The sequence below is a fragment of the Hyphomonas sp. genome (genome assembly GCF_022844445.1).
Taxonomy (GTDB): domain Bacteria; phylum Pseudomonadota; class Alphaproteobacteria; order Caulobacterales; family Hyphomonadaceae; genus Hyphomonas.
This window is the reverse complement of the sequence record NZ_JALHLS010000007.1, coordinates 110,498-165,771: the sequence shown is the minus strand read 5'-3', so window position 1 is coordinate 165,771 and position 55,274 is coordinate 110,498. Positions and strand designations below refer to the sequence as shown.

The 55,274-nt window shown below is 63.5% G+C and carries 57 protein-coding genes (2 of these 57 running past the window's edge); 15 read left to right on the top strand and 42 right to left on the bottom strand.

Annotated features, from left to right (window positions below; translation table 11 throughout):
* The 3 genes from Q0C17_RS10195 to Q0C17_RS10185 all read right to left on the bottom strand — a co-directional run.
* Positions 1–319, bottom strand: partial view of a bleomycin resistance protein gene (locus Q0C17_RS10195; RefSeq protein ID WP_291205454.1) — the 5' portion only. Its footprint begins 44 nt before the window's first position; the window shows 319 of its 363 coding nt (coding positions 1–319); the start codon lies at positions 317–319; its stop codon lies beyond the left edge, outside the window.
* Between the two features lie 19 nt (positions 320–338).
* A complete protein-coding gene (locus Q0C17_RS10190) occupies positions 339–2,246 on the bottom strand; it encodes a hypothetical protein (RefSeq protein ID WP_291205358.1) in 1,908 nt (635 codons plus the stop codon).
* Positions 2,247–2,323: 77 nt separating this feature from the next.
* Positions 2,324–2,464 carry a hypothetical protein gene (locus tag Q0C17_RS10185; protein WP_291205355.1) on the bottom strand — a complete coding sequence of 47 codons (141 nt, stop codon included), beginning with the start codon at positions 2,462–2,464 and terminating at the stop codon, positions 2,324–2,326.
* Between the two features lie 176 nt (positions 2,465–2,640).
* On the opposite strand from Q0C17_RS10185, the gene Q0C17_RS10180 reads away from it, so the two are divergent.
* The gene (locus tag Q0C17_RS10180) at positions 2,641–3,030 is read left to right on the top strand and encodes an Hpt domain-containing protein (RefSeq protein ID WP_291205352.1); all 390 of its coding nucleotides are present in this window, start codon (positions 2,641–2,643) and stop codon (positions 3,028–3,030) included.
* Here the strand turns inward: Q0C17_RS10180 and Q0C17_RS10175 are convergent.
* Together Q0C17_RS10175 and yghU are read right to left on the bottom strand one after the other, a co-directional pair.
* Complete coding sequence (locus Q0C17_RS10175) at positions 2,991–3,335, bottom strand: chorismate mutase (protein WP_291205349.1); 345 nt, start codon at positions 3,333–3,335, stop codon at positions 2,991–2,993. The two genes, Q0C17_RS10180 and Q0C17_RS10175, sit on opposite strands and share 40 nt — an antisense overlap.
* Before the next feature lie 92 nt (positions 3,336–3,427).
* Positions 3,428–4,306, bottom strand: a complete 879-nt coding sequence (gene yghU, locus Q0C17_RS10170) for a glutathione-dependent disulfide-bond oxidoreductase (RefSeq protein ID WP_291205346.1) — start codon at positions 4,304–4,306, stop codon at positions 3,428–3,430.
* A 24-nt stretch (positions 4,307–4,330) separates the two neighbouring features.
* Here yghU and Q0C17_RS10165 point away from each other — a divergent pair, with 24 nt between their 5' ends.
* Together Q0C17_RS10165 and Q0C17_RS10160 are read left to right on the top strand one after the other, a co-directional pair.
* Entirely contained in the window at positions 4,331–5,479 is a 1,149-nt protein-coding gene (locus Q0C17_RS10165; RefSeq protein WP_366914802.1) for an acyltransferase, read from the top strand.
* Positions 5,480–5,615: 136 nt separating this feature from the next.
* Complete coding sequence (locus Q0C17_RS10160) at positions 5,616–6,323, top strand: class I SAM-dependent methyltransferase (protein WP_291205339.1); 708 nt, start codon at positions 5,616–5,618, stop codon at positions 6,321–6,323.
* Here Q0C17_RS10160 and odhB read toward each other — a convergent pair.
* From odhB to Q0C17_RS10125, 7 genes are all read right to left on the bottom strand, one after another.
* Positions 6,320–7,861 carry a 2-oxoglutarate dehydrogenase complex dihydrolipoyllysine-residue succinyltransferase gene (gene odhB / locus Q0C17_RS10155; protein ID WP_291205336.1) on the bottom strand — a complete coding sequence of 514 codons (1,542 nt, stop codon included), beginning with the start codon at positions 7,859–7,861 and terminating at the stop codon, positions 6,320–6,322. The two genes, Q0C17_RS10160 and odhB, sit on opposite strands and share 4 nt — an antisense overlap.
* Positions 7,862–7,893: 32 nt before the next feature.
* Positions 7,894–10,902, bottom strand: coding sequence for a 2-oxoglutarate dehydrogenase E1 component (locus tag Q0C17_RS10150; RefSeq protein ID WP_291205333.1), 3,009 nt, complete (start codon positions 10,900–10,902; stop codon positions 7,894–7,896).
* Between the two features lie 141 nt (positions 10,903–11,043).
* The gene (gene sucD, locus Q0C17_RS10145; RefSeq protein WP_291205330.1) at positions 11,044–11,946 is read right to left on the bottom strand and encodes a succinate--CoA ligase subunit alpha; all 903 of its coding nucleotides are present in this window, start codon (positions 11,944–11,946) and stop codon (positions 11,044–11,046) included.
* Between the two features lie 5 nt (positions 11,947–11,951).
* On the bottom strand, positions 11,952–13,145 hold the full coding sequence (gene sucC / locus Q0C17_RS10140; RefSeq protein ID WP_291205327.1) for an ADP-forming succinate--CoA ligase subunit beta: 1,194 nt from the start codon (positions 13,143–13,145) through the stop codon (positions 11,952–11,954).
* 240 nt (positions 13,146–13,385) lie between these two features.
* A complete protein-coding gene (locus Q0C17_RS10135) occupies positions 13,386–14,627 on the bottom strand; it encodes an MFS transporter (RefSeq protein WP_291205324.1) in 1,242 nt (413 codons plus the stop codon).
* 12 nt (positions 14,628–14,639) lie between these two features.
* A complete protein-coding gene (locus Q0C17_RS10130) occupies positions 14,640–15,803 on the bottom strand; it encodes an alkaline phosphatase D family protein (RefSeq protein WP_291205321.1) in 1,164 nt (387 codons plus the stop codon).
* An 88-nt stretch (positions 15,804–15,891) separates the two neighbouring features.
* Positions 15,892–16,449, bottom strand: coding sequence for a DUF2306 domain-containing protein (locus Q0C17_RS10125; protein WP_291205319.1), 558 nt, complete (start codon positions 16,447–16,449; stop codon positions 15,892–15,894).
* A 204-nt stretch (positions 16,450–16,653) separates the two neighbouring features.
* On the opposite strand from Q0C17_RS10125, the gene Q0C17_RS10120 reads away from it, so the two are divergent.
* On the top strand, positions 16,654–17,379 hold the full coding sequence (locus Q0C17_RS10120) for a LytTR family DNA-binding domain-containing protein (RefSeq protein ID WP_291205317.1): 726 nt from the start codon (positions 16,654–16,656) through the stop codon (positions 17,377–17,379).
* Here Q0C17_RS10120 and Q0C17_RS10115 read toward each other — a convergent pair.
* From Q0C17_RS10115 to rsfS, 3 genes are all read right to left on the bottom strand, one after another.
* Positions 17,376–18,680 (bottom strand): TAXI family TRAP transporter solute-binding subunit, encoded by a 1,305-nt coding sequence (locus Q0C17_RS10115; protein ID WP_291205315.1) that lies wholly within the window; start codon positions 18,678–18,680, stop codon positions 17,376–17,378. The genes Q0C17_RS10120 and Q0C17_RS10115 overlap by 4 nt on opposite strands.
* Positions 18,681–18,905: 225 nt before the next feature.
* A complete protein-coding gene (locus Q0C17_RS10110; RefSeq protein WP_291205312.1) occupies positions 18,906–19,370 on the bottom strand; it encodes a 23S rRNA (pseudouridine(1915)-N(3))-methyltransferase RlmH in 465 nt (154 codons plus the stop codon).
* A 3-nt stretch (positions 19,371–19,373) separates the two neighbouring features.
* Positions 19,374–19,715, bottom strand: a complete 342-nt coding sequence (gene rsfS / locus Q0C17_RS10105; RefSeq protein WP_291205450.1) for a ribosome silencing factor — start codon at positions 19,713–19,715, stop codon at positions 19,374–19,376.
* 259 nt (positions 19,716–19,974) lie between these two features.
* Between rsfS and Q0C17_RS10100 the strand changes: the two genes are divergently transcribed.
* Genes Q0C17_RS10100 through Q0C17_RS10090 form a run of 3 tightly spaced genes read left to right on the top strand, consistent with a single transcriptional unit; the run spans position 19,975 to position 22,040 of the window.
* Positions 19,975–20,679, top strand: coding sequence for a BON domain-containing protein (locus tag Q0C17_RS10100; protein ID WP_291205308.1), 705 nt, complete (start codon positions 19,975–19,977; stop codon positions 20,677–20,679).
* A gap of 38 nt (positions 20,680–20,717) precedes the next feature.
* Positions 20,718–21,686 (top strand): glutathione synthase, encoded by a 969-nt coding sequence (gene gshB, locus Q0C17_RS10095; RefSeq protein ID WP_291205304.1) that lies wholly within the window; start codon positions 20,718–20,720, stop codon positions 21,684–21,686.
* Between the two features lie 9 nt (positions 21,687–21,695).
* Positions 21,696–22,040 (top strand): hypothetical protein, encoded by a 345-nt coding sequence (locus tag Q0C17_RS10090; protein ID WP_291205302.1) that lies wholly within the window; start codon positions 21,696–21,698, stop codon positions 22,038–22,040.
* Positions 22,041–22,045: 5 nt separating this feature from the next.
* Here the strand turns inward: Q0C17_RS10090 and Q0C17_RS10085 are convergent, their stop codons facing one another.
* Entirely contained in the window at positions 22,046–23,215 is a 1,170-nt protein-coding gene (locus Q0C17_RS10085; RefSeq protein ID WP_291205300.1) for an alpha/beta hydrolase, read from the bottom strand.
* A gap of 94 nt (positions 23,216–23,309) precedes the next feature.
* Between Q0C17_RS10085 and Q0C17_RS10080 the strand changes: the two genes are divergently transcribed.
* Positions 23,310–23,996, top strand: coding sequence for a VOC family protein (locus tag Q0C17_RS10080; RefSeq protein WP_291205297.1), 687 nt, complete (start codon positions 23,310–23,312; stop codon positions 23,994–23,996).
* Positions 23,997–24,097: 101 nt separating this feature from the next.
* Positions 24,098–24,508 (top strand): helix-turn-helix transcriptional regulator, encoded by a 411-nt coding sequence (locus tag Q0C17_RS10075; protein ID WP_291205294.1) that lies wholly within the window; start codon positions 24,098–24,100, stop codon positions 24,506–24,508.
* A 6-nt stretch (positions 24,509–24,514) separates the two neighbouring features.
* Here the strand turns inward: Q0C17_RS10075 and mutS are convergent, their stop codons facing one another.
* The gene (gene mutS, locus Q0C17_RS10070) at positions 24,515–27,139 is read right to left on the bottom strand and encodes a DNA mismatch repair protein MutS (protein WP_291205290.1); all 2,625 of its coding nucleotides are present in this window, start codon (positions 27,137–27,139) and stop codon (positions 24,515–24,517) included.
* Between the two features lie 194 nt (positions 27,140–27,333).
* Here mutS and Q0C17_RS10065 point away from each other — a divergent pair, with 194 nt between their 5' ends.
* A complete protein-coding gene (locus Q0C17_RS10065; protein WP_291205287.1) occupies positions 27,334–29,610 on the top strand; it encodes an NADP-dependent malic enzyme in 2,277 nt (758 codons plus the stop codon).
* A gap of 4 nt (positions 29,611–29,614) precedes the next feature.
* Here Q0C17_RS10065 and Q0C17_RS10060 read toward each other — a convergent pair whose 3' ends face one another.
* From Q0C17_RS10060 to Q0C17_RS10010, 11 genes are all read right to left on the bottom strand, one after another.
* The gene (locus Q0C17_RS10060; RefSeq protein WP_291205284.1) at positions 29,615–31,351 is read right to left on the bottom strand and encodes an MFS transporter; all 1,737 of its coding nucleotides are present in this window, start codon (positions 31,349–31,351) and stop codon (positions 29,615–29,617) included.
* On the bottom strand, positions 31,348–32,838 hold the full coding sequence (locus tag Q0C17_RS10055) for an ATP-binding protein (RefSeq protein WP_291205281.1): 1,491 nt from the start codon (positions 32,836–32,838) through the stop codon (positions 31,348–31,350). Before Q0C17_RS10055 ends, Q0C17_RS10060 begins: the two co-directional genes overlap by 4 nt.
* 100 nt (positions 32,839–32,938) lie before the next feature.
* Entirely contained in the window at positions 32,939–33,922 is a 984-nt protein-coding gene (gene dusA, locus Q0C17_RS10050; RefSeq protein WP_291205278.1) for a tRNA dihydrouridine(20/20a) synthase DusA, read from the bottom strand.
* A 290-nt stretch (positions 33,923–34,212) separates the two neighbouring features.
* The gene (locus Q0C17_RS10045) at positions 34,213–34,545 is read right to left on the bottom strand and encodes a hypothetical protein (RefSeq protein ID WP_291205275.1); all 333 of its coding nucleotides are present in this window, start codon (positions 34,543–34,545) and stop codon (positions 34,213–34,215) included.
* Between the two features lie 3 nt (positions 34,546–34,548).
* Positions 34,549–35,625 carry a flagellar biosynthesis protein FlhB gene (locus Q0C17_RS10040; protein WP_291205272.1) on the bottom strand — a complete coding sequence of 359 codons (1,077 nt, stop codon included), beginning with the start codon at positions 35,623–35,625 and terminating at the stop codon, positions 34,549–34,551.
* Positions 35,626–35,633: 8 nt separating this feature from the next.
* Positions 35,634–36,389: a flagellar biosynthetic protein FliR gene (locus Q0C17_RS10035; RefSeq protein ID WP_291205269.1), complete on the bottom strand. Its 756-nt coding sequence runs from the start codon at positions 36,387–36,389 to the stop codon at positions 35,634–35,636.
* Positions 36,389–38,467, bottom strand: a complete 2,079-nt coding sequence (locus Q0C17_RS10030) for a flagellar biosynthesis protein FlhA (RefSeq protein ID WP_291205266.1) — start codon at positions 38,465–38,467, stop codon at positions 36,389–36,391. Before Q0C17_RS10030 ends, Q0C17_RS10035 begins: the two co-directional genes overlap by 1 nt.
* 6 nt (positions 38,468–38,473) lie before the next feature.
* Positions 38,474–38,737 (bottom strand): flagellar biosynthetic protein FliQ, encoded by a 264-nt coding sequence (locus tag Q0C17_RS10025; RefSeq protein ID WP_291205263.1) that lies wholly within the window; start codon positions 38,735–38,737, stop codon positions 38,474–38,476.
* A 14-nt stretch (positions 38,738–38,751) separates the two neighbouring features.
* The gene (locus Q0C17_RS10020; protein WP_291205260.1) at positions 38,752–39,051 is read right to left on the bottom strand and encodes a flagellar hook-basal body complex protein FliE; all 300 of its coding nucleotides are present in this window, start codon (positions 39,049–39,051) and stop codon (positions 38,752–38,754) included.
* Between the two features lie 11 nt (positions 39,052–39,062).
* Positions 39,063–39,446, bottom strand: coding sequence for a flagellar basal body rod C-terminal domain-containing protein (locus Q0C17_RS10015; RefSeq protein WP_291205257.1), 384 nt, complete (start codon positions 39,444–39,446; stop codon positions 39,063–39,065).
* 11 nt (positions 39,447–39,457) lie between these two features.
* Entirely contained in the window at positions 39,458–39,817 is a 360-nt protein-coding gene (locus Q0C17_RS10010; RefSeq protein ID WP_291205254.1) for a flagellar biosynthesis protein FlgB, read from the bottom strand.
* An 83-nt stretch (positions 39,818–39,900) separates the two neighbouring features.
* On the opposite strand from Q0C17_RS10010, the gene fliI reads away from it, so the two are divergent.
* The gene (fliI, locus tag Q0C17_RS10005) at positions 39,901–41,250 is read left to right on the top strand and encodes a flagellum-specific ATP synthase FliI (RefSeq protein WP_291205251.1); all 1,350 of its coding nucleotides are present in this window, start codon (positions 39,901–39,903) and stop codon (positions 41,248–41,250) included.
* Here fliI and Q0C17_RS10000 read toward each other — a convergent pair whose 3' ends face one another.
* From Q0C17_RS10000 to Q0C17_RS09975, 6 genes are all read right to left on the bottom strand, one after another.
* Complete coding sequence (locus tag Q0C17_RS10000) at positions 41,251–42,087, bottom strand: DUF1217 domain-containing protein (RefSeq protein WP_291205248.1); 837 nt, start codon at positions 42,085–42,087, stop codon at positions 41,251–41,253.
* Positions 42,088–42,525 carry a flagellar biosynthesis repressor FlbT gene (locus Q0C17_RS09995; protein ID WP_291205245.1) on the bottom strand — a complete coding sequence of 146 codons (438 nt, stop codon included), beginning with the start codon at positions 42,523–42,525 and terminating at the stop codon, positions 42,088–42,090.
* Complete coding sequence (gene flaF / locus Q0C17_RS09990) at positions 42,525–42,914, bottom strand: flagellar biosynthesis regulator FlaF (RefSeq protein ID WP_291205243.1); 390 nt, start codon at positions 42,912–42,914, stop codon at positions 42,525–42,527. Before flaF ends, Q0C17_RS09995 begins: the two co-directional genes overlap by 1 nt.
* A gap of 63 nt (positions 42,915–42,977) precedes the next feature.
* Positions 42,978–43,823, bottom strand: a complete 846-nt coding sequence (locus Q0C17_RS09985) for a flagellin (RefSeq protein ID WP_291205240.1) — start codon at positions 43,821–43,823, stop codon at positions 42,978–42,980.
* A 149-nt stretch (positions 43,824–43,972) separates the two neighbouring features.
* On the bottom strand, positions 43,973–44,353 hold the full coding sequence (locus Q0C17_RS09980) for a hypothetical protein (protein WP_291205237.1): 381 nt from the start codon (positions 44,351–44,353) through the stop codon (positions 43,973–43,975).
* Complete coding sequence (locus Q0C17_RS09975; protein WP_291205234.1) at positions 44,350–44,664, bottom strand: hypothetical protein; 315 nt, start codon at positions 44,662–44,664, stop codon at positions 44,350–44,352. Before Q0C17_RS09975 ends, Q0C17_RS09980 begins: the two co-directional genes overlap by 4 nt.
* 115 nt (positions 44,665–44,779) lie before the next feature.
* Here Q0C17_RS09975 and Q0C17_RS09970 point away from each other — a divergent pair, with 115 nt between their 5' ends.
* Positions 44,780–46,159 (top strand): flagellar hook-length control protein FliK, encoded by a 1,380-nt coding sequence (locus Q0C17_RS09970; protein WP_291205231.1) that lies wholly within the window; start codon positions 44,780–44,782, stop codon positions 46,157–46,159.
* Positions 46,160–46,169: 10 nt separating this feature from the next.
* Positions 46,170–46,829: a flagellar hook capping FlgD N-terminal domain-containing protein gene (locus tag Q0C17_RS09965; protein WP_291205228.1), complete on the top strand. Its 660-nt coding sequence runs from the start codon at positions 46,170–46,172 to the stop codon at positions 46,827–46,829.
* A gap of 30 nt (positions 46,830–46,859) precedes the next feature.
* Here the strand turns inward: Q0C17_RS09965 and Q0C17_RS09960 are convergent, their stop codons facing one another.
* From Q0C17_RS09960 to Q0C17_RS09925, 8 genes are read right to left on the bottom strand one after another with little or no spacing between them, the layout of a single operon-like run.
* Entirely contained in the window at positions 46,860–47,441 is a 582-nt protein-coding gene (locus Q0C17_RS09960) for a hypothetical protein (protein WP_291205225.1), read from the bottom strand.
* A 9-nt stretch (positions 47,442–47,450) separates the two neighbouring features.
* On the bottom strand, positions 47,451–48,158 hold the full coding sequence (locus Q0C17_RS09955) for a flagellar basal body L-ring protein FlgH (protein ID WP_291205222.1): 708 nt from the start codon (positions 48,156–48,158) through the stop codon (positions 47,451–47,453).
* Positions 48,155–48,562, bottom strand: a complete 408-nt coding sequence (flgA, locus tag Q0C17_RS09950) for a flagellar basal body P-ring formation chaperone FlgA (protein WP_291205219.1) — start codon at positions 48,560–48,562, stop codon at positions 48,155–48,157. The genes Q0C17_RS09955 and flgA overlap by 4 nt, the downstream gene beginning before the upstream one ends.
* A 4-nt stretch (positions 48,563–48,566) precedes the next feature.
* Positions 48,567–49,352, bottom strand: coding sequence for a flagellar basal-body rod protein FlgG (gene flgG, locus Q0C17_RS09945; RefSeq protein ID WP_291205217.1), 786 nt, complete (start codon positions 49,350–49,352; stop codon positions 48,567–48,569).
* Positions 49,353–49,376: 24 nt separating this feature from the next.
* The gene (locus Q0C17_RS09940; protein WP_291205215.1) at positions 49,377–50,090 is read right to left on the bottom strand and encodes a flagellar hook-basal body complex protein; all 714 of its coding nucleotides are present in this window, start codon (positions 50,088–50,090) and stop codon (positions 49,377–49,379) included.
* The gene (locus Q0C17_RS09935) at positions 50,091–51,845 is read right to left on the bottom strand and encodes a hypothetical protein (protein WP_291205212.1); all 1,755 of its coding nucleotides are present in this window, start codon (positions 51,843–51,845) and stop codon (positions 50,091–50,093) included.
* Positions 51,842–52,708, bottom strand: coding sequence for a flagellar motor stator protein MotA (gene motA / locus Q0C17_RS09930; RefSeq protein WP_291205209.1), 867 nt, complete (start codon positions 52,706–52,708; stop codon positions 51,842–51,844). The genes Q0C17_RS09935 and motA overlap by 4 nt, the downstream gene beginning before the upstream one ends.
* Positions 52,709–52,748: 40 nt before the next feature.
* Positions 52,749–53,648, bottom strand: coding sequence for a FliM/FliN family flagellar motor C-terminal domain-containing protein (locus tag Q0C17_RS09925; protein WP_291205206.1), 900 nt, complete (start codon positions 53,646–53,648; stop codon positions 52,749–52,751).
* A gap of 155 nt (positions 53,649–53,803) precedes the next feature.
* Between Q0C17_RS09925 and Q0C17_RS09920 the strand changes: the two genes are divergently transcribed.
* Together Q0C17_RS09920 and Q0C17_RS09915 are read left to right on the top strand one after the other, a co-directional pair.
* Complete coding sequence (locus tag Q0C17_RS09920; RefSeq protein WP_291205203.1) at positions 53,804–54,643, top strand: flagellar motor protein MotB; 840 nt, start codon at positions 53,804–53,806, stop codon at positions 54,641–54,643.
* 124 nt (positions 54,644–54,767) lie between these two features.
* On the top strand, positions 54,768–55,274 hold the beginning of the coding sequence (locus Q0C17_RS09915) for a flagellar hook protein FlgE (RefSeq protein WP_291205200.1). Its footprint extends 798 nt past the window's final position; only the first 507 of its 1,305 coding nucleotides appear in the window; it begins with the start codon at positions 54,768–54,770; its stop codon lies off the right edge, out of view.

Sequence of the window (55,274 nt, the reverse complement as noted above, 5' to 3'; positions counted from 1 at the left end):
GGTCCACGAGAGCAAACATCCGCAGCCCGAAAGGTTCGAGTTTTGGCGGTGTCATTCTCGGAATGCCGGCGCCCGGCAATCCCGCGGCCAGCCAATCCGTATAGAGGCCGTCCAGATCGGCCACCCGCACGCAAGCACTGAATGATGACTGGGAGGGGTCCAGATCCGGATAGGGAAACAACTCTATCTCGAGCGGTCCGCGCGCGAGGATCATCCAACCGGAATCCGCGAACACGGTCTCGAAGCCGAGCTTGGTGTAGAACGCTTCTGTCGCCTCGAAATCGATCGCCGGCAAATTCGCGGTTATCCGATCAGGCAACTGCACGACTTGTTCTGATCTAAAGCGCTGCGTCCACCAACAGGAACGCCGCCAGGCGGGCACTGGCGTTCCGGCTGGTGCTCTGCGTCTGCTCCAGCGCGGCCAGCGCATCGGCCTGTTCCATCGCCGCAAACTGGCGCGCCATGTCCATCAGCTTCGTGTCGCCGCGCAGGCGATGCGAGACGCGTTCGACTTCCTTGCCCGACTGTTCGCGCACGGCGTCGCGGCGGGCGGCGTCGCCTTTGAGGCTCGCTGCCGCGATCCGCTTTTTCGAGCGCGGGCGGAACACATCGCCCAGCGGGATGCCGGAGGTTTGCAGCCGCGAGACGAGGGACTCGGCGATCTGCTCCCGGTCGTCCGGCGCCCGGCCGGACTCCTCGCGCGAGATGTCGGAGATGATGTCGCGCAGCGCCGAACCATTGCCATGCTGGCCAGGGAGCTGGTCGCTGGCGCGGCGGCGCGGCAATTCGGGCGGCGCCTGGGAATCGTCATGGCGCCGGCGCAGCATCAACGGCTCGCCGTCGCGCGATGTCACGTCGCGTCCCAGCACCAGCGGCGGCGGTTCGGGTGCCAGGCTGGCGGCGATCACGGCATCAGCGCTGGCGTCGAACAGATCGTCGTCCATCGAGGCCCGCGCCTGCAGGCCGCCATTGCCGTTGGAATAGGTTTGCGGCGCATGGCCATTCGTGTGGCCGCTGGCATGGCCGTTCGGCGCGCGGCCATTGGCGGCGTGACCGTTGGTATACGGAGCTTGTGGCGCAGCAAGGCTCTGGCGCACAGGCGGGGCAGACAGGGTCGGCGGCGGTTCTGAAATCTTGATGCCGGTCTGACGCTCGAGGTTTTCGCCTTCGATGCGCGCGGCATAGCTGGCGGTGCGCAGTGCATAGGCAGCCTGTTCGCCCGCTTCGCGCAGGCGGGCCAGCGCGCGCGCAGCTTCCTCGGCGGCGCCGCGGGTCGCCGAATTGATCTCCGCATTCGCCTGGCGCGCGCCGTCGAGGGCGGAAGCAACGGCGCCCTTCAGAGCATCGCCGGTCGTCGCCGCAGCTGCGGCGGCCACTTCGCTGGCGCGCACAGCGGCGTCCACCGTGCGGCGCGATTGTTCCAGCTTGTCCTCGATGCGCGTGATCGAAAAGGTCAGCGCTTCGGTCCGCGTCGCGGCCTCGCGGGCGAGCCCGTCGAGGGCCTCAAGGCGGCGCGAGAGATCATCGCCGGCCCGCGCCATCGAGTTGAGACGATTTTCGAGGGCCGTATCAGCGCGGCCAACCTCGTCGCTCGCCTGACGCGCGGCGGAAACCATCATCTGAGCCTGGCGCGGTATCGCTTCGCTCATCGTGCTGATCTGGCTGCGCAGTTCGCGGGCCAGCGCTTCCAGCGCCTGGCGTTCTGCGGCGAGGCGCGTCGCGAGGTCGCGCGCATTGTCGGAGGTTGCGTAGGAGACAGACTCCAGGCGCAGGCGCTCGTCGCCGATCTCGCCGCCCATCGCCTTCATCGCCGTCAGCGCATGCGCCATCGACCGGTCGACTTCGGCGGCGGCCTGCTTCATCTGCTCGGCAAAGGCGATGCCCTCGGTGCCCGCCTCGCGCGCCGGCGCCATCAGGCGTGAAGTCGCTTCGAGAACCAGCGCGTTGGCGGCAGCCGCGCGCCGGCTGGAGCGGCCCATGAAACCCGCCATGATGATCAGGAAAGCCGGGATCAGCGCCGCGATGCCGCCTGCTGCCACGATCAGCGGCGAAACCTGCTCGGCCAGCGCCATCCCGCCGAGGCCCAGAAAGCCGAGAACAACCCCGAGTATCCACAGTAGTGCGACCACGACAGCGGTCGTTACCATCCATCCGCCACCGGTCTGCGCCATCTCAAAGTTTTGAGAAGCCTGGTGACGCACAAGGTCGTCCCGGCCCGATGGGCGCACGGAAGAAGCTTCTGTCATGTCCAATGTATAACGCGCCTTGCGTGCCGCTGCGAGGGCAGAATGCACGACTCCAGGTTAAGGCTTTGCAGGAATTCTCAGCCGAGGAGCGCGAGAACGGGCGCTTTGTCGGAGGGACCCTCGTCCTTTTCCGGAGCGGAAGGCGAGAATTCGAGCCCGAGCCAGGCGAGAATCGTCGCCAGCACAAGATTACGGATCAGGATGAGCAGGTCAGTCATCGCGCAGGTCCCCGGGCGTTCGAAGCGTCAAGGCAAAATGCGCCTTGACCCCGCGTCTACCAGAATGGCGCCTTCTCGACAATCGATAATCCGTGAATTTTTTGCGCCAGCCGCATCATTAACAGGATGCTAACGGGCTCAGGCGACGGTTTCGGGGCAAAGGAGACCCCGGCTCGATGACTGACCCCCGCCCTTCCCTGCCGGTGATGGACCTTGACCATCTCGCGGCCATGACCAGCGGCGATGCGGCGCTCGGCATCGAAGTGATCGAGATTTTCCAGCATCAGGCCCAGCTCTGGTCGCGCCTTCTGGACCCGCGGCTCGACGCGCGGGACTGGTCGGACGCCGCCCACACGCTCAAGGGCGCGAGCCTCGGCATCGGCGCTCTGAAGCTGGCGGCGGCCTGCGAGCGGGCGGAGAAAGCCGGGCGCGGGGCAGAAGCGCCCAGCGTGGCGCATGCCGCAGTGCTGCTGGGCGAGGTCAAGGACGCGCTCGGTGAATCGCTCGAAGCCGCCGCGCGGGCGGCTTACGACCTCGCGTCGGCGGGACGGCGCAGCGCGTCGTAGCTTTCGAACTCATAGGCGATGCAGCGGTCGATCAGCGTGCGCCAGACCGGCTCGGCAATGGCGGGCGAGAGGCCGTGCTTGGGGCATTCGGCCTTCACCTTGGCAACAACATCCTCGATCCGTGCCCGGTCATGCACGACGGCCCGGTCGCCCTTGATGCGGGCGGCGGCGTCCATGAAGGACTGGCGCTCGGCCAGGATCTCGACCAGCAGGCGGTCGATCCGGTCGATCTCGTAGCGCACCTCGGGCATGCTGGTCGCACTCTGCGACGTGTTGCGGCGCGGGTCGGAAACATAGGTCGTCATGGCGGCCTCACAGAACTTTCGCCCGCCCCCTATATGGGCGGCGCGCCGGGCGCAAGGAACGAGGTGCGTCGCCGCAGCGCGGCCAGCCCGGCTCAGCCCCCCGACTGGGCTTCGAGCTTGTCCTGGGTCTTTGTTTCGAAGTCGCTCGCATCATGGCGTTCGCGCAGCTGGTTCTCGGGCTTGCCGGACGTCGAGTTGACCATCCGGCCCCGCTTGACCGCCGGGCGTTCGCCGACCTGTTTCGTCCAGCGCAGGACGTTCTTGTATTCGTGCACGGCCAGGAACTCGCCCGCGCCATAGACGACGCCGAGAACGACCGCGCCATACCAGGGCCAGATGGCCATGTCGGCGATCGAGTATTCGTCGCCGGCCATGTATTCGTTCTCCGCGAGGTGGCGGTCGAGCACATCGAGCTGGCGTTTCACTTCCATCGCATAGCGGTTGATCGGGTATTCGTACTTCTCCGGCGCGTAGGCATAGAAGTGGCCGAAGCCGCCACCGAGGAAGGGCGCCGAGCCCATCTGCCAGAACAGCCACGAGAGCGCCTCGGTACGCTTGGCGTGATCCTTCGGCAGGAACTCGCCGAACTTCTCGGCGAGGTAGAGCAGGATCGAGCCGGACTCGAAGACGCGCTGCGGCGGGCTGACGGAATGGTCCATCAGCGCCGGGATCTTGGAGTTCGGGTTGGCCGAGACGAAGCCCGACGAGAATTGTGAGCCATCACCGATATTGATCAGCCAGGCATCGTACTCGGCGCCGGCATGGCCCCTGGCGAGGAGTTCCTCGAGCAGGATCGTGACCTTCACGCCGTTCGGCGTCCCGAGCGAATAGAGCTGGAGCGGGTGCTTGCCGACGGGGAGGTCTTTGTCGTGCGTCGGTCCCGCGATGGGACGGTTGATGTTGGCGAAGCGGCCTCCGCTCCCCTTGTCCCAGGTCCAGACTTTCGGGGGCGTGTAGGTCGGGTCGGTCATGGCTGCTTGTCCTCGGCATGAAGTTTGCTTTCCACAGTTGGGCACGGGTTCGCAGAACACAACCGCCTTTTTGTCGGGCCGCGTGCCTGGAACACGGAACACTACGTTCGTAGCAGCAGGCTCATCCCTGCCCTGCCCGTAGCCTTCCGGTCGGAGGACGCTGGCTTGGTTCAACTCTCGCAATCGATTGGTAAATCGACTAGCGGCGGCCCCGCCGCGGGCCACAGAAACGCGTCTATCGATACCTTACGTATTCTCGCAGCAATTGTGGTCGTGGCTGCCCACTCGAATTTCGTGTGTGACGGCGCTGTCTTTGCTTGCCTGTCCACGGTGAACGGCAGCTTTCGGCTCGCCGTACCGATTTTCCTCCTGATCAGCGGTTACTATTTCTACTCGGCGCTCAAGGCCGATCGGCATTGGACATGGGTCCTGAAGATCGCCAGGCTCTATGCCGTCTGGATGACCATCTATTCGCCGTTCTGGCTTTTTGACGCGATCTGGCAGAACGACATCGGCGACATCCCGGAAAACCTCGTCTTTGGCTACTTCCATCTCTGGTATGTCGCAGCTGTGGGCGGCGCCGCTTTGATGACCGTTTTCATGTCGCGCTTCGGCCTCCGGTGGATGATGCTGGCCGCGCTGGTGCTTTTCGGGTTTGGCGTCCTGCTCCAGTACGCGCTGAACTATGGTTTCCTGCCAGACCGCCTAATTTATCATGCCATCAACGGCTGGCTGCAGCGCAACTTCATCTTCTTCGGCTTCCCCCTCTTCGCGATCGGCTTCATCATTGCCGCCATGAAGCTCGAGACAAGGGTGTCGCGCAACCTTGCGCTCGGCGTTCTCGCGTCGGGGCTCGTCCTCCTGATCCTGGAGGTTAGCGCCAACTACCTCGCCGCCGGCAAGATGCATGTGTTCGAAATCTATGCTACGGTGATTGTCGGTGCACCAGCGCTGCTGATCTTGGCGCTGAAGACCAACTGGCAAGGTGGCCCGCGCGTCTCGCCAAAGTTTGCCGAGGCGATTTTCTTCGTGCACGTGCTCGTGCTGAATGCGCTGGTTGCGTTGGTCGACGCCGGTTCAGGCGCCCTGATGGTACTTTGCCTTGCGATTACCCTGCCGCTGGCGGCCGGGCTCGTCTGGCTCGACCAGCAGGTCAAGGGCGTGTTCCTCTGAACTCTCTGACCGACTGAATGGTCCCCTCCGCCTACGGATGATCCGCACACCGCACCGGCGGCGCGCGGCCGGGTCCTTGCGCGCGCGGTGAAGCCGCTCTACATAAATGTTACATTATAACTTTTACGGAGCGACTATGAGCCAGTCTGCCGCCCCCAATCCCCTTTCGGTCGTGTTCGATGCCGCCCGCGCGGAAGTCTATGACACCCAGTTTGCCGCGATGCAGCCAGTCAAGGATGCCGTGCACCTTCTGGTGCAGGCACATTTCGCTGACCTGCCGGCGGACGCACGCATCCTGATGGCGGGCGCTGGCACGGGCGCGGAGGCGCGCTATCTGGCGGCGCGCTTTCCGGGCTGGCGCTTCACGCTCGTTGATCCCTCGGCACCGATGCTGGCGGTGGCGCGGCGGCATGCGGAAGCGGAAGGCTTTGCGGATCGCTGCACATTCATTGCTGACTACGTATCGGCCGCGCCGCTGGAGGCGCATCATGCGGCAACCAGCCTGCTCGTCTCGCACTTCCTGACCGAGGCACCCGCGCGGCAGGCCTTCTTCGCCGACATTGCTACGCGCCTCGACACCGGGGGACATTTGTTCAATCTCGATCTCTGCGCCGACCGGCAGGCGCCCACCTTCGGCGCAACGCTGGGCGTCTGGCTTGACCTCTTGCGCCTAGGCGGCGTGCCGGAGGAAGGGCGCAGGGGATGGGCGGCCGCCTACGGCCGCGACTTCGGCGTACACGGACCATCCCAGCTCGAAAGCCTGATCGAGGCGGCGGGCTTCACCCCGCCTGCCCTGGTCTTCCAGGCCGCGATGATGCGCGGCTGGGTCGCGGCGAAGCGCTAGACTTCGAGCAGCAGGCGTTCCGGGTCTTCCAGCGCGTCCTTGACGCGGACGAGGAAAGTGACCGCTTCCTTGCCGTCGACGATGCGGTGATCGTAGCTGAGGGCGAGATACATCATCGGCTTAATGACGATCTGGCCGTTGCGGACGATCGGGCGGTCTTCGATGCGGTGCATGCCGAGCACGCCGGATTGCGGCGGGTTGAGGATCGGCGTGGACATCAGCGAGCCATAGATGCCGCCGTTGGAGATCGTGAAGGTCCCGCCCTGCAGGTCGCCGATGGTGAGCTGGCCGTCGCGGGCCTTCTTGCCCAGGGCCGCGATTTCCTTCTCGATGTCGGCGAGGGACATTTCATCCGCGCCCCGAACAACCGGGACAACGAGGCCCTTGTCGGTGCCGACAGCGACGCCGATGTCATAATAGTTCTTGTAGATGACATCCTGGCCGTCGATCTCAGCGTTGACGGCCGGTACTTCCTTCAGCGCGCTGGTGACGGCCTTCACGAAGAAGCTCATGAAGCCGAGCTTGATGCCGTGGCGGGCGACGAAGGCATCCTGGTGCTTCTTGCGCAGGTCCATTATCGCCGACATGTCGACATCGTTGAACGTGGTCAGCATCGCGGCCGTGTCTTGCGCCTCTTTGAGGCGGCGGGCGATGGTCTGACGCAGGCGCGTCATCCGTACACGTTCTTCACGCGGGCCGGTTTCGCGGGGCGGGCGGACCTGGGTATCGGGCATCGAGGGGACTTTCGGCTGGTTCACATAGGCAAGGGCGTCGGCTTTGGTGGCGCGGCCATCACGGCCCGAGCCCGGAATGCTGGAAGCATCCACATTCGCTTCAGCCGCGATGCGGCGCACGGACGGGGCGACCGGGCGATCACCCGTGCCCGTGGCTGCGGGCGCGGCCGGCGCGGTGACGGTCTTGGCAGGCGCCGCTTCGGCGGCGGCCTTGACCGGTGCGGCGACAGAGCTGCCAATGCGGGCGATGACGGCGCCGGGCGCAACCGAGGCGCCGGGTGCGACGAGCAGTTCGACGATCACACCGTCTGCGGGCGACGGCACCTCGAGCGCGACCTTGTCGGTCTCGATTTCGGCGATGGTCTCGTCCTTCTTCACCTTCTCGCCGACCTTCTTGGAGAAGGAGGCGATCGTGCCTTCGGCGACGCTTTCGCCCATGACCGGGACTTTCACATCCGTCAGGCCGCCACTGGTGGCGGCAGGTGCGGGTTCGGCCTTGGCGGGCGAAGCAGCCGGCAGCGGCGCGGCAGCAGGCTTGGCGGCCGGTGCAGGCCTGGCGGCAGCGGCCCCTGCCCCGTTGATCCGTCCAAGAAGGGCTCCGATGCCGACCGTCTCGCCTTCCGGCACAGAGATGTCAGACAAGACACCGTCTTCGGACGCGGAGACCTCGACCGAAACCTTGTCGGTTTCAAGCTCGACCAGCACTTCGTCCTTCTTCACCGCATCGCCCTTGGCTTTCAACCAGCGGCCGACCGTGGCTTCCGTGACGCTTTCGCCGAGGGTGGGTACAACAATGTCTGTCATTGGTCAGTGTCCGGAGGGATTGCTGGAGGAGGTCAGGACGACACGACCCGGTCATCGACCGGATCGGGCGACAGCGCGATCTTGATGAGCGAGGCCTGTTCAGCCTGGTGTTTCGACAGGAGGCCGGTGGCCGTGGCAGCGCTCGGCGGACGGCCCGAGTATTTCGGCCGTGGCTGCGTGTAGCCGGCCTGCGCGGCGCACCATTCGATCTCGTCACGGATGAAGGTCCAGCCGCCCATGTTGCGCGGCTCTTCCTGACACCAGACGATCTCGGCCTGCGGGAAGCGCTTCAGTTCAGTAACCAGCGACTTGCGCGGGACCGGGTAGAACTGCTCGACGCGCAGGAGGTAGATGTCGTCAGCGCCGGAAGCCTCGCGGGCTTCGAACAGGTCGTAATAGACCTTGCCCGAGCAGAGCACGACGCGGCGGATCTTGTTGTCCTTGACGAGCTTCACCTTGCCTTCCCGGCCCGGCGTTTCAGCGTCGTCCCAGAGGATGCGGTGGAAGGTGGACTTGGCGTTCATGTCGTCAATGGTCGAGGTGGCCAGCTTGTGGCGCAGCAGCGACTTCGGCGTCATGATCACCAGCGGCTTGCGGAACTCGCGGTGGATCTGGCGGCGCAGGGCGTGGAAATAGTTCGACGGCGTCGTCAGGTTGCACACCTGCATGTTATCTTCTGCGCACATCTGCAGGAAGCGCTCAAGGCGGGCCGAGGAATGCTCCGGGCCCTGACCTTCATAGCCATGCGGCAGCAGCATCACGAGGCCGGACATGCGCAGCCATTTGCGCTCGGCGCTCGAAATGAACTGGTCGAAATAGACCTGCGCGCCGTTGCAGAAGTCACCGAACTGGGCCTCCCAAAGCGTCAGCGTGTTCGGATCGGCAAGCGAATAGCCATACTCGTAGCCGAGCACCGCTTCTTCGGAGAGGAGCGAGTCGATCACTTCATACGGCGCCTGCTTGTCGCTGATGCGGTTCAGCGGCGTAACGCGTTCGCCGGTCGTCTGGTCGACGAGGTGGCTGTGGCGCTGCACGAAGGTGCCGCGGCCGCAATCCTGGCCGGAGAGGCGCACGGGGAATCCTTCGTCGAGGAGGCTCGCGAAAGCGAGGTGTTCGGCGCCGCCCCAGTCGATTTCCTTGCCGGTCTCGTAGCTTTCGCGGCGGCGGGCGATAACGCGGTCGACTGTCTTGTGGACATCCACACCTTCCGGCACCCGCGTGATCGCCTCGCCGAGTTCCTTGAGCTTGGCTTTTGCCACGCCCGTCTTGCCGCGGCGGTCATCGTCGATCGGCAGGCTGAAGCCCGACCAGTGGCCTTCCAGCCAGTCTGCCTTGTTGGTTTTCAGGTCCTTGGCGGCGGTGAAGGCCTTTTCGAGAAAGTCCTCGAATTCCTTGACCTGGGCCTCGACCTGTTCGGCCGTCAGCAGGCCTTCGGCGACAAGGCGCTTGCCGTAGATCTCGCGCGTGGACGGAAGATCGCGGATGACCTTGTACATGACCGGCTGGGTCATCGTCGGATCGTCGCCTTCGTTGTGACCGAAGCGGCGATAGCAGAACATGTCGATGACAACGTCCTTGCTGAACTTCTGACGGTATTCGGTGGCAACCTTCGCGGCGTAGACGACCGCTTCCGGGTCATCGCCGTTGACGTGGAAGATCGGCGCCTGGACGGCCAGCGCCACATCCGATGGATAGGGCGAGGAGCGCGAGTACATCGGGCTCGTGGTGAAACCGATCTGGTTGTTGACGATGAAGTGGATCGTGCCGCCCGTGCGGTAGCCCTGCAGGCCCGAGAGGGCGAAGCATTCGGCAACGACACCCTGACCTGCAAACGCGGCATCCCCGTGCAGCAGGAGCGGCATCTTGGTGGTGCGGTCGAGCTTGCCCTTCTGGCGCGATTCCGTGAACTGCTTGGCGCGGGTGCGGCCGAGAACGACGGGGTTCACCGCTTCAAGGTGCGAGGGGTTGGCGTTCATGGTGAGGTGGACGGTGTTGCCGTCGAACTCACGGTCAGACGAAGCCCCGAGGTGGTATTTCACATCGCCCGAACCGAAGGTGCCGGCGCCCTGCGTTGAGCCGCCCTGGAACTCGTGAAAGATCTTGTCATAGCTCTTGCCCATCACGGCAGCGAGCATGTTGAGGCGGCCGCGGTGGGGCATGCCGACAACGATCTCGTTCACGCCGAGAGCGCCGCCGCGCTTGATAATCTGCTCCAGCGCCGGAACTGCGGCTTCGCCGCCATCGAGGCCGAAGCGTTTCGTGCCGGGGAAGCGCTTATGCAGGAAGCGCTCGAAGGTTTCCGCTTCGATCAGTTTGCGGAGGATCGCGAACTTGCCTTCGCGGGTGAAGGCGACGCCCTTGTCAGGACCTTCGATGCGTTCCTGCAGCCAGGCTTTCTCGGCGGGGTCCGAGATGTGCATGAACTCGATGCCGAGGGTCGAGCAATAGGTCCGCTTCAGGATCTCGAGCATCTCGTTGACGGTGGCGCGCTCGAGGCCGAGCACGTTGTCGATGAAGATCGGGCGATCGCGGTCTTCCGGCTTGAAGCCGTAGGTGGCGGGGTCGAGTTCAGGCTGCTCGCCGAAGCCGGACAGGCGCAGCGGGTCGAGCTGGGCGGCGAGGTGGCCGCGGATGCGGTAGGCGCGGATCATCATGATCGCGCGGATGGAATCCTTCACCGACTGCGAGATGTCGGCCGGGGCTGCGCCCGGGCTGGCTGTCTTGATCTTCTTCTCGAGCTTCGTCTCGATCTGCGCCCAGTTGCCGTCGAAAGCAGCAACCTCGTCGCCGGCTTTCGCCTGCGGCCAGCCATCGCGTTTCCAGCTCGCGCCTTTGGCGTTGGAGGTGGCAGCGGCCGCATCATCGCCGAGATCGGCGAAGAAGGCGCGCCAGCTCTCCGGCACGGAAGCAGGGTCCTTCGCATAGGCGGCCTGCATCTGCTCGATCCAGAGCGCCGAGCCGCCGTACAGGAACGCTGTTTCCAGCATCGCGGAATTGCCGGAGCTGCGGGGACCGTTCACCGGGCTGCCATCGTCTGCCATAGAAAAATCATCCTTCCAGAGCTGCCGCCCCCGGGACGCATGTGGGGGCGGATAATGCCGCCTGCAGGTCACGGGCTGCAGAGCCCCGCCCGCAGCCACGTGCCTCAGGCATCGCGGCTGCAAGCTATACCCTAGGGTCTTCTAACCCTTTAACACTTCGACCAGCGTCGTACCAAGGCGGGCCGGACTTGGGCTTACACGGATTCCCGCAGCTTCCATCGCTGCAATCTTGGATTCCGCATCCCCCTTCCCGCCCGAGACGATCGCACCGGCATGGCCCATGGTACGGCCTTTCGGGGCGGTACGGCCCGCGATAAAGCCGGCCATCGGCTTCTTGCGGCCACGCTTGGCCTCGTCGATCAGGAACTGCGCGGCTTCTTCTTCGGCCGAGCCGCCGATTTCGCCGATCATGATGATCGATTTCGTCTCGTCATCGGCGAGGAACATTTCCAGCATGTCGATGAACTCGGTGCCCTTGACCGGGTCGCCGCCGATTCCGACTGCGGTGGTCTGCCCGAGGCCGGCATTGGTGGTCTGAAACACGGCTTCATAGGTCAGCGTGCCGGAGCGCGAGACGATACCGACAGAGCCCTTCTTGAAGATGGAGCCCGGCATGATGCCGATCTTGCACTCGTTGGCCGTGATGATCCCCGGGCAGTTCGGCCCGATGAGGCGCGACTTGGAGTTCTTCAGCTTGGCCTTGACGCGGACCATGTCCATGACCGGCACGCCTTCGGTGATGCAGACGATCAGCGGGATTTCCGCGTCGATGGCTTCCTCGATAGCTGCAGCAGCGCCCGCCGGCGGGACATAGACGACCGAGGCGGTCGCGCCGGTCTTGGCCTTGCCTTCGGCAACGGAGGCAAAGATCGGCAATTGCTTGCCGTTCGCTGCCGTCCACAACTCGCCGCCCTTCTTGGGGTGGATACCACCGACCATCTGGGTGCCGTAATAGTCAAGCGCCTGGCTGGTGTGGAACGAGCCGGTATTGCCCGTCATGCCTTGCGTCAGGACTTTCGTGTTCTTGTCGATCAGAATGGACATGACGATTAACCCCGCACCGCTTTGACAATTTTCTGGGCCGCATCGTCGAGATCGTCTGCGGGAATGACGTTCAGACCGCTTTCGCGGATGATCTTCTTGCCGAGATCGACGTTCGTGCCTTCAAGGCGCACGACGAGCGGAACGGCGAGATTGGTTTCCTTCACGGCTGCGATCACGCCTTCGGCGATGACGTCGCATTTCATGATGCCGCCGAAGATGTTCACGAGGATGCCCTTCACATTGGGGTCCTTCATGATGATCTTGAAAGCGGCCGCCACCTTCTCTTTGCCGGCGCCGCCGCCGACATCGCAGAAGTTTGCCGGCTCTTCGCCGTACAGCTTGATAATGTCCATGGTTGCCATGGCGAGGCCGGCGCCGTTGACCATGCAGCCGATCGTGCCGTCGAGCGCGATATAGGCAAGGTCCCATTCAGCCGCTTCGAGTTCCTTGGCGTCCTGTTCGGTTTCGTCCTTCAGCGCGGCGACGTCCGGGTGGCGGAAGATCGCGTTACCGTCGAAGGAGACCTTCGCGTCGAGGACGCGCAGGTGACCGTTCTTCATGACGATAAGAGGGTTTACCTCGAGCATCGCCATGTCCTTCTCGGTGAAGGCCTTGTAGAGGATCGGGAAGAGCTTTTCGCCGTCGCTGGCGGCGGTGCCGGTCAGGTTCAGCGCCTTGTTGAGCTTGGCGGAATCTGCAGCTGTGACGCCTTTCAGCGGGTCGATCTGTACGGTGAGGATTTTCTCGGGCGTGTCATGCGCGACGGCTTCGATGTCCATGCCGCCTTCGGTCGAGACGACGAAGGCCACGTTGGAGGTGGAGCGGTCCACGAGAATGGAGAGGTAGAGTTCTTTCTCGATGTCGGCGCCGTCTTCGATATAGAGGCGGTTGACCTGCTTGCCGGCGGCGGAGGTCTGCGCGGTGACGAGGTGTTTGCCGAGCATGGCTTCGGCGTGCTTGCGCACGTCGTCCTTGTTGAAGGCCAGGCGGACGCCGCCCTTCTCGCCGGCTTCCTTCTCGATGAACTTGCCCTTGCCACGCCCACCGGCGTGGATCTGGCTTTTCACGACCCACAGGGGACCGGGGAGCGAATCAACGGCTTTCTGCACATCTGCCAGCGACAGGACCGGCACACCGTCAGCCACCGGCGCTCCGAAGGACTTCAGCAGCGCCTTCGCCTGATATTCGTGAATATTCATGGAGTTTTCCCTGTTCGGGGGCAGGACTGGTCGCCTCTCGCCAGCCTCTCCCCCTTGTGGTTCGCGCGCTATATACCAGCGAAAACGCCTGTAGCAATCGCCTGAGTACTAGGGTTTGGACCCAGAGGTCATGATTTGCCCCAAGGTCAATCTGCGGCGCCGGACTCGCGCGTGGAGAGATCGGCGGCCGGAATCTGTGGTCTCCCCAGCGGGGAATTCCTGCACCATGCGCTCAACCCGCTATGCCGGGTCGGGAGCGCGCGGGTCCGGGACGGCCACGCCGGCCGATGTTGCTTCAACCGGCAGGAAGGCTTCAGGCGCGACCGTCGCAGGGGGCGGGCGGACACGGCTGCGGACGAGCATGATTGCGGCCAGCAGGAAAAGCCCGAAAGCCGCAAGGCCGAACAGGGCCTGCGGCCCGCCGAGGCTCATCGCCACGCCCGACAGGATCGGCCCGACCACCGAGCCTGCCGCCCAGACAAACAGGATACCGCTCATCACTTGCGGAATCCGCCCCGGTCCGGCGCGGTCAATCGCATGGGCCAAACTCACGCCGTAGAACGAGAACGCGCCTGCACCCCACAGGCACAGCAAGGCGAGCACCACCGGTTCGCTGAAACCTGTGGCCCCGACCGCCAGCGCCAGCGCCGCGGCGCCCGAGAACAGGGACAGCCCGGCGACCACGAGGCGCCGCTCCACCCGGTCGGAAATCCGTCCGGCCGGCCATTGCACCAGCAATGCGCCGGCAGCGGCCGCCGCAGCCGCCCAGGCCGCCGCACCGGTTCCGCCCCCGCCGATAGCGAAGGTGCTTGTCCAGGCTGGCAGCAGGGCCAGTGTGCCCGTGTTGATTAGTCCGGCGAGGAAGCACCCGATCACGGCCGAGGGAGCGAGCCGGAAAAGATCCAGCGCGCGCATGACCTCCCGGGCCGGCGGAGCAGGTTCCGACAGCCGGGTCAGGCACAGGGTGACGAGTGACAGGCAGAGCAGGATCGACACCCAGCTGAGACCGCGCGGATCGAGCGCCGAGAGCCCAAAGGCAAGAAAAGGGGCGAGCAGGCCGGCAATCCGGGACAGGAAGTAGTAGAACCCCATCATGTCGCCGCGCCGCTCTTTGGGTGCGGCTTGCCCCAGCCAGCTTTCGGCGCTGGCAAACAACAGGCCGAAGCCGATGCCCTGCATAACGCGCGCCGCGCCCCAGGCGGTGATGCCGGGCACCATGCCCATCACCAGAGCGCAGACAGCCGTGATAGCGGCGGCGGCGGCATAAAGGCGTATCGTGCCGTAGCGGCCCAGCAAGGCGGGTCCTGCCCAGGCGCCCGCCATGAAACCCGCCGAGTAAAGCGCGCCGACCAGCCCGGTAAGGGTCTCACTGGCCTTGAGTTCCGTCAGCCCGACCGGCGTGATCACACCCATGAAACTTGCCGCCGCCTGCATGAGGCAGATCGCAAGGATCAGCGTGATCACATTCCTGTAGCCCGACATATGCCTTCATGTTCAGCGGAAGCTGGCAGTTAACTCCCGCACACGCTCGCCGGAGTTGGCGTGAATCGCAAGGCTCACCGTGCCGGCCGTCCAGTCGATTCCGATCGCGCCGTAGTTTTCCGGCGGATACCCTGCCCCGACCTGGACGGTATCCGTTTCTTCCGTCGTGGCGGCGAAGGAGACGTTGAGCGAGGAGGCCGTGATCTCGCTGACCGGGTAAGGCAGCGCAGTGTTGCTGGTGTAGAGGAAGCCGGAGTGGCGGTCGCCGGAGACGAAGACGACGCCTTTGGCTTCGGTCTCGCGCACCAGCCGGTAGAGGCGCTGCTGTTCGATTGGCAGGATCGACCAGGCTTCGTAGCCGTGGACGGTCGGCAAGACCTGGACCGAGGAGACAATCAGGCGCAGGTCGGCCGGATCCTGCAACCGGTTTTCCAGCCAGGTCCACTGGTCGTTGCCCAGCATGTCCTGTTCGGGATCGGCCGACGGCAGGTAGCGTTCCTTGCCTTTCTGGTTCCAGGCGTCCGTTGGGGTCAGCGGCGAACGGAAGAAGCGCGTGTCGAGCACGATAACCTGCGTACGCTGACCTTCGGGGCCGAAGGTGCGGGCGTAGTAGGTGCCGGGATAGGCGCCTACATCTTCATTCTCGAGGCCCCAGAAGCGTTCGTGGATCCGCTCGGCAAGTCGGCGGAATGGAAAGTCCCGGCCCGCGTCATTGGCCCCGAAATCATGGTCGTCCCAGGCAACCATCATCGGGAACTTCGCGCGCACGGCCTTGAAATCCTCGCGCGCGGCCAGGTCGCTGAAGCTGGCGCGCAGCTCGTTCAGTTCGGGCTGGTTGTTGACATAGGCCGGGCCGTCACGGTCGCCGTAGACATTGTCGCCGATCATCAGGAAGAGGTCGGCGTCCTCGCCGGCGAGGGAGCGCATCGCGGCGCTGTCGGATTTTTCTTCGTCGAAGCAGGAGGCGACCAGGATACGGGTCAGCGGCTTTGACGCGTCGAGCGGCCGGCCAGCCGGGGCGCGCGGAAAAAAGTCATCCGGCAGCGTGCGGTAGTACGGCTCGAGCGCTTCATCAGCGCTCCTGGGCGCAAATACATCGCCGATCAGCGGCAGTTCAGCCGGTGACTGGCAGGCCGCGAGCAGCGACAGGATTGCGAGTGATGTGAGTTTTTGCATGGTTGCCTCCTCAGCGCCGCTACGGCCCCGAGGAGGTTCTAGCCGGGTTATGCGACAGCTGTAAGGCGTCGATGGAAACCGGGCGCGATCAGGCGGTGAAGAAGAGGCTCCACATCAGCCGGCCCGGCAGGAAGGTGAAGAGACCGGCAATCAGCATGCCGCCCATGAAGAGGCCGGTCATCGTCCTGCGATGCTGCGCGATGTTGCGGCGGCGGGCCGCCGCGAGGCCCATCGGCAGGAGGATGATCGTCCAGCCGGAAAGGAGATGGATAAAGCTGTAGGTGTCGCCGTTGAGGCCGGAGAGGAAGAGCGAACTGATCGCCGTGACGCCCATCGTGACGATCCATGTGTAGCCGAGGACGCGGTGAACCGAACGGCCCTTCACTCCGAGGAGAAGACTGGTGCCGATGGCGAACGAGAGCACTGCCCCGGCGATGTGGGCCTGGAGCACCGGCGAGATTTCGAGCAGCGGCGAGAGGTCGACGTGCCAGCGCACGGCGCCAACGCCTTGGCCTGCAAGGATGGCGTTCGACAACCAGGCATAGCCCGCTGCCGCGCCGGCCACGAGCAGCTTGTTGCCATGACGCTCGTGCAGGCGCCGGAGGGAAAAGGACGGGGCGAAGCGGGGGGCGACAAGGTCGGTCATCGGTCTGGACTCCTCTGGTGGTGTGGCCGGTTTCTGGACGGCTTTGCGTCCGGCCCGCCCAACATCCTCGCCCCTTCCCGGGCCCGCCACCGGGACTACGTGATCTGGCTGGAATCCTTCGCGAAATGCCGCCATTACCGTTCACGAAGCGCGAAATGAGGGCCCAAATTCCGCATGCGTCCACCCAAGGACAGGCAAACCCGCTTGAAGGAGGTTGGTGTCTATGCAGGCGCCGCGCTGTTCCTGTCGATCATCGGTCCGTTCAATGCGACCCCCGGTTTTCCCGGATGGGCCATCTTCGTCTACTGGTTTGCCTTGATCCTCCTTGGCAGCCTGGCTGCGGAAGTGGCAGGCCGCTGGCTAGACCGGACTTTTCCGGCCCTGCCCTTGCCTCTCAATCTCGCCTTGCTGTCGGTTGCTGCGGCCATCGTCGTGACCTGCGCCCTGTTGGCATTCGAGACCTTCGTCATGAGCCGAAGGATGCCGCTCGGCTACGCGCCCAGAATATTCGGCCTGGTCTGGGTAATCTCCGCAGCCATGACGGCGGTGGGCTATATGGCAGAGAAGTCGATCGCCGCGCAGCCGCCAGCCGATGCTCCGGAAGGGGCCGGGCCGGTCGAGACCTTCCTCGCCCGCCTGCCCCTCAAGTTCCGCCAGGCCGAGCTGCATGCCGTTTCTTCCGAGGATCATTACCTGCGCGTGCACACCAGCCTTGGCGAGGAGCTGATCCTGATGCGGCTGGCGGATGCGGTGCGCGAACTGGAGGGCGGCGGCGGGCTGCAGGTGCACCGCTCCTGGTGGGTGGCAAAGGCGGCGGTGCGCGACGTGAAGCGCCAGGGCGGCAAGGTCTTTCTCGTGCTCGCGTCCGGCAAGGAGGCGCCGGTCTCGCGCACGTTCATGGCAGAGGCAAAGGCGGCGGGACTGGCCTAAATGACGGGCGGGGCCGGAGGCGGCGACGCCGGCGCAGTATCGAGCAGTTGTTTCACGAAGGCGACATGGCTGCGAAGGCGGTAGAGGTCGTCATTGTAGGAAAGCGGGACTTCCAGCTTGCCGATATCGGCCTGCAGGCGTTCGAGGCGGCTGATGACAGAGGTGCGCGGCTCGCCGGACGGCGTGGCGCGGCCTTCCTCTTCGAGCGCGCGCAGGTCTCTGTACCAGACATAGATGCGGCGGCGGACGCGCCACCGGTAGATCGGCGGGGCGGCGCGCACCAGCGGGAAGGCCAGTGTCAGCAACGGAATAGCCAGGACCCAGGCGCGGTCGAGGAAATTGGCGACAGTGAACGGAAAGTACCGTCTGAGGAAGGACGGGCCGTCGCGGTAGAAGCGCGTCGTCTGCTTGCTGACGGGCAACTCGGTCGCCCCGGCATTGGGAAAGCGGCCTGCCTGCGAGAACAGGCTTTTCTCCGAGTGAATGGCGAGCGCGGCGTCCAGCAGGATAGCCTCGATGGCCGGGTGTACGTCGCCGCGCACGACAAGCTGGGAGACCGCCGCGACCAGCGGAACGTCGCGTTCCGGGATGTCGGCACCGATGTCCGCAATGCCGCGCAGAAGGGTGACGGAAGCGAGGCCGTCGGTGCGCCGGGCGATGGCCTCGGCGCGTTCGAACGGCAACAGGCGCAAACCTTCTGTGCGCAGCAAGGCTGTGATGTAGGGCGCGTCCGGAGAGGCGGCGAAGGCGGCGGCATCAATCTCGCCGGACTGCAACGCGGCCTCCGCCTCGCGGGTCGAGAGGCCGAGGCGCGCGCTGCTGGCCCAGCCCTCGCCATAGGCGGACTGAAGCGTGAGGGCGAGCGCCCGTGTGCCAGAGCCTTCCGGACCGATCGAGACACGCCGGTTCTTGAGATCGCCGAAATCGGTTGCCGGGACACCGTCGCGCACGAAGACCCAGAAAGGCTCCTCGAACATGCCGCCCAGGGAGCGCAGCTGCTTTTCCTCGCTGACACCGGTCAGGCCGCCCTGCACCAGCGCAACGTCGATGAAGTCGTCCTCCAGCAGACGAAGATTGTCGATCGAGCCGGCGGTGTCGACGAGTTCGACGGTGACGCCCTGCGCCTCGAGCAGACGCTGGTAGCGCTCCGCATAGGCGTGATAGGCCCCGCCCGGGGCGCCGGCGCCGAACCGGATGGTCTTCGGTGGCGCAGGGTCCATCAGGAACAGCGCCAGGATAAAACCAGCCAGGGCAATCGCGATCACCGGTCCGTAAATGCGCCACATGTCCCGGCCCGGCATGAATCCCCATCTCCTGCTTCAATAACTTCCTTAAAGCCCCTGCCCCGGGTGCGGCAACCGGCGACAGAATTTGCACCCTGACTGATCCAGTCCGGCGCCGGTGCGTAGACAGGCTAAGATGACGCTTGCGCCGCCCCTGCTGGCTGGCGAGGCTGACATCCAGGGCCTCAGCTTTCCTCCCCCCTGACGCCGGGGCCCTTCCCCTCCTCCCGGAGCACGCAAATCTCACGCCTTGTGATAAGGGGTGCCGGCGAGGATCGTCAGGGCGCGATAGAGCTGTTCGGCGAGCATTGCTCGCACCAGCCGGTGTGGCCAGGTCTGCGCCCCGAAGGCAAGGGTTTTAGGCACGCTGCGGCGCACCTCGGCGGAGAAGCCTTCGGCGCCGCCGATCAGAAAGACGGCGTCGCGCAGGCCCTCGTCGCGCCAGGCGGCAAGCCGGCGGGCAAGTTCGGCAGATGTGAGGTTTTCCCCGGATTCATCGAGACGCAGGCATCTGGCGCCATCCGGAAGGCGGGCAATCAGGCGGGCGCCTTCGGCTTCAAGACTGCCGCCGCTGGCGACTTCGTGTTCTTCGGGGCCGCGGAAACCGAGTTGGCGGGCGAGCGGCAGGCCCCGGCCGAGATAGTCATCCGTAAGGCTGCGTTCCGGGCCATCCTTCAGGCGCCCGACCCCGACAATCTGCAGCCGCATGGTTCAGGAGGACGCGCGCGCAGTCCGGTGGGCCGACTGGTCCGACATCCAGATTTTTTCGAGATTGTAGAATTCGCGCACTTCCGGGCGGAACAGGTGGACGATCACATCGCCCGTATCGATCAGGACCCAATCCGCGTTAGCCATGCCTTCGACGCTGGCCGGGCGGCCGGTCAGGCGTTTCGCCTCCTGGGCGACATGTTCGGCAAGCGCAGCGACGTGCCGTCCGGAACGGCCCGATGCGATGATCATGAAGTCGGCGAGGGAAGATTTGCCCTGAAGTTCGATGAAGGCCAGATCCTCGGCCTTGTCGTCTTCGAGGACTTTCGAGAGCGCCTCAGCCAGCCGCTTGATATCGGCAAGCGAGACAGTCTTTGGGGGCTCAACCCGGGATTTGGCGGATGACAGGGCAAGGGCTCCTTCTGCGTCTGTGGGCCAAACCTATCATGCAGAGGCTTTCGCAACCAGAAAAAAGACGCAGCTGTGGGCACCCGGGGCGTTTTGTTCACAAGCTATACAGGGTTTCATTAGGAAGATGCCCGAGTTTCGCCCTATCTTGCGGGTAATGAAGTTTCATCCACCGTGACTTCCGGGATATGTCTCCATGCGTACCGTTTTCCTCCTGCCTGCCCTTCTCGCCTCGCTTCCCCTGACGGGCTGCGCCGCCGCTGTCGTCGGCACGGCAGGAGCCGCCGCGCTGACATCGGTCCAAGAAAAGACCATGGGCGAGGCCCTCGATGATGCGACCGCGTCAAACGAGATCAAGGCCAAGCTGCTCAACGAAAGCGGCGCCAAGTACGGCGAAGTGGACGTAGAAGTCTCCAACGGGCTGGTATTGCTGTCAGGCCGGGTGAACGCACCCGAAGACCGCACCTACGCCGAAGGCATCGCCTGGAGTTCGTCGCGCACGCAGGACGTGGCCAACGAGATCCGCATCGAGGCCCCCGGCGGGTTCATGTCGAACCTGTCAGATGAAATCATCACCGGCCGGGTTCGTGCCCGCCTGATCGGCTCCAGCAAGGTCAAGAGCGTCAATTTCAATATCGAGACCTATGGCGGCGTCGTCTACCTCATGGGAATCGCCCGCGACACCGAAGAGCTGCGCCGGGCCGCCGAGGAAGCCAGCATCGTGGGCGGGGTGAACCAGGTGGTCTCCTATGTCCGGGTGCGCGATGAGGCCGGGCGCGCGGTGGAGCCGGTAACCACACAAACACCGGCTCCCACTTATCAACCGGCCCCTGACGCGTCATATACGACCGAGCCGCTGACCGAACTGCACGGCGCCAGCTACGACACAGGAAGCCGCTGACACCGCGCGCCTTCCGTAATTACGGGGGCACACGCCGCGTGACACTACGCATCGCAATCCAGATGGACCCGCTGGAGCGGGTCAATATTGACGGGGACACGACCTTCGCCCTTGCCGAGGTCGCACAGGCGCGCGGGCACCAGATTTTCGTCTACGGCGTCGGCGACCTCGCCTGGACCGAAGGACGCGTGACGGCGCGCGCGCGCCCGGCCCGGGTGCAGCGGGTGCGCGAGACGCCCGGCCTGTTCGGTGAGAGCGTGACCCTGGACCTGGCGAAGGACACGGATGTGATCCTGATGCGGCAGGACCCGCCGTTCGACATGGGATACATCACCGCCTGTCACCTGCTGGAAGAGGTTTCCGGCCAGACGCTGGTGCTGAATGACCCGGCCGGCGTGCGTTCCAGTCCCGAAAAGATCTTCCCGCTGATGTTCCCGGACATCATGCCGCCAACGCTGGTCACGCGCGACCGGGCGGTCATCGATGCGTTCCGCGCCAAGCACCATGACATCATCGTTAAGCCGCTCTACGGGCATGGCGGGGCCGGCGTGTTCCGGCTGACGGAAGCCGATTCCAACCTCGACTCGCTGCTGGAACTCTTCCTCGGCCGCTCCGGTGAGCCGGTGATGGTGCAAGCCTTTCTGCCGGCGGTCGCGGACGGCGACAAGCGCATCATCCTCATCGACGGCGAACCAGTGGGAGCGATCAACCGCAAGCCGAAAGCAGGCCAGGTCCGCTCGAACCTCGTGGTCGGCGGCACCGCCGAGGCGACTGTCCTGTCAGCCGCCGACACGCATATCTGCGCGCGGATTGGCCCCGAACTGAAGCGCCGGGGGCTGATGCTGACCGGGATCGACGTGATCGGCGGGCGATTGACGGAGGTGAATGTCACCTCCCCGACAGGACTTCAGGCGCTCAAACGGCTATCCGGCATTGATGCGCCGGCAAAATTCTGGGACGTTGTTGAAACCAAGCTCGCAGCCCGTGCGTTGCAGCCCCAAACCTGAGGAATCTCGATGAAACCGGTCGCTGCCCTTCTCGTGCTTTCGCTCGCCAGCCTTGGCGCCGCCTCTACAGCCGCTGCAGAGCCGGCGGCCGAGGCCGCCGAAGTGCGCGGCACGCTGAACCTCAATGTCGGACGCAGCAATGACCAGGCCGGGCGCCTGATCATCGGCTCAGCGCCTGGCGCGGGCGGCGGCGGCCTGATCATCGCGCCGGGATCGTCGGGTGCGAGCTTCGAAGACGTGCCCGACCTTGGCATCCAGCTGGAAAACGAGCCGGAAACGACAGAAGCGTTGCTGGAAGTGCAGCCCGCACCGGCGCCGTCCGACGAGGACGATATCGTCCGCCTTCCGGACTGATCCGCTCAACCGGACAGGCCTTCCTGCTCCAGCCAGTCCGAGCAAACCCTGACCGCCTGCGGCAGCAGGTCGGGGCGCTCGATATAATAGTGATCCGCGCCCTGAATGTCGTGATAGGCCCTGCGGCCATGGGCAACCGCATCGAACAGGCGGCGCGCATGGCTGGGCGTGCAGGCGAGATCGGCGGTATTGTTGATGACCAGCACCGGGCAGGAAATGCGCGAGGCATTGCCGAGACCGTCGGCATTGGTCGTGTCATATCCCCATTGCGAGAGCCATGAGCGCAGCGTCGTGAAGCGGGCGAGGCCGACCGGGCCGTCATTGGCAATACGCGGCTCGCCGAGATAGCAGGTATAGGGGCGCCGGTCGGAGGGCTCCTGCGCCGGGTCAGTCCAGCAAACGCTCGACATTGTTCCGTGTACGGTAAATGCACGCTCAGCATTGTCCTCGCCCTTGCGGCGCAAGTTTGCCAGCGTGTCCTTGACCCATGCCGTGATGCGGCGATTGCGGGCGAGCTGGGCGGCGCGGAATCTGGCGACGAAGTCCTCCGTATAGGGAGGCTGCGCAGGGCATGCCGGATCATAGATGTTGAGCGCAGGATCGCGCTCGAAGGGGCGGGTCTCGTCGGTGATCGAGGGGTCCATCCATTCGGTCAGCGTGATGGCGCGGCTGACATGCGCGGCGAGCAGCATGATGCCGTCAGCCGGCGGCAGGGATTTCTTCGTCAGGTCGTAAGGGTCGCCGGCCGGGGTGTGCGTGATCGTCGGATTCTCCGCCTGGTCCTGGTAGAACAGTGAGAGCGAGCCGCCGCCGGACCAGCCGCCGAGGATGACCCGTTTGTAGCCGAGCCGGGAGCGGGCGTGTTCGATACAGGCGCCGAAATCGGCGGCGCATTTCTCCATGATCAGCGCGGTGTCATTCCCCCGGTAGCGTGTGTTGGCATAAATGACGTGCTGGCCACTGCGCGCCAGAGCAGAAACCAGCGGCAGGAAAGCGCCGCCGCCGATCGGGTGAGAGAAAATGATCACGCTCTCGGCGGCAGTGCCCGCCGGATAGATGCGCATGCATTCGACGGCGACATTGTCCCCTGCCCCGCCATAGACATCCTTGAAGCTGGAAGGGTCCTTGTGGATCACCAGATAGGGTTCCCGGACGATTTCCCCTGCGCCAGCCATCTGTAAGCCTCCTTGCCCTTTTGTCTGTGGGGTGCACATTATGCGGCAGAACGGCCCTGTCCATGTGGCCGCAGGGTCAAGGGAGGATCGCGGGATGATCAAGGCGAACGGCATTCATCACATTGCCATCATGGCGGCGGACATCCGCGAGCATATTGCGTTCTTCTCGGACGTGATGGGCTTCCAGCTGTCGGCTCTGTTTGACATGCACGGAGTACCCGGCGGCGTGCATGCCTTCCTGCACATGGACGATCATTCCTACTTTTCGGTCGTGCAGCTTCCGGCGGTAAAGGACATTCCGATTCAGCTGGGCGTGACACATGCCGGCACTGGCGCGGGGCCGTCCGCCCCCGGAACGATGCAGCACCTCGCCTTCCGGGTGGACACGCTGGACGACCTGCTCGCAATCCGCGACCGGATCCGCACCAAGGGCATCAATGTCATCGGCCCGATGGACCATGCGATGTGCCATTCGATCTATTTTGCGGGGCCGGACAACATGACGCTGGAAGTCGCCTGCTCGACCGTGCCGATTGATCCGCGCGCCTGGATCGATCCGGCAGTGGTGGAGAAGGTCGGCATTACGCCGGCGGAACTCGAAACCTTCAAGTCGCCCGATCCCTACGCGGGCGACGGCGGGCGTGTGAAACAGCCGCCCTATGACCCCGCCAAGCCGCATCAGGCCTACCCGGAGCCGATGTACAAGGCGATGATCGCGGCGCCGGACGAGCTGATCCTGAAGAGCACCAAGTTCGAGCCGCCGGTAAAGGTTACCGCCTGACCCGGCGGGCCGGCGCGCCCGGCCTATGCACGCAGCAGTCGAATCTGGCCTGCAGCTTGCAGCGTCCAGCGCTGGAAAACCTGTCGGGGCCGGAGACTGCATTGCCTACACGTGACGAAACTTCGCCCGCGCACGAAGCGCGCAAGCCCACCGATGCTGACCGATTTGTCGGCCAGCGGCTGCGGCAGGGGCGGCGCGAACTGGGCCTGACGCAGGAAGGCCTTGCCGCATTGCTGGGCGTCACCTTTCAGCAGATCCAGAAATACGAGGCAGGACATAGCCGCCTGTCGGCCGGCCGGCTTCTTGAAATTGCGCAGGCCCTAGCCCGTCCCATCAGCTGGTTTTACGAGCCGTTCGAGATTGCCGGAAACACCGATGCGGGTCGTGGGCATAGCTTGCAGGCCCATGACCTGAAGCGGGATGCGCGCCGTCTCGTGGAAGAGATCGGTGATGTCGAAAGCCTTCAGGCGGCCGTGCGCGTGCTGGAAGCCCTCGCGCTTCGCCCGCGCTGAGCGCGCCTAGAGGCTACCTTTGACGATGGCCTTGAGTTCATAAAGCGCAGCGAGCGCGTCGCGCGGGCTGAGAGCGTCCGGATCCAGTGCATCGAGGACAGCGAGGACCGCTTCGGCTTCCGGCGCGGCGCCGGCGGGCGCAGCCGCAAACAGCGGCAGGCTTTCGGCGGCGGACGGACCCGCTTCCAGTTGCTTGAGGATTTGTGCGGCGCGGCTGACGGCGCTGCGCGGCAGGCCTGCGAGGCGGGCAACCTGCACGCCGTAGGAGCGGTCTGCCGGGCCGGGCTGAACTTCGTGCAGGAAGATCAGCTCCTGCTTCCATTCGCGGGCCTTCAGACTGGCATTGGCTGCGCCGGGCAGTTCGCCTGCGAGCGCTGTGAGCTCGTGATAGTGTGTGGCGAAGATCGCGCGGCAACGGGTCTGCTCGTGCAGGTGTTCGACCGCGGCCCAGGCGATCGCGAGGCCGTCCCAGGTGGCGGTGCCGCGGCCGACCTCGTCGAGGATGACGAAGCTGTCCGGCGTCGCCTGGTTCAGGATGGCGGCCGTCTCGACCATCTCGACCATGAAGGTGGAGCGCCCGCGCGAAAGATCGTCCGAGGCGCCGACGCGGGAGAAGACGCGGTCGGCGAGGCCGAGGCGCATCGACGCGGCGGGGACGTAACAGCCCGCCTGCGCGAGGATGACGGCGAGGGCGGACTGGCGCAGGTAGGTCGACTTGCCGGCCATGTTCGGACCGGTGACGAGCAGGAAGCGCGGCGCGGTCTTGCCGGCCGCGTCGAGGCAAAGATCGTTCGCCGTGAATCCCTTCCCTTCCCGGCGCAGCGCTGCCTCGACCACAGGGTGACGAAGGCTCTTGGCCTCAAAGACCGGCGCAGTGTCGATCACCGGACGCACGCCGCCGGCCTCGCCGGCCCAGACGGCATTGCCGGCGGCAACATCGATGTCCGCGATCGCGGCGGCAACGCGCGCCAGCACTTCCCTTTGCGCCGACACGCGCGCGCAGAAGCCGTCGAACAGCGCGATCTCAAGCGCCTTTGATTCCTCTTCGGCGCGGCTGATACGGCCAGCAAGTTCGGCAAGCTCCGTGGTCGAGAAGCGCACGGCGCCGGACATGGTCTGGCGGTGGATGAAGTCGTTCGCGAGAGGCGGCTTCAGCAGCGGGTCGGCAAGGCGTGCCGGGACTTCGATGAAGTAGCCGAGGACGTTGTTGAACTTGATCTTCAACGAGTTGATACCGGTTGCATCGGCGTAGCGGCCCTGCATTTCGGCAATCACACGGCGGCTGTCCTCGCGCAGGCTGCGGACCTCGTCGAGCGCAGTGTTCCAGCCCGGCGCGATGAAGCCGCCGTCGCGCGCGAGCAGCGGCGGCGCATCGGTCATCGCCTTGCCGAGATCGGCGGCGAGTGCAGCGAGATCGCCTGCATCCGAGAGGCTAAGCGTATGCGCCGCGGCGGCCAGGCGCGCGGCCGGCGGATTGGCCGAGCGCAAAAGGGTCCGTGCGGACTGCAGGCCGGATGTCAGGGCGCGGGCGAGCGCCTGCAGGTCGCGCGGGCCGCCCCGGCCGAGGGCGAGGCGCATGGCGGCGCGTTCAAGATCCGGCGCGGCCTTCAGCGATGCGCGCACGTCGGTGAGCAGCGTGCGGTCCCCGGTGAAATAGCTGACAGCGTCCAGCCGGGTCTCGATCTCGGCGCGTTCGCGCGACGGCCGGGCCAGCTGCGCGGCGAGAAGACGGGCGCCGGGCGCTGTCACCGTGCGGTCGATGGCGGCCAGCAGCGAGCCTTCGCGGCCACGCGTGAAGGAGCGGTCGATCTCGAGACTGGCGCGGGTGGCTGGGTCAATCAGCAGGGCACCACCGGGCTCGCCGCGTTTCGGCGGGCCAAGGCGCGCGGGGCGGCCGGCCTGGGTGAGCTTCACATAGTCGAGGAGGAGCCCGGCGGCGGCGAGTTCCGCCTTCGAAAAATCGCCGAGACCATCGAGGGCGGCAACCCCGAAGGCTTCCTTCAGGAGAGCTTCACCGGATTTCGGCGTACCGGTGCGGGCGGGTCGCTCGGTGACGGGCGCGGCCGTGATCTCGCGCAGACCCGCGAGGATGGGCCGGTCGCGCTCGGCTTCCGAGATCACAAGCTCGCTCAGCGGCCAGGCGAGCAGCGCATCACCGATCCGGGCGGGCTCCAGCGCCGTGAGTTCGAACAGGCCCGTGGAAACATCGCAGACCGCGAGCGCCGCCTCGCCCTGCCCTGTGAAGGCGAGCGCCGCGAGGGCCTGGCCCTGGCGGGCGGGCAGGAGCGTTTCCTCGGTGAGCGTGCCGGGCGTGACGACGCGGACGATTTCCCGGCGCACGATGGATTTGGAGCCGCGCTTCTTCGCTTCGGCCGGACTTTCGGTCTGCTCGCAGACTGCAACCCGGCAGCCAGCCCTGATCAGACGGGCGAGGTAGCCCTCGGCTGCATGATAGGGCACGCCGGCCATCGGGATGGGGGCGCCGTCATGCTCGCCGCGCGAGGTGAGCGTAATGTCGAGGATGCCCGCCGCGGTTACGGCATCCTGGAAGAAAAGCTCGTAGAAATCGCCCATCCGGAAGAACAGGAGGGCGTCCGGCTGCTCTGCCTTGATCGATAGGTACTGCGCCATGAACGGCGTCGGTTCGGACGCAGCGGGGGCAGTCGGGGATTTGGGAGCGGTGTCCGGCATGGGGCACCACGCTAGCCGCTGACTGGAAGATTCGCAAAGGCGGAGGCTGCGGACTGTGCGGATTTGGCTGTTGGCAGGCGCATCGGCGCGGCCTAGACGGGAAACAGGATGTTCCGGAACCAAACAGAGCCCACATGACCACGCAGCGCCCCAGCTTCACCGACCAGGAAGCCCTCGACTTCCACTCGCACCCGACGGCCGGCAAGATCTCGATGATCCCCACCAAGCCTATGGGGACGCAGCGCGACCTGTCGCTGGCCTACAGCCCCGGCGTGGCTATTCCGGTTCTGGCCATCGCTCAGAACGAAGACCTTGCCTATGATTACACCTCCAAGGGCAACCTTGTGGCCGTGATCTCAAACGGCACAGCGATCCTTGGCCTCGGCAACCTCGGCCCGATGGCCTCCAAGCCGGTGATGGAAGGCAAGGCCGTTCTGTTCAAGCGCTTCGCCGATATCGACAGTTTTGATATCGAAGTGAACACGCGCGATGCTGAAGACTTCATCCGCACCGTGCGCAATATCGGCGCGACCTGGGGCGGCATCAACCTTGAAGACATCTCGGCGCCGGACTGTTTCATTATCGAGAGCCGCCTGCGCGAAGAGCTCGACATTCCGGTTTTCCATGACGACCAGCACGGCACGGCAATCATCGCCGCCGCCGGCCTGATCAATGCCTGCCACATCACAGGCCGCAAACTCTCCGACGTGAAGGTTGCCGTCTCGGGCGCCGGCGCGGCCGGGCTTTCGGTGGCCGGCCTCATCCGCCATCTCGGCGTGAAGGGTGAAAACATCCTGCTCTGCGACACCGCCGGCGTGGTGTACGAAGGCCGCACGCAGAAGATGGACCAGTTCAAGTCTGCCTTCGCTGTGAAGACCAAGAAGCGCACGCTGGCCGAGGCCATGGACGGCGCCGACGTGTTCCTTGGCCTGTCGGTCAAGGGCGCGGTGACCAAAGACATGGTGAAATCCATGGCCAAGAACCCGATCATCTTCGCGATGGCCAACCCTGATCCGGAAATCACCCCGGAGGACATCAAGTCCGTGCGCAGTGATGCGATCATTGCCACTGGCCGGTCGGACTATCCCAATCAGGTCAACAACGTGCTCGGCTTCCCGTATATCTTCCGAGGTGCGCTGGATGTCCGTGCCCGGAGTATCAACGAAGAAATGAAGGTGGCCGCTGCGCAAGCGCTTGCCGAGCTTGCCCGCGAGGACGTACCGGACGAAGTGGCCGCCGCCTATCACGGCGCGCGCCCGACCTTCGGCCGGGACTACATCATCCCGACACCCTTCGATCCGCGCCTGATCAGTTTCGTGCCGCCACTTGTGGCCCAGGCCGCGATGGACACGGGTGTGGCCCGCAAGCCGATTACGGACATGGACGCCTACCGGAAGAGCCTGGTGCGCCGCGCCGATCCGTCGGCCGCCTTTCTCCAGGGCGTTCAGGCGAAATGCCGCGAAGTGCAACGCCGCATCGTGTTCGCAGAGGGCGAAGAGGCGGCGGTGGTCCGCGCGGCCTGGAGCTTCAAGAACCAGGGACTCGGCCAGCCGATCCTGATCGGCCGCGAAGCACAGGTCGAGGCGACCATGGAGCAGATGGGCGTGCCGGCCGGCTCGCTCGACATCATCAATGCCCGCCTTTCCGACAACAACCCGGTCTATGTCGATCTTCTCTATGCCCGCCTGCAGCGGAAGGGCTACCTGAAACGGGATGTTCAGCGGCTGGTCAACCAGGACCGCAACGTGTTCGGCGCCTGCATGCTGAAGAATGGCGATGCTGACGGCATGGTGACCGGCGTGACGCGCGCCTATGATGTGGCGCTGAAGGACGCCTTGCTGGTGCTCGACCCGATCCCCGGCCAGGCCGTGATCGGCATGTCGATGGTCATCAACATGGGCAAGACGATCTTCATCGCCGATACGAGCGTGAACGAGCTTCCCGATGGCCAGACGCTGGCGAATATCGCCCTGGAAGCCGTTCGCGGCGTGCGCAGTGTAGGCTTCACGCCGCGGGTTGCGTTCCTGTCCTATTCGACTTTCGGCAACCCGATGGGCGAGCGCGGCGACAAGGTGCGCGACGCGGTCTGTATCCTGGACCGGACACCCGGCATCGACTTCGAGTACGAAGGCGACATGAATGCCGATGTTGCGCTCAACCCGAACCACAAGCTGCTTTACCCGTTCTCGCGCCTTTCAGGCCCGGCCAACGTGCTGGTGATGCCGGCCGTCCACTCGGCGTCGATTGCGACAAACCTGCTGGAACAGATGAGCCGCGCGACGATCATCGGGCCGATGCTGCTAGGTCTGGAAAAGCCGGTGCAGATTGCATCCCTCGGCGCCACCGTGGGCGATATCGTGGACCTTGCCTCGCTGGCCGCCTACGACATCGACCAGGTGCACAGCGCCTGACGGATCAGTCCGTCGCCGGAGTTTCTGCGGGCTTGGGCAGGCGCGACTGCCGGAACCATTCGACCGCCGACAGGACCACGGCGATCCCGCCGAGCCAGAAGGTGAGGATGAAGACGCTGTAGTAGCCTTGCGTCTCGATCAGCGTGCCGAGCCAGGGGCGGCCGAGCGTGCCGATCAGCATGGTGAGTGAGGCGAGCAGCGCATACTGCACGGCAGCAAAGCGCGGGTTCACCACCGACGTGAGGAATGCGACGACCGCGACGCTGGCGAAACCTCCGGCGAGATTTTCACCCGCGATCGCAATCATCAGACGGGCCATCCGTTCGCCCGCTTCGGCGCCCTGCCCTTCCGGCGAAATCTGCGCAGCCCATCCCGCAAAGGCGCGGATGGGGTCTGCCAGGTTGGTCCATTCGAGAAAGGCGTCGATGCCGGCGCCGCCGCGTGAGAGATCCGCAAACAGAAGGTTGGTGGCGGCAGCAAGCACGGCGCCCATCACGAGCACGGGCATCCGGCCGAGGAAACTGATCACCACTGCGCCGATGGCGGCGCCAGCGACAGTCATCAGCACACCGAAGAATTTCGAGGCCACAGCGACATCGGCCATCGTGTGGTGGAGGGCGCCGAACCGGTCATCGAGATAGAACGGGTAGGCGAAGGAGCCCCAGACCGAATCCGTGAACCGGTAGGTGAGCGCCAGCAGCAGCACGAGCAGAGCGCCCCAGCCCAGTCGGCCGATCAGGTCCATCAGCGGATCGAAGATCGACCGGAAGACGGCGCGTGTGATGCGGGACGCAGCGGGTTCGTCGGCTGCTCCTTCGATGATCTCGGCGGGCTCGCGCCCGTGACGCAGGAGGAGGATCAGTGCGCCGGCGGCCGGCAGCAGCACCGTGAGAAAAACGATCCACGGGCCTTGCTCGGAGACAAAGGCGCCGCCTTTCGGCGGGGGGACCTGCGTGAAAGACGCAATGACGAACCCGGCGATCATCAGGAAGGCGGCAATCCAGCCCGCTGCGACCAGAAGGGTGGCGAACGTACGCTCGCGGGCGGGAAGTCCGGCCTGGAAGGTCAGGCGCGCCGTGCCGGGACCGGTGCGGATTTCGGGCTCCGGCGCAAGGAAGGTGCCCGCGATGGAGAGCAGCATCATGACCGCAATCATCACATAGACGACGACCCAGCCGTAGATTCCGGCGAGCAGAAGGGCCATGAAACCCGTGATGAAACCTGCGATGCGATAGCCGAACTGGTAGAGCGCGGCCATCAGGTCCTTGTCTTCTTCCGAGCGCGCCACTTCGATGCGCCAGGCGTCCAGCACGATGTCGTGCGTGGCGGAGAACAGCGCGGCAAAGAGGGCGATAACCGCGACCAGGCCGATATTCGTGCCGGGGTTGGAGAAGGCCAGCAGGAAGAGGAGGCCGGCAATCGGCAGCTGGAGGCTGAGCAGCCAGGTGCGCCGGGGGCCAAGGAACGGGAACGGATGGTGGGCCGACTGGAAAGCGGGCGACCAGAGGAACTTGAAGGCATAGCCGATCGTGACGATCGACAGCACGCCGATGGTGGAGGGCGAGACCCCCTCCGTGGTCAGCCAGGCGTTCAGGGTGCCGAGGACAGCGCCGTAGGGCAGTCCGGCGGCGAGCGCCATCAGGAACATGGCGGCCATGCGCCGGTCGCGCATCGCTTTCAGGGCGCGGACGAATCGCGGCGGCTGTTTCTCCGCGGCCGGCACGGCAACAGCCTCGCTCATGCGGCGCCCGTGAGGCGGCCGGCGCCGGCGGTCCATTGGTGGGCGAGCGATCGAAGCGCTTCGGCGTCGAGCGGCTTGGCGGCGACACCGCTGGCCCCGGCCTCCCGGGCGCGGCGTTCTATGTCAGGGGTCATCTCTGCGGAGATCGCGATGATCGGCATACCCGATCCAGCTGCCCGGAGGCGCCGCATTGCTTCGAAACCGTCCATCACCGGCATCCTCAAATCCATCAACACAAGATCGGGCGACATCCGGGCCGCTGCATCGAGCGCTTCGCTGCCCGTAACCGCCACAGTGACTGCAAAACCGGCTGTTTCCAAGGCGCGCCGTGCAATGAGGGCATTTACCGGATTGTCATCTGCGATCAGCACACGGCCGCTGCCGCCTTCGGCTTCAGGCTCCTCGGAGACAGACCGACCGCTGCGCGCCAGCAGGATCCGCTCGGCGATGGAGGACATGCGCAGCGGGCGAACCAGCCAGCCGAGGCAGCCGAGCTGCCGGAAGCGGCCGATCGCGCCGCGGTCTTCGGGGCGCAGCACGACCAGCGAAGGCGCCCGGCGGGCGAGCGCCGCCACCATCGCTTCGGGCAGGTCAGCCCCGATCAGCAGGACATCGACACCCTCGGGTACCACGCCGGAAGAAAGGTCGATCTGGAAGGCTTCGGTGCCCAGCGCGTCCATCTGCGCTGATATCGCAAGCGTGGTCGCCGGCGGCAGGCCGGCGAGGCCGATCCGGCCCCCGAGACCGGGCGCGTCGTGGGCGGGCGGCGCGTCCGCGCGAGGGAACGGAATTTCGACCGAGAAGACGGCGCCTTCCCCGGGGCGGGACTCGACCGTGACCGAGCCGCCCAGCAGGTCGGCGAGGCGCTTGACGATGGCGAGGCCAAGGCCGACGCCCCCGTCGCGGTAGGCATCACCGGTTGCCGACTGGCGGAACGCCTCGAACAGTCGCGCGTGATCTTCGGCCGCGATGCCCGGGCCGGTATCGCGAATGTGGACGGCCAGACCAGTCGCGCGCGGCTCGACATCGACCAGAACAGCGCCGCGGCTCGTGAACTTCAGCGCATTGCCCACGAGATTGAACAGGATCTGGCGCAGACGGCCGGCGTCGCCAGTGAAGGCCGGGACCGGCCAGGAGACGGAGCGGACCGCCAGGTCGAGCCCCGATGCATGGGCGCGCGGCGCGAGGAGTTCTGCGACTTCCCGGGACAGCTGCAACGGACAGAAGGTCTCGGATTCGAGTTCGACCGCAGATGCATCGAGGCGGGCATAATCGAGCACATTGTTGAGCAGGTCGAGCAGTCGCGCGCCGGAAAGGCGGATGGTTTCGGCATATTCGCGCTGGGACGGGGACAGATCGGTCTCCAGCAGCAACGAAACAGTGCCCAGAATGCCGTTCAGAGGCGTGCGGATTTCATGGCTGGCGGTGGCCAGAAAGGCCTGTTCCGGCGACTCGGAGTCAGAAGGCGTTCGGTTCGGCGGGCTCATCAGACCGAACCTAGTGCGAATGCCTGAGCAGAGCCTTAACCGAACCCTGCAGCCGGCCTCGGGCGGTGGAGGCGGCGTCTGGTGCGCGTCGCCAACCCTTTCAGAGGGCGGGCAGGTTCTCTTCCACGGCGGCGAGCGCTGACCGGACCACTTCCAGCCCCGCGCCTTTGCGCGGCGCCTGTTCGGACAGGATGCGGCGCCATTGGCGCGCGCCCGGCTGGCCCGAGAACAGCCCCAGCATGTGCCGGGTCATCGAATGCAGGCTTGCGCCCTCCCCAAGGCGCGCCGCGATGTAGGGCGCATAGGCGCGGACAGCCTCTCCAGCCCCGACCGGGCTGGCGTCGCCGAACAACCGGGCATCGGCCTCGCCAAGCAGGCCCGGCGTTTGGTACGCGGCGCGGCCCAGCATGACGCCGTCGAACGTGTCCAGATGCTCAGCGCATTGATCGAGTGTGGTGATGCCGCCATTCAGGATGACAGTAAGGTCCGGCCGCGCTCGTTTCAGCTCGGCAACGAGGCGGTAATCGAGCGGCGGGATTTCGCGGTTTTCCTTGGGGCTGAGCCCTTTCAGCCAGGCGGCGCGGGCGTGGACCGTGAACACGCTACACCCGGCAGCGGATACCTTGTCGATGAAGGTGAACAGCGTCTCCCGGGCCGGGAGATCGTCAATGGCGATGCGGTTCTTAACCGAGACCGGAATGGAAATGGCCGCATCCATGGCGGCGACGCACTCGGCGACGAGGTCGGGCTCCGCCATCAGGCAGGCACCGAACGCGCCCGACTGCACGCGCTCAGACGGGCAGCCGCAATTGAGGTTTACCTCGTCATAGCCGAAGCCTTCCGCGATACGTGCCGCTTCGGCAAGCTTGGCAGGATCTGACCCGCCCAGCTGGAGCACGACCGGATGCTCCTCCGGACTATACCCCAGCAGGCGATCGCGCGGGCCATGGAGCACTGCATCTGCCGTCACCATTTCGGTCCATAGCAGCGCGCGCTTCGTCAGCACGCGGTGGAAAGCCCTGCAATGCCGGTCCGTCCAGTCCATCATCGGGGCGACGGAGAATCGGCGGTCTAACTGTTTCATTTATTGATCTTTTTTGGCGCCGATGTCTCCAGTGCGGAACAGGGCGCACGGAGTATTGGACGCTGATCTAGCGGAAAATTGCGCTGCGCACGAGCCTTCCCGAACTGGCTGTGTGCACACGGAGCGCACACGAATCCTCCAAATGCATTCTTATAGCTTGTTGTTGACGCACCATCATCGGGGCGACGGAAAACTGGTATCTGGCCGGGATCAGGGGCGCAGGACACCCAGGGCTGGCGTACAGACCAGCAGACTTTCCTGGAACAGGGCCAGCCTGGCCGGGCTGCCCCTCAACCCGTGAAAGGTACGCTGAGCTGTTCCTGAGAGTGGAAGGCTCGTTTCAACGCTTCCCGGGCCTCATGCAGTTCTGTTCGTTTGACGACCAGCACGGCTTCGGCCGCACGGATGTCGGCGATCAGCTTGCGTGCGTGACCGTGTTCCTCGGCAAGGCGCAGGGCGTCGAAGCCGGCCTTTACCTCATCAAGGGCGTGCAGGTTGATGTTCAGCTGTCCGATGTCCGACACGATCCGGTCCACATCCATCTGGATGGCTCGCAGGTGCTGCTCAGCGCTCTGGCGCTTCAGCGCGACGATCTTGCGAAGGACTTCGCGTTGCTTGGCCATGGTCTATCCTGGCGTCTGGTTCTTGACGCGGTCAATGAACTGGATGGCGGCGGCGACCGCGGCAAAGTGCTCAGGGCGAATTTCCTGGTCGATTTCCACGAGATTGTAGATTGACCTTGTAGCCGGCGGATCGCGGTAAATCGGGATCCGGTGCTCGGCGGCAATTTCCCGGATCCTTGCGGCAAGGTGGTCGGTTCCCTTGGCCACCACGACAGGCGCCTTCTGGCTTTCCGGATCCCATTTCAGGGCCACGGCATAGTGGGTCGGGTTGACCATGATGACGGTGGCCTTCGGCACATTCTTCAGCATCTGGCCGCCGGCGATCTTCTGGGCCTTCTGCCGGCGTGACTGCTTGAGCTCCGGGTCGCCTTCGCTCTGCTTCATCTCCTTCTTCATTTCCTCGCGCGACATCTTCAGCTTGTGGAGGTGCAGTTGTCGCTGCAGCGGAAGATCGATCACGGCCAGGGCGACGTGGAAGCCAAGGAAGTAGAAGATCAGGCGCAGCGTCTGGTCAAAGGTGAAGTCGTAGAAGTTCCCCATCTGGACTTCGGAACTGGCGTAGTAGCTCTGCACGAACTGTACGAGGAAGACCGTGCCGATGATCCCGGCAAAGATGAGCTTCACCGTATCCTTGAGGAACTCGAGCAGTCCTTTGGTATCATAGCGCTGCTTGAGGTTTTCGGCGGGAGAGATCTTCTTGATGTCGAGTTCAATCTTCTTCAGTGAAAAGACAATCGATCTCTGAACGATCAGCGCGATCAGAACCAACGCCGCCAGCACCAGGAAGATGGGCAGGATGTGGAGGACAATCGAACCCGCCCAGAACCAGATCGTACTGCCGCCGGACTCGAAGGCATCATGGGCAAAGGCGTCGCCATGATAGAGCATGGACGAGAAGTCCTTGAACAGGTTCTCGCCCACTACGGACTTTAGCACATAGGCTGACAGCACGATACCGAGGACAAGCGCGAGCGCGTTGGCCTCCTTTGACTGGGGAACGTTGCCTTCCTCGCGCGCCTGTCTCAGGCGCTCCTCGGTAGCCTCGAATTCCTTCTCACCACTGTCGTTCTCTTCGGCCATGGCTCAGCTCACATCCACCCGATTACCTGCAGCGCGCGGTCTTTCCATGCGATGAGGAGACCGGCAACCGAAAGCGCCAGAAGCATCGTCCCAGCGCCGACCATGAAGGGAGCGCCGACAAAGGCAACCATCAGGGAAGGCAGCGCCTTGTTTATGAAGCCAAGACAGATGTTGTAGAGCAGGTTGATCGCCACGAAGGGCCAGGCCAGCAACAATGCAAAGCCAAAGCCGGAGAAGAAACTCTGCGCCAGCATCGGCCCGCTGATCAGCGTCAGTGCGCCGAGCGGGATGTCCGAATAGAGGCGGATCAGAGAAACGATGACCTCGACATGGAAGTTCGCGGACAGCAGCACCGCGGCGCCGGCCATGGAAAGGAGGTTGGCTGTCAATGTCTGAGCCTCGTGTTCCAGGGCCGGAGCCAGGAACTGCGACAGGCCGATGGACTGGGCGATGACCGAGCCGGCAATCGTCAGCATCCAGATGGTGAGGCGAAGCATCACGCCCAGAGCGAAACCGATGAAGACTTCGGTCGCGATCAAACCGACGAGATCGGCAAAATCGGTCGAAGGCGGCGTCGGGAAAAGACCCGATGTCGTCATCGCCAGCGCAATGCCGATCAGAAGGAAGGCGCGGGCGCGCATCGGAATGACCTGCTCGCCGATGCCGGGCATGAAGAAGATGATGAAGGACAGGCGCGCCACGACTGTCATGAACAGCGCAATCCACGCTGTCAGATCTTCCGGCAACGGAAGACCGGCGCCCATTACGCAACGCCGATGATGTAAGGCTTGCTCTTGGCGCTGATTTCTTCATAGGCGACCACAGCATTGCGGATGCCCTTGCTGGCGAGCACCGTCTGCAGGAAGCGGCGGCGGCGGGACGTTGTGGCCACAGCGGCGACAATCCCCTTCTGCGCCACCTCGTTCAGCCGGGTCTGAATGGCGGTGATCAGCTCACCGAAGAGCTCCGGCGGCAAGGCGATGTCAGAGCTGCCACCTTCCCCGTTGACCTCGTACTCAGAGAACTTCTGCTCCCAGTTTGCCGACAGCTGGACAAGCGGCAGGCGGCCCTGGTCGTCCTGCAGCCGGTCGACGATCTGGAAGGCAAGGCGCTGACGCACGAGTTCCACGATGCGGCCGAGACCGGGGTTCTGCGCCTTCACTTCTGCGATGGTCTCGACGATCAGGAACAGGTTGCGGATGGAGATCCGCTCGGTCAGCAGGAGGCGCAGCACCGAAAGCAGGATTTCGGGCGTGACCTTGCCGGGGATGTATTCGTCGAGGAAGCGCTGGTTGGCGGCAGCGCGGTCTGTGTCGGTGATCTTTGTCAGGGCATCGAGCGTCTCGACCATGACCATCCGGGTAAAGACGAGCGAGAAGTTTGACTGGATGACTTCCAGCATGTGGGTCGCCAGCACTTCCATCGGCTCAACAGTCGGGATGCCGGCAGCAGCCAGTTCCTGCTTTTTGCCGTTTGGCAGCCAGCGGGCCGCGGCCTTGTAGACCGGCTCACGCACCTTCTCCCCCAGCAAATGAGGCAGCTGGGTGTCCTCAATCAGGGCCAGGACGTTTCCGGGACGCAGGAAGCCGGAATCCAGGCGCACACCCTGGATGCGGATGCGGTATTCGTTCTTCTTCAGGGTCGGGTTGTCCGTCATCCGGATCGGCGGGAGGACGAAGCCATATTCCTCGGCGATATAGCGGCGGATCTTGTCGATGCGGCTTTCGAAGCCATTCTCGCCGATGAGCACCATGCTGACGAGGTCGGGCGCCACTTCGAGGTGGATCTCGTCGGAATAGATGGAATCGCCGATTTTAGCGGGTTTCGGCGGGGCAGCGAGCGCCGTGTCGGCTTCCACAGTCGCTTTGTCCTTCTCCTCCTTCCGGAGCATGAAGGCGAGCCCGGCAAAGCTTGCGGAGGCGACGATGAAGGGCAGAAAGGGCAGGCCCGGCAGCACGGCGAAAACGGCAAGGATGCCGGCAACGATCAGCAGCGGCGCGGCATTGCCGGCAAGCTGCTTGCCGAGAGCGAGGTCGATGGCGCCTTCTTCGCGGCCCTTCGAGAGAAGCAGCGCGGCGGCGACAGAGACGATCACGGCCGGGATCTGGGTGACCAGGCCGTCGCCAACGGTGAGGATCGAATAGTTGTTCAGGGCGTCCACGAAGCTGAGCTGGTGCGCGATAACGCCGAAGCCGATGCCCGCCACAAGGTTCAGGATGGTGATCATCAGGCCGGCGATCGCATCGCCCTTGACGAATTTTGAAGCACCATCGAGCGAGCCGAGGAAGGCGGCTTCTTCCTGTTCGCGCTGGCGGCGGATCTTTGCTTCTTCGTGGCTGATCGCGCCGACGGCGAGGTCGGAGTCGATCGCCAGCTGCTTGCCGGGCATGGCATCAAGGGCGAAGCGTGCGCCGACTTCTGCCATGCGCCCGGCGCCCTTGGTGATCACCATGAAGTTCACGATCATGATGACGCCGAATACGACGAGGCCGACGAACAGGTTTCCGCCCATGACGAACATGGCGAAGCCTTCGATCACGTGGCCGGCAGCATCCGTACCCGTGTGCCCCTGCCCGATGATCAGCTTGGTCGATGAAACGTTCAGCGCCAGTCGAAGAATGAGTGTGGCGAGCAGGATGCTCGGGAAGGACGAGAAGTCGAGCGGCTTTTCAACGAAAATCACGGTCGTGAAAATCAGGATCGACAGCGCAAAGGAGATCGTCAGGCCGATGTCGATGACCCAGGCGGGCATCGGCAGCACCATCACGAGAATGATCACCATGAGGCCGATCGCGAGGAGCGAAGTCGGGTTGGCGAGGCCGGAGGCTTTCATTTTGGGCATCGGGATCTATCCGGCAATCAACGGCAGGACCCAGTTATTGAACAGGTCGAGGGCGACCTTGGTCATGTAACCGAGCGAAAGGACGAAAACGATGACGACCGCAAGGATCTTCGGAATGAAGGTCAGCGTCATTTCCTGGATCGAGGTAAGGGCTTGCAGGAGACCGATAGCAAAGCCGACAACGAGCGTGGTTGCCAGGATCGGCAGCCCCATCATTGCAGCGCCCCAGATATGGGCGCGCAGGACCTCGAAAATTTCGCTTTCGGACATGACTGCTTCGCGCCTCAGACCGGCATCCGGAGCAGTTCCTGATAGGCTTCCACAACCTTGTCCCGGATGGTGACCACGGCGTCCAGCATCAGCTCGGCATTGCTGAGGGCCTGCACCATTGCATGCGGGTCTGCGCCGCTGACGGCGGTCTGCATGGCGGTCTGCTCTGCCTGCTGCAAGGCAGCGCGGAAATCGCCGATCCCTTCGGTGACGGCGTTTCCGGCTGCTTCTGCCTTACCGGCCCCACCTGCCGTGTCGACGGCCCGGGCAGCTGTGTTCAGCTGTGTGTACGGATTGAATCCAAGGCTGGACATTCAGTGTCTCCCTAGCGGCGCAGGACGTCCAGCAGCGAGCGGTACATCGTCCGGGCCTGCTGGAAGGAATTGAGGTTGGCTTCGTAAGACCGGTTGGCCTCGCGCATGTCGGCGAGCTCGGTCACCAGCGAAACGTTGGACAGGGTCACATAGCCGTCAGCGTCCGCCATCGGGTGCTCGGGGTCGAAATTGCGTACACCTTCAGACTGGTCGAGCTGCACGCGGGTGGCCATGAACTGCTCTGCCGAGGTTTGCTGCGGCGCGACGAGGAGCATTTTCCGGTGATATCCGGGCGTGTCCACGTTTGAGATGTTCTCGGAGGTGATGCCCATGCGCTTCGACTGAAGCTCCATCCCCATCACGGCCTGCAACATAGATGCTTTAAGCGGGTTCATCCTGTGTCTCCCTAGCCACGCCGGCCAATGGCCGTGCGGAGCAAGTCCATCGATTTGGTGTAGACAGAGAGAGCCAGACTGTGCTGGCCCATCGCCTCTGCGGAATTGAAGATCTCCTGTTCGATGCTGACATTGTTGCCGTTGGGCGACATCGGCGCAGAGGAATCGGTCAGCCGAAAGCCCTGCGACAGGGGGTCGGGCGCCCCGCTGGCGCTGACCCGGGCGAGATAGGCATCGAACGATTCGATCTGCTGGGCCTTGAACCCTGGCTCGTTGGCCCGGGCCAGGTTGGTCGCACTGACGTTTTGCGCTTCAGCCGCATAGCGGGCCATCGCGCCGTAGACCTTGAACAATTGCACATCGGAAATCATGGCAGAGTCACCGTGGTTAACCTTTTGAGAAAATGTTCGGATTAATTGAAGAATAGGTTAACAACCGAAGGGGTTTTGTTTACTTGCGCACCAAGCCCGTCTCCCCGCCCACGCGGCTCTACTCCCTCTGGGGCACCGTCACCGATGTGGCGCCTGGCATGCTGAAGGTCGCTGGAGTCAGCGAACTGGCGGGGGTCGGCAACGAAATCCTCATCCAGAAGCCCGGCGAAACCATCCATGGCGAGATCCTGAGCGTCTCGGCCGAAAGTGTTACCGCGCTGCTTTTTTCGCCGTGCGACACGATTCGCATCGGCGACACGGTCGAGATCGAGCAGGAAGCGCGTATCGAGCCGGGCGATCACTGGCTCGGCCATGTTATCAACTACCGGGGCGAGATTGCGGGGGGGGATCCTTCAACGGCGCCCATCAAGTCCTCCATCCGGCGCCTGCACGCCCCCGCCCTGCCCCCCCATGCGCGGCGCCGGCTGGGGCCGCGCCTTGCGACTGGCTGGATGGTCACCGACACGCTGCTGCCGATCTGCCGAGGCCAGCGCCTGGGGCTCTTTGCTGGCTCCGGCATCGGCAAGTCGACATTCCTTGGCTCACTCGCCACCGGTCTTGAGGCGGACCGGGTGGTGATCGCCCTGATCGGGGAGCGGGGGCGGGAAGTGAATGAGTTCGTCCAGCACACACTGACACCCGAGATGCGCAAGCGGACCGTTGTTGTGACCGCGACGGCCAGCGAATCACCCGGCGCCAAGAAACGCGCCGCCAACTGCGCCATCGCGACGGCCGAGCACTTCCGGGACCAGGGGCTCAACGTGCTGTTCCTGTTCGACTCGATCACCCGCCTTGCTGAAGCGCACCGGGAAACAGCGCTGCTGGCCGGCGAAGTGCCCGCTCTCAATGCCTTCCCGCCCTCGACGGTCCGTGTGGTCGCCGAACTGGCCGAGCGGGCAGGCCCGGGCACGGAGGGCAAAGGCGACATCACGGCAGTCTTCTCGGTACTGGTCGCGGGCTCCGATCTCGAGGAACCCGTTGCCGACATGATCCGCGGCATGCTGGACGGCCACATCATCCTTGCCCGGCCGATTGCTGAGCGCGGAAGGTTCCCGGCGATTGATGTCCTGCGCAGCGTCTCACGCTGCCTGCCACACGCGGCAACCGCTGAGGAGAACGACTTGCTCAAGGAATACAGGCGGATGATCGCACTGTACGAGGAGGTCGCTCCGATGTTGAGGGCGAACCTCTATGAGTTCGGAAAGGATCTGAACTCCGACCGGGCGATCGCCCTTTTCCAGGCCCTGGACACGTTTGTCGCGACGCGCTGCGCCGACGGCATCGAGGTCTCGTTCAACACGTTGAGGGAGGTATTGGGCGTCGGTGAGCCGCCCGCCGCTCAGCCTGCAGGGGCCGCGGCCGCGAAACGCTGATCAGAGACCACTGAAAAGCAGGTTGATCCCGCCCTGCCCGCCGAGGCCCATACCGCCATTGAGCAGTGTCAGAGCGTTGGCCGCCGGAGAATAGTTTGCAGCACCAGACTTTATCGATTCCATAGTGTGGTAGCGGCTTATGATCTTGTCGATCACTTCGGGCTCCTTCAGGTCCCTCAAGTCGCTGATGCCGAATCTTTGCTGGAGGCTATCTTTCAGAAGTGCGGCCTGCTTCTCGATATCCAGCTTACGGATTTCCGTTGGCAGATTGGCTGCTGTCTCCAGCAATGTCCGTACAGGGACATTGCCCAGCATGCGGTAGAGAATCGCAGAGTCGCTGGACCCATTGCCGACAAGACCCGCAATCTCGGACTTGAAGTTCAGGGCGATGCGCATCGAATCGTCCACCTGTCCCACTGCGGACTCGAAGGACGCTGTATCGAACTCGGCCGCGATCTTGTCGATGGCTTCCGGAGCAACGGTGATCGTGCCGTTTACCGGCTTGAAGGCCTGCGCAAAGGCCGTGTACTTCGGGTTGTTGAGGCGCGCGAGGAACGTACTTCCAGGGGTCGCCGCTTCCTTCAGAACCTTGTCGATAAAGCCGCGCTTCCACTCCTCGCCGCCAAGATCAAATGCGGTCAGCGCAACGCGCAACAGCCGCTTGTCGTTGAGAAAGCTTTCGGCCGACATCGGCTCCGACAGCTTTTCCGTCAGGTAGGCGCGATCCGCCTTGATCTGCGGAGAATTCGCATGAGTGCTCAACTGCCGGTCATACGTCGACTGCAGGAATTTCCACCCGCTGTTCCCGCTGAGGGGGATGACGGGCTGGAACGACATTTAGGCGACCCGCGCTTCCGGGGGCGTGCTGGTAGCTGCCGGGAGGCGGCGCGCCAGCAACTGGGCTTCGATGACCAGGATCTGCCTCAGGTGGCAGAGCGCCGAGTAGTGGTTGCCGCGGCTGATCATAGACCGGAGCGTCGGGATCATTTCGGGATCGATCGGACGGAAAACATCCAGAAGCGCAGCGCAGTCAGCGTCAATCGCGGGCGTCACGTCTTTGGGCTCAAGGTCACCCGTGATCATGAGCTGGATGGCAAAGTAGATGCGCTTGACGGGTGTATCGACATCTTCAGGGCGCAGCGCATCTCGGCACCGGAGCACGCGGGCAGCGCCATCGGCAATGCGAATCCGGGCCGGCTTGTCGCCGTTTTCCAGAAGCGCGCCATTGACAATGAACCGCTCGCCAGGCGCAATCTTGAGTACAAGTCCGGACATCAGGCTACCTCCGCATCCATGCTGTCAGCAGACTGGCGAACAAGGCCGGCCATGACAGTCTTGTTGACTTCAATGAGATCGGGAATGCCTTCTTCGCCGGAGAGCACCTTGAGGCTCGTCTGGCGCACAAATTCGGAGAGGAAGAAGAGGCTTCGCTTCAATTCTTCCGGGAGCGCATTACCAGGCAAGAGAAGATCAGTTGCGATAAGCGTCCACAATTGCTGGTTGCGACTTATGGCGTCGGCCCACTCGGAGAAGGACCGCGTTTCGGGATCCAGCACGTTCTCGAGAGCTTCAGTAATCTGCAGGAAAAGTGCGTACTCGATTTCCTTTTCACCCGCTGTGCGCCGGGTGATCTCGCCATACGCCTTGAACGCCAATGCCTGCAATTCAGCCTCCTGGCAAATGTAAGGAAACCCGGGGGCATCTTGCCCCCGGGCCTATTGGTTAGATTAGCGGAAGAGCGAGAGCAGAGCCTGCGGCTGCTGATTGGCAATCGAAAGCGCCTGGACGCCGAGCTGCTGCTGGACCTGCAGAGCCTGGAGTTTGGCCGAAGCGGCTTCGATGTCCGAGTCCGTCAGGCTACCGACGCCGGCTTTCAGCGAGTCGGTCAGCGTTGTGACGAAGTCAGCCTGGCTCTTGATGCTGGCCTGCGACGAGCCGAAAGCGGCAGCAGCGTCAATAGCCGTCTGCAAGAGCGTTTCAATGCTCACAAGACCGGCCGCCGCTGTAACCGAAGACGTCGAGACGTCCACTGCGGTCAGAGCAGCAAGACCGCCACCGGCTGTCGTCGCAAGGTCCTGACGCTCTACAGTGATGTTGGCGGCCGTGACCGCACCAGAGGAATCGCGGTTCAACGAAGAAAGAACTTCGACGTCTGCTGTGGCCGTGCCATCGATCAGATTCAGGCCGTTAAACTGAGCTGCGTCCACGAAGCCCTGGATCAGTGCGGTTTTGGCGTCGATGTCGGTTTGGATCTTGGCACGATCAACGTTCTCGCCTTGCGCGGTAACGACAAGGTTTTTGATTTCCTGGAGCGTCTTGACGATCTGCTCCGATGCCCCGCGAGCGACGCCGACAGTCGCGGCGCCGAGGTTCAGCGAGTCAGAGATCTGCTTGAAGCTTTCGACGTCGGACGACATCACAGTGGCAACAGCCCAGATACCGGCGTTGTCTTTTGCAGTGGCAACTTTCTTGCCGGTCGAGATTTCGCTCTGGACGCTTTCGAGGTTACGGTTGACGTTGCGCAGGGTCTCGAGGGCAACCATTGCGCTGTTATTGGTCAGGATACTGGACATACTTTTTTCCTTGTTGAGAATAGCCGTCGCATGCAGCGCGGCTGGATCGGGTTAGGTTTGTCGTCCTGACAGTGGGGCAAATCCCCGGAACCACTCTAGGTTTCAAAAACCTGATTACGCCCTAAGTTTGAAAGTTGCGTTAATTCGCATCACGCTTTCTTATTGAATGAGCCGATTGCGTTGGTAAACGACATCTGAGCACCATCGAACCGGTATGAGCCAACATGCGCAGATGAGCTGATGGCCTCGAGCCGGTTGACGGCGTGCCGTATGCCATTTCGTATCGCTTCCATGTGCGCTGCATTTTCCTCCGCCAGCTGAATGATTGCTTCGATGGCCCGCCGAACGCCGAAGGGAGCGGCCGCGACATCCGTCGACTGCAGAAGGGATTCAAAATCCTGGAGCGCCATCATCTTCTCTTCGATCAGGGCTGCCGCGCCTGCGGCCTGCCCCGTCAGCAAAAGCTCTCGCTCATGCTCAAGAACATCGGCAAGCCTGACGAATACCGGATCTGTCATGGCTGTATTCATGCCGGCGTCTCCTGTGCGGATGGCGCCTCAGGACCGAGCTCCACCTTCTCGGCCAGCCCCATCGGATGTTTCTCGGCAAGATCCCTGGCAATTGATTCCACAACATAGCGGGAGAATGCAGATGCTGCCTCCCCTCCCCCTTGCGTGAATGCCTTTTCCAGCCCGGCATGGCTCAGCATTTCAGCCCAAAGCATCTGCTCGAAACGGACCTTGATTTCCGAAGCCTGCTTTTCCTCCGGAGCCTTGAGGATTTCCGGAGCCGCAGAGCGAATGGCGCCGGCGTCAAAGCTTAGTGAGGCTGAAGGTATCATTCCTGGCTCCCGGCGCATGATCCGTGCACGAAGTTACCAAAATGGCGCGTTCGATTAACGCATATTTTACGGCGCATGGTTGTAGTATCGTTAACGACAGTCGAACGGATGTTAGATGGCGATCGCGCTCGAAGCAGACTTCAGAAGCCTCAACACATCCCTGGCCGCCGATTCTCCGGACCGGAAGCCGGCAAAGGCGGGCAGCGGCGAAGCTTTCGCCAGCAGTCTTGCGCGCGCGCGGGATGCTGAAGCCGCCGACACGCCAGCCGTATCGCCTGAAGCAACCACCGCGGCCATGGCGCTTGTCCTGCCGGCTGACATCGCCGGGCCGGCTGTCTTGCCGGAGAGCGACCTGGTCGATGCGGCCGCGGCCGAACCCCTGGGCGCAGACGCTGCCGCAGCCATCCTGAAGAGCGAGATTGTCTTAGACCGGCAGATTGTCCGCGAAGGCGTCGAAGCGCAGGCTGAAATCGCTCCGGGCCAGGAAGCAGGCACTGACGCGGCCTCACCGCCGCGCGTGCAACCAGCCAGTACAACCGAAGCAACAGCTTCTGCTGCCGCCGGAACTGCCCTGACTGCTGACAATGAACCCCGGCCCCCGGCCGAGGAGATGAGCAAGATTACTGCGCAGGCCGCCGCCCAACCTGTGCATCATGTGGCCGATGCCAGTCGCGCGCCCGTGCCGGCGCCGACCGCTGCCCCGGACGAGATTGTGGCAGCCCTGCCAGCGATTGCAGCCGTCCCCGGCGCCTCACCGGCGCCCGCCTCAGCGGCCTCAAAGGCGCCGGTCGCCCGGCAAACCCATCAGACCGAAGCGGCAGCGCAGCCCGATGCCTCCGCGATCTTGCCGCGCAATGGCGAGCAACTCGCCCCGCCAAATGCGCAGCTTGCGGAGACCGAAGTGGCTCCCCTCCTGGAGATCTCCGGCAAAGGCGCCCCGTTAGATGCCGCCGGCCTGAACAGCACAACCGTCACCGGCACACAGACACTTGCCGCCGTCGCTGCGCCGGCAACGCCGCAGGCCACCGCTGCAACGCCGAGCCTGGTCCCCAGCGCGCCAGCCTTCGCCGTTGTCACCGCCTCCCCTGCCCAGATTGTCGATATCGTCACCAAAACCGCCGACGACGGACAATCCGATCGGATCGTCGTCCAGCTGGATCCGCCAGAACTCGGCCGGGTCTCCATCGACTTCAAATTCGATGCACAGGGCTTGCAGCAGGTCACGATCACCAGCGAAACACCTGAGGCCATGCGCCAGCTCCGGCAAATGCATTTGGAACTGGTCCAGAGCCTTGAGCGCCACGGCATCGGCAGTGAGAATCTGAGCTTCCAGCATCAGCAGCAGGGCTCGCCGCAGTCGCCGCCGCCAAATCCCTTTGCGCGCGCGGCCGCACTCGGCGATGTCGGCGCGGCCAGCCTGGCTGTCAACGCTTCAACAGACTCCATCCCTGGCGCCCGCACCCTACCGGGCGGCCGTCTCGATATCCGGCTTTAGGAATTCCAGCATGACCACCGTCAACACCAGCTACACGGCGCCACAGACAAACACGAGCGCAACGACAGCAGCACCAGCGATGGGTGAAGAGTTCCAGACCTTCATCAAGCTGCTGACGGCCCAGATGCGCAACCAGGACCCCCTGGCTCCTCTCGACTCGACCCAGTTTGTCGAGCAGCTCGCGACATTCTCGACGCTCGAACAACAGGTGCGCTCGAACTCGGCGCTCGAGTCAATGGCGACGATGATGAACGACATGACGGGCCTGCTTGCGAGCCAGTGGCTCGGCCAGGCCGTATCGATCGAGGCGCCGCGCCTGCCCTACACTGGCTCAAGCGTCAATTTCAGCCTTGAGCCACCCGCGGGCACCGAGCGCAGCATCCTGACGATCAAGAATGCCGATGGCCAGGCGGTCTGGACGGAAGAACTTGATCCGGACTCGGATGTTCATGCGTGGGACGGCCGGCTGCAGTCGGGGCTGACTGCCAAATCGGGCGACATCTTCGACTTCAGCATCAGTCACTATGGCGAGAGCAATCAGCTGCTCGGCAAGACGTCTCCGCATGTGATCACGACTGTTACATCGATCAGCAGTGAAGGCGGCGTCCTGATCGCCAACACGGCGGCCCAGTTGGCCAGTGAACTCGGCAAGGTGAAGAAGATCGGGTGAGCCTGGCTCTCTGGACCTCATGAAGGCCGCTCAGAGATCCTGCTTCGCGAGATCCACGATCAGCACGTTGTGAATGCCGGTCGACATCACGCTCTTCAGGTTCATCATGACCATGCTGCGGATGGACTCGTAGTTCTCCACGTCAGTCATTGATTCAAACGTCTTGCCATCATTGCTGATGGTGATCAGCGTCGTCATGATATTGTCCCGCAGCTTGGGTTCCATCTCGAACAGCTTCTGGGACATGTCTGCGTCGGCTTCGAGGTTCAGGTTGATGATCACCAGGCTGGTGACACGGCCCTGACTGACGACCGGAACCACGAACTCACGGCTGAACTTGAAGTAGATGACGCCGCCACTTGCGCCGCCTTCGGCGCCGTGCCCGTCACCGCCGGACTTGCCATGGCCGTCAGCCTTGGCTTCCTTCTTGTCCGCCTTCTTCTCTGGTTTGGCGTGATCGTCCTTCTTCTCGGCATGCCCGCCTTCGGACTTTTCCTCGCCGTGCTTTTCAGCCTTTGGCTCGCTGCTGCCCATGGAGCGGAGGAAATGCCCCCCTACCCCACCTGCCACGATGCAGGCGATTGCGATGATGGCCGTGATGATGTTCTTCATGGAAGACGCCTAGAAGGGATTGTACCGGTCGAGCAGTTTCGGAATGGCTTTCATTTCGGTGTTGGCCGTCGCTTCGCCGCTGCTCACATACGCAATCTGGGCATCAGCGATCTTCTCATACGAGACCGTGTTGGTGCGTGTGATGTCCTGGGCACGGATGACGCCGGCAACTGTCAGGTAGCGGACTTCATTGCTGACCTGCGTCTGCTGATAGCCGCGGATCACGAGGTTCCCGTTGGGCTCGATGCCGACAACGCGGGCGGCAAGCGTAAAGGTCACCTTCTCCGCCCGGTTCACGGCGCCCGAACCGGCGAGATTGGAATTGCGGTCATACTCATACGCGGGCGACAGCGAGGCACCGCCGGGCAGGACACCGTTGGCCCATTCCGGAAGGCCGAGGAAGGAGTCTATGTTCATATCCTCGCTGGAATCGCGGTTGCGCGTCAGCGAGCTCTGTAGGCTCGCCTTGTCATTCATTTCGACAACGACGGTCAGAAGGTCGCCAACATCCTTGGCGCGGCGCATGCTGAGCAGCGAGTCTGACGAAGTGGCCCACAGTGAAGCGTTCTCCGCTTTGGCCACATCGCCGACATCGGTCGCCCAGGGACCGGTATAGGTGTCGAACTGCGCCGGGGCGAGCTTGACGTCCTCGTGCGGTGAGCTCGCGCAGGCTGTCAGGGCGAATGCGGCGAGAGACAGGGAAGAGATGCGTTTCATTGTGCGAGTACCCATCCGTCTGCCTGGACAACGCCTTGAACCAGCTGACGGGATTGCAGGTTCAGGACGGATACGGTTTCGTTGAGGGCGGCTTCGCCCATGGCGCGGCCGGTGGTCGAGATCTCGAGCGGGCCCTTGATGTACTTGATCGTCACCACCTGATTGCGTGTCACGAGACGGGCTGGCCTCGTATTCTCCAGAGTGATCGGCTGGCCTGCATAGAGGGTGCGCTTCACTTCGCGTCCGGCGAACGTGTCATAGGCCTCGGGGCTCTCCCCTTCCGGCAGTTCAGCATTCGAAACCGTGACGCTGTCGCCGGCACGGATCACTTCGGCGGCAACGAGGGAGGACGCCCCGCTGAATGTCACGATGGCCCCAAGGCCGAGTGCGGCGAGCATGGACATGGTGCTACCTCATTCTCGTTGTGGCGGCCATCATCTCGTCAGACGCCGTGATGACCTTGGAATTCAGCTCATAGCCGCGTTGGGCCTCGATCAGGTCCGCAATCTCCTTGACCACGTCCACACCGGAATCTTCAAGGAAGCCCTGCCGGATAAATCCTACGCCTTCCGTACCCGGAACGAGCCGGTTGGCGGGACCGGAGGCTTCTGTTTCGCGGAACATGTTGTCCCCCAACGCCTCGAGGCCCTTCTCGTTCACAAAGCGGACGAGCGAAATCGTGCCGATAGGCTGGCCTTCCGTACCATCGGCAAAATAGGCAACCACTTCGCCGTCCCGGCTGATCGAGATGCGGCGAGCGTCTTCCGGGATCACGATCCCGTCTGCCAACGGGAATCCGTCCATGGTGACGACTTCGCCGGTCGGGCTGCGATTTAGCTTGCCGTCGCGGGTATAGGCCGGCTCCCCAGACGGCAGCGTGAGTTCGAGGAACCCGGCCCCATCAATTGCGAGGTCCAGCTCGGCATCTGTCTGGCGCAGTGCGCCTTGCGTAATCTCCATCGACACCGTCGACGGACGCACGCCGGTGCCAATCTGGATCCCGGCTGGTACCACGGTCCCTACCTGGGAGGTGATCGTGCCCGGCGTCAGATACTGCTGATACATCAGATCCGAGAACTCGGCGACGCGCGGGCGATAGGCCGCCGTGCTCATGTTGGCGATGTTGTTCGAAATCACGGTGACCCGCGTCTGCTGGGCCGCCATCCCGGAGGCTGCGATCTGCAAGGACTTCATGGGGTTCTCCTCAATCCTTTGACGTTAGCGCTCGCGCACGGCGCTGATGAGCTGGGTGATGCGCTGGTCTTCACGTTCCAGCATGGCCTGACCCGCCTCATAGGCGCGCTGGACCTCGATCATGCGGGCAACTTCGAGCACCGGCAGCACATTCGATTGCTCGAGTGCGCCCTGGACGACATTTGCCTCTTCAAACTGTGCGAAGCCTTCCGGCGCCGCAAACAGCGTATTGGAATCGCGCTGCAGCTGGCCCTGCGGAAGCACGACACCGACGCGGTCAATCAATTGACCGTCGGCGGAAATCGAGCCGTCATTGCCGATCGACACGTTGGAGGCTTCTTGCGGAATGGTGATCGGGTTTCCGCCCGTGCCCAGCACCGCATTGCCGAAGGGATCGACGAGCGTGCTTTCCGGCGACAGCTGGAAATGGCCGGCCCGCGTCAGACGAGGTCCCTGCGCAGTCTGGAGCACGAAGAAGCCTTCGCCCTGTACGGCGATATCGAACTGGCCACCGGTGAATTTCAGTGAGCCCTGTTCCATCTTGAAGGCGTGGCCGGCAAGACCGCCCATCGAGAGAGAATCCTGTGAAGGCCCCGTGCCGACAAGGAACTCTGCGAAGATGGCGCGGTCGGTCTTGTAGCCGGTGGTGCTGGAGTTCGCGAGGTTGTTCGCGACCACCTGCATCTCCTGCATCAGGCCTTGCTGACGCGTGAGAGAGGCGTAAATGGCGTTCGACATCTAGGGTGCCCCTCCGGTCATCTGTTCGAGCGACTGGCGCGAGCGGTCCAGTTTCCCCGGAATGCTCGACATGTTCACGCGGCCGGGAGCCGCTGCTGGCGGACTTGCCTGCTTGAGGCGAAGAACCCTGTCCACCCGGCTTTTCTGATCTTTGTCGGTCAGCTTGGCTGCTGCCTGAAATATCTTTTCGGATACAATCCAGCGTGCGGCTTCCGCATCCTGCTCAATCAGTGCAAGGACGGTCTCCGGCGCCAAGGTCAGGCGGGACTCATAGACTGAGAGCTTCGCCTTGTCCTGCGCGTCGATAGCGGCGCGGGCAGCGATCAGGGTGATCTTCTGATTGGCGGGATAGCGCGCTGCGAGGGTGAAGACTTCGTCGACTTGCTTCTGCCGATAGGCGAGAACCGCGCGCTGCTCAGCAACCCCTTCCCCACCTTCCGCCTTGTTCGCCAGCGCGTCGCCGAGCGAGCCGAAGCCCAGCCTGACAGCCACAACGGTCGCGGTTTCGTAGAGTGCGGCTCGTTCCGGTGCGGCGTCCAGCAGTCCCGGATCCTTGATCAGGGCTTCGATGGCCGCAAGATTGTGCAGCGACTCGTCGCTCGCCAGATCCCGCTTCAGGCTGGCGGCGAGATGGTTCGTGAGTTCAGCGCGCGCTTCCGGGGACTGCATGCTCGGCAGCTCGGCCAGTTTTAACATCGGCACGTACATCGAGGCATTGCTCATCTCGTCGAGCACGAAGCGCAGATCGTTGCGGACATCGGCGTCCTGCTGGGCCAGCTCGATCCGGTTGACCATGTCATCGATGAGGATCTCGCGAACCGCCGCATTTACCGGCCGTTTGTAACGCACGAGCGCAGACAGGGCTGGCTCCTGGAAACGCGCCTGAATCAGGAACTGACCGATCAGTTGCTCTGCCTCCGGATCACCACTGGCAAGTTCAAGGACGGCCTTGGAGAAGCGCAGCTGAGTCGAGTTGGCCACTTCTTCTTCTGTGAAACTGGCGAACAGAAGCTGAGCAAGCGTGCGCTCCCCGAGACCGTCAAGCTCCGGAATGGCGATCATTGCTGCCCGGTCACGCAGTTGCAGCGGCAGCTTGCGAAAACCGGTCAGGTTCGCCTCGATCAGGGGCGCGGCCGATCCGTCGCGTCGCGAAATCAGAGCCAGCCCGAGCCAGAGGCCCGCTTCCGGATAGCAGGCCGTCAGTTCACTGAAGTACTCGACGGAAGCCGTGCTGCGCCCATCCAGAAGGTCGGCCAGGTGGCGCAAGGCAACGGCGTCCTGGTCTCGTCCCGACTTCACCGTCATGGCCGCTTCGGATGCGAGATCGAGAGAGAGGTAAGCGCGCGCCAGCGTGAGGCCGGGATTGCTGCCGTCACCGGTCTCGCCCGCCACCGGCGAATCTTCCCGGTAGGCGTAGATATCGTGATAGCTTGCGAGCGCGCCAAAGGCCTCGAAATCAAGGGGATAGGGCTTTGAACAGTCAATCGGACCAGCCTCAGGCGGCGGCGCCGCTTGCGCAGCGGCAGGCTCCGTGACGACCGGAAGCTCCTGCGCCGCTTTTCTGTCTTCGGCCGCCTTCGTGCCAACAGGATCGAGCAAGCCCTCATTGACGGCCTGCCGAACGAATGCGCCAAGTTCATCAGAAAGTTCGGAGCGGCGCGCATCCGCCGCCGGCTCCTCCGGATTTGGCTTGAGCGCAAGCCCTGGCGGAGCCAGGAGCATGCTTCCGACCAGGATCCAGACGAAACGCCTCATGCCGCTTGCTTCAGCTCCTTGAGCCGCTGTTCGATCTCGTCAAACGACGGGCGCACGCGCGACGGAGCATGGCGGCGGGCCACTTCCACACACATGTTGACCGGATTCTTGTGGAGACTGGACACCAGCACTTCACCGATCATGGCGTAGAACGTGTGCTCTTCCATGCGTGTATGCTTGACGCGGGCGGCAAAGGGGCCAACCACGCCATAGGCAAGGAACACGCCGAGGAAGGTGCCGACGAGCGCGCCGCCGATCATGCCCCCCAGGACTTCCGGCGGCTTGTCGATAGAAGCCATCGTCTTGATAACGCCGAGCACGGCGGCCACGATACCGAGCGCCGGCAGCGCGTCAGCCATGCTTTGCAGGGCGTGAGATCCGTGCAGCTTGTCTTCCTGCAGGCTCTCCAGATGCTTCTCAAGCAACTCTTCGACCTGATGAACATTGTCGTAGTTCATGATCATCGAACGGATCGTGTCACAGATCATCTCGATGGCGTCGTGGTCTTTCAGAATGCGCGGGTATTTCGTGAAGATCGAAGACTCATTCGGCGCTTCGATGTGGGCTTCAATATCGACCGGGTTCTGCTTCATCACGTTGAGCAGCTCGTGCATCAGGCAGAGGAGATCCTGATAGTCGGATTTCTTCCACTTGGGCCCCTTGAATGCCGTAATGATGTCGCCGCCCGTGTGCTTGATCGTGCTGAAATCGTTCGACGCAACAAAGGCGCCGATCGCTGCACCACCGATCATCATCATCTCGAACGGCAGCGAGTGAAGGATGATATCCATCTTGCCACCTGCCATGAGGTAGCCGCCGAACACCATGACGATCGTGATGGTAAGGCCTAACGCAGCATTCACTTGCAGTCTCCGTTTCCCGAGCCCACTGCCCGGATCGACGTTAAAGTTTGGCCAATTCCCGAGTAAAAGGTTCAAGGATTGGTGTTTTTAGTTTCAGGGCGCGCTGGTGCTTCCAGACGCCCATTTCGCAAAAGCCGATGTCGACGGTGCCATTAACCGTTTCGGCACGCAGTGAGACATTCGCGGTGTCGACCTCCGGCAAAGCCAGAACCTGGCCGACTTCCAGACGGGAACATTCGCCGATCGTCATCGTTAACCGGTCGAGCACGCCATCGATGGTGATCATGGACGAGCGGACGCTTTCCCGCAGGGCGCCGCGCCCAAGCGAAGAAGCAGTCTGGCGCTGGGTGGCTGCATGCTGGGCCTGAACCGCCGCGAGGCGTAAGACATAATCAAGGTTAAAGGTGATCCAGAGGCGCGCCTGCATGCCGTCGCGGGAACACGAGAAGCCGACCATCAGGTAGCGCTGGGCAGGCTCGAACCCGCCGGCAGCCTGGGAAAATTCCGCAAGCGGAGCATGTGACCCGAGCACCGTATGATCTTCGAAGCCTGACGCAATCGAGCGCCACAGGGCAATGGCAGGCGTCTCGAACAAAAGCTTCTTGAACAGGGGCGAGACGCCTTCGAGGCCACCGCCCTCCTGCTGGAGGCGCTGCGCAGCGTTGAATTCGGCGCCCGGTTCATCGATGCTGATCGCACACAGGCCGGGAGAGAACTTGCCGTTGAAAGCAAAGGACAAAAGACTGTCCAGGTAGTGGGTGGCCGCGTTGCCCGTACTGACCCGCCGGGCGTCAGGAACAGCCTTCGTTTCCACCCCGTATGTTTCGAACATCCATGCCGCAATTTTGATCTGCAGCGGTTCCCAGAATTCATGGAACTGCAGGATCGTCGGGGGAATGCCTGCCCCGGCCTCGATCTTTTTGCGCAGCACTGAGGACATTGGTAACTTTCCGGGCGGGAGTTGTTAACCCTCTCTTTGATTGTCGGGAATTGGTTGAAGAATGGTTATCGGCGCCCCGACAACCGTGCGTGATTTGTACGCGGGAAATTGAGCATGACCTGATAATTGGTCTGCCTGAACCACTCAGGTGCCCTATGAAGTCCGAGCCATCAGCTGCTGTGCAGCCGATCATCATCATAAAGAGGAAGAAGGTCGTAAAGGCCGACGGCCACCATGGCGGTGCCTGGAAAGTCGCATATGCCGACTTCGTGACCGCAATGATGGCGTTCTTCCTGTTGATGTGGCTCCTCAACGCGACCACCGAAGAACAGCGCAAGGGCCTCGCAGACTATTTCAACCCGACCATTCCGATCAGCCGGATCTCCGGTGGTGGATCGGACGGCCTTAACGGATCATCGATCTTTACCGAGGAAACGCTGGCCCGTATGGGCACCGGCGCCTCTCAGGAACGCAGCGTAGAATCTCCCGCGACAGCCAAGGATGCAGAGTCCACGCCGACATCCGAAGCCGAACAGAAGGCGATTGCCGACAACCTGCAGTCTCTCAAGGAGTCTCTGGGCGAGGAAGGCCAGGCGCTGTCGGAGCACATCATGATCAAGATGTCGCCCGAAGGGATTGTCATCGAACTGGTCGATTCCGAGAGCACTCCCCTCTTTCCGGTAGGCCGCAGCCAGCCTTCCGACCTGCTGATCGAGCTCCTGGACGTGGTGTCGGAAGCGTTCCTAACCTTTGAGAATGACATCAAGATCGTTGGTCATACTGACAATCGCCGCTATCGCAACGATGCCATCTACGACAACTGGAACCTCTCAGCGGACCGGGCAAACACCGCGCGCCGCCTGCTGCAGCGTGCCGGTATCGACCGGACCCGTATCCGCGAAGTTTCCGGCAAGGCCGATACTGACCCGTTGATAAGGGAAAATCCGGCTGCGGCCCAGAACCGCCGCATCTCGATCACCATCCTGACGGAATAGCCTGCCGGGCGAAATCGTTACGGCGTCCTGACACTGCAAAGTGAATCAGTATGAACCCGGGTTATCGGCTTGTTTACGAGTTCGCTCCACTTTGTGTCACTATCTGACGCAGGAGCAACCAGATATGAGCATTTCATCATCCCTGAACGCAGGGGTAATGGGGCTGAGTGTAAACGGTACACGCCTCGCAACCATCTCCGACAACATCGCAAACTCCGGTACCTACGGCTACAAGCGAAGCCTGGTGGACTTCTCCAGCATGGTCCTTCAGCAAAGAACATCGGCTTACTCCGCCGGCGGCGTCCGCGTTGATACGTTCAAGGACATTTCTGCGACTGGATCGCTGATCCGGACCGGAAGTGCCACCGATATTTCTGTCGCAGGGCGCGGACTTGTTCCTGTTACGGACAATAGCGGTGTGTCTTCGCTGGCTTCCGAGCGCAACCTGATGCTCACGCCGACCGGTTCTTTCTTTCCGGACCAGAACGGCAACCTGCGCACCCAGAGCGGCCTTTTCCTGCTCGGCTGGCCTGCCGATTCTGCAGGTGATATCGGCAATGTCAGCCGCAACAGCGGTATCAATCTTGAGCCGGTTAACGTTGCAACCTCCCAGTTTACGGCAACGCCGACG

Excerpts from the sequence above, each read along its gene's own strand:
- Q0C17_RS10190 (WP_291205358.1), bottom strand. The coding sequence starts at position 2,246 with ATGACAGAAGCTTCTTCCGTGCGCCCATCGGGCCGGGACGACCTTGTG.
- Q0C17_RS10185 (WP_291205355.1), bottom strand. The coding sequence starts at position 2,464 with ATGACTGACCTGCTCATCCTGATCCGTAATCTTGTGCTGGCGACGATT.
- Q0C17_RS10180 (WP_291205352.1), top strand. The coding sequence starts at position 2,641 with ATGACTGACCCCCGCCCTTCCCTGCCGGTGATGGACCTTGACCATCTC.
- Q0C17_RS10175 (WP_291205349.1), bottom strand. The coding sequence starts at position 3,335 with ATGACGACCTATGTTTCCGACCCGCGCCGCAACACGTCGCAGAGTGCG.
- yghU (WP_291205346.1), bottom strand. The coding sequence starts at position 4,306 with ATGACCGACCCGACCTACACGCCCCCGAAAGTCTGGACCTGGGACAAG.
- Q0C17_RS10160 (WP_291205339.1), top strand. The coding sequence starts at position 5,616 with ATGAGCCAGTCTGCCGCCCCCAATCCCCTTTCGGTCGTGTTCGATGCC.
- odhB (WP_291205336.1), bottom strand. The coding sequence starts at position 7,861 with ATGACAGACATTGTTGTACCCACCCTCGGCGAAAGCGTCACGGAAGCC.
- Q0C17_RS10150 (WP_291205333.1), bottom strand. The coding sequence starts at position 10,902 with ATGGCAGACGATGGCAGCCCGGTGAACGGTCCCCGCAGCTCCGGCAAT.
- sucD (WP_291205330.1), bottom strand. The coding sequence starts at position 11,946 with ATGTCCATTCTGATCGACAAGAACACGAAAGTCCTGACGCAAGGCATG.
- sucC (WP_291205327.1), bottom strand. The coding sequence starts at position 13,145 with ATGAATATTCACGAATATCAGGCGAAGGCGCTGCTGAAGTCCTTCGGA.
- Q0C17_RS10135 (WP_291205324.1), bottom strand. The coding sequence starts at position 14,627 with ATGTCGGGCTACAGGAATGTGATCACGCTGATCCTTGCGATCTGCCTC.
- Q0C17_RS10130 (WP_291205321.1), bottom strand. The coding sequence starts at position 15,803 with ATGCAAAAACTCACATCACTCGCAATCCTGTCGCTGCTCGCGGCCTGC.
- Q0C17_RS10125 (WP_291205319.1), bottom strand. The coding sequence starts at position 16,449 with ATGACCGACCTTGTCGCCCCCCGCTTCGCCCCGTCCTTTTCCCTCCGG.
- Q0C17_RS10115 (WP_291205315.1), bottom strand. The coding sequence starts at position 18,680 with ATGCCGGGCCGGGACATGTGGCGCATTTACGGACCGGTGATCGCGATT.
- Q0C17_RS10110 (WP_291205312.1), bottom strand. The coding sequence starts at position 19,370 with ATGCGGCTGCAGATTGTCGGGGTCGGGCGCCTGAAGGATGGCCCGGAA.
- Q0C17_RS10100 (WP_291205308.1), top strand. The coding sequence starts at position 19,975 with ATGCGTACCGTTTTCCTCCTGCCTGCCCTTCTCGCCTCGCTTCCCCTG.
- Q0C17_RS10090 (WP_291205302.1), top strand. The coding sequence starts at position 21,696 with ATGAAACCGGTCGCTGCCCTTCTCGTGCTTTCGCTCGCCAGCCTTGGC.
- Q0C17_RS10085 (WP_291205300.1), bottom strand. The coding sequence starts at position 23,215 with ATGGCTGGCGCAGGGGAAATCGTCCGGGAACCCTATCTGGTGATCCAC.
- Q0C17_RS10080 (WP_291205297.1), top strand. The coding sequence starts at position 23,310 with ATGATCAAGGCGAACGGCATTCATCACATTGCCATCATGGCGGCGGAC.
- mutS (WP_291205290.1), bottom strand. The coding sequence starts at position 27,139 with ATGGCGCAGTACCTATCGATCAAGGCAGAGCAGCCGGACGCCCTCCTG.
- Q0C17_RS10065 (WP_291205287.1), top strand. The coding sequence starts at position 27,334 with ATGACCACGCAGCGCCCCAGCTTCACCGACCAGGAAGCCCTCGACTTC.
- Q0C17_RS10060 (WP_291205284.1), bottom strand. The coding sequence starts at position 31,351 with ATGAGCGAGGCTGTTGCCGTGCCGGCCGCGGAGAAACAGCCGCCGCGA.
- Q0C17_RS10055 (WP_291205281.1), bottom strand. The coding sequence starts at position 32,838 with ATGAGCCCGCCGAACCGAACGCCTTCTGACTCCGAGTCGCCGGAACAG.
- dusA (WP_291205278.1), bottom strand. The coding sequence starts at position 33,922 with ATGAAACAGTTAGACCGCCGATTCTCCGTCGCCCCGATGATGGACTGG.
- Q0C17_RS10045 (WP_291205275.1), bottom strand. The coding sequence starts at position 34,545 with ATGGCCAAGCAACGCGAAGTCCTTCGCAAGATCGTCGCGCTGAAGCGC.
- Q0C17_RS10040 (WP_291205272.1), bottom strand. The coding sequence starts at position 35,625 with ATGGCCGAAGAGAACGACAGTGGTGAGAAGGAATTCGAGGCTACCGAG.
- Q0C17_RS10035 (WP_291205269.1), bottom strand. The coding sequence starts at position 36,389 with ATGGGCGCCGGTCTTCCGTTGCCGGAAGATCTGACAGCGTGGATTGCG.
- Q0C17_RS10030 (WP_291205266.1), bottom strand. The coding sequence starts at position 38,467 with ATGCCCAAAATGAAAGCCTCCGGCCTCGCCAACCCGACTTCGCTCCTC.
- Q0C17_RS10025 (WP_291205263.1), bottom strand. The coding sequence starts at position 38,737 with ATGTCCGAAAGCGAAATTTTCGAGGTCCTGCGCGCCCATATCTGGGGC.
- Q0C17_RS10020 (WP_291205260.1), bottom strand. The coding sequence starts at position 39,051 with ATGTCCAGCCTTGGATTCAATCCGTACACACAGCTGAACACAGCTGCC.
- Q0C17_RS10015 (WP_291205257.1), bottom strand. The coding sequence starts at position 39,446 with ATGAACCCGCTTAAAGCATCTATGTTGCAGGCCGTGATGGGGATGGAG.
- Q0C17_RS10010 (WP_291205254.1), bottom strand. The coding sequence starts at position 39,817 with ATGATTTCCGATGTGCAATTGTTCAAGGTCTACGGCGCGATGGCCCGC.
- Q0C17_RS10000 (WP_291205248.1), bottom strand. The coding sequence starts at position 42,087 with ATGTCGTTCCAGCCCGTCATCCCCCTCAGCGGGAACAGCGGGTGGAAA.
- Q0C17_RS09995 (WP_291205245.1), bottom strand. The coding sequence starts at position 42,525 with ATGTCCGGACTTGTACTCAAGATTGCGCCTGGCGAGCGGTTCATTGTC.
- Q0C17_RS09985 (WP_291205240.1), bottom strand. The coding sequence starts at position 43,823 with ATGTCCAGTATCCTGACCAATAACAGCGCAATGGTTGCCCTCGAGACC.
- Q0C17_RS09980 (WP_291205237.1), bottom strand. The coding sequence starts at position 44,353 with ATGAATACAGCCATGACAGATCCGGTATTCGTCAGGCTTGCCGATGTT.
- Q0C17_RS09975 (WP_291205234.1), bottom strand. The coding sequence starts at position 44,664 with ATGATACCTTCAGCCTCACTAAGCTTTGACGCCGGCGCCATTCGCTCT.
- Q0C17_RS09970 (WP_291205231.1), top strand. The coding sequence starts at position 44,780 with ATGGCGATCGCGCTCGAAGCAGACTTCAGAAGCCTCAACACATCCCTG.
- Q0C17_RS09965 (WP_291205228.1), top strand. The coding sequence starts at position 46,170 with ATGACCACCGTCAACACCAGCTACACGGCGCCACAGACAAACACGAGC.
- Q0C17_RS09960 (WP_291205225.1), bottom strand. The coding sequence starts at position 47,441 with ATGAAGAACATCATCACGGCCATCATCGCAATCGCCTGCATCGTGGCA.
- Q0C17_RS09955 (WP_291205222.1), bottom strand. The coding sequence starts at position 48,158 with ATGAAACGCATCTCTTCCCTGTCTCTCGCCGCATTCGCCCTGACAGCC.
- flgA (WP_291205219.1), bottom strand. The coding sequence starts at position 48,562 with ATGTCCATGCTCGCCGCACTCGGCCTTGGGGCCATCGTGACATTCAGC.
- flgG (WP_291205217.1), bottom strand. The coding sequence starts at position 49,352 with ATGAAGTCCTTGCAGATCGCAGCCTCCGGGATGGCGGCCCAGCAGACG.
- Q0C17_RS09940 (WP_291205215.1), bottom strand. The coding sequence starts at position 50,090 with ATGTCGAACGCCATTTACGCCTCTCTCACGCGTCAGCAAGGCCTGATG.
- Q0C17_RS09935 (WP_291205212.1), bottom strand. The coding sequence starts at position 51,845 with ATGAGGCGTTTCGTCTGGATCCTGGTCGGAAGCATGCTCCTGGCTCCG.
- Q0C17_RS09925 (WP_291205206.1), bottom strand. The coding sequence starts at position 53,648 with ATGTCCTCAGTGCTGCGCAAAAAGATCGAGGCCGGGGCAGGCATTCCC.
- Q0C17_RS09920 (WP_291205203.1), top strand. The coding sequence starts at position 53,804 with ATGAAGTCCGAGCCATCAGCTGCTGTGCAGCCGATCATCATCATAAAG.